Origin of the sequence: Parachitinimonas caeni (assembly GCF_030129945.1) — a bacterium.
GTDB lineage: Bacteria > Pseudomonadota > Gammaproteobacteria > Burkholderiales > Chitinimonadaceae > Parachitinimonas > Parachitinimonas caeni.
Map to the genome: position 1 here is coordinate 1 of NZ_JARRAF010000033.1, position 52,995 is coordinate 52,995.

The 52,995-nt window shown below is 56.0% G+C and carries 42 protein-coding genes; 26 read left to right on the forward strand and 16 right to left on the reverse strand.

The window, feature by feature from the left end; all coding sequences use genetic code 11:
• Nucleotides 1-358: 358 nt before the first annotated feature.
• Together PZA18_RS19215 and fdxA are read right to left on the reverse strand one after the other, a co-directional pair.
• Nucleotides 359-3,124, reverse strand: coding sequence for a M16 family metallopeptidase (locus PZA18_RS19215; protein WP_284102497.1), 2,766 nt, complete (start codon nt 3,122-3,124; stop codon nt 359-361).
• 541 nt (nt 3,125-3,665) lie between these two features.
• Entirely contained in the window at nt 3,666-4,004 is a 339-nt protein-coding gene (gene fdxA / locus PZA18_RS19220; protein ID WP_284102498.1) for a ferredoxin FdxA, read from the reverse strand.
• 144 nt (nt 4,005-4,148) lie between these two features.
• Between fdxA and gluQRS the strand changes: the two genes are divergently transcribed.
• The 13 genes from gluQRS to PZA18_RS19285 all read left to right on the forward strand — a co-directional run bounded on the left by gluQRS (nt 4,149) and on the right by PZA18_RS19285 (nt 18,999).
• A complete protein-coding gene (gluQRS, locus tag PZA18_RS19225; RefSeq protein ID WP_308447427.1) occupies nt 4,149-5,033 on the forward strand; it encodes a tRNA glutamyl-Q(34) synthetase GluQRS in 885 nt (294 codons plus the stop codon).
• A 285-nt stretch (nt 5,034-5,318) separates the two neighbouring features.
• The gene (locus PZA18_RS19230; RefSeq protein WP_284102500.1) at nt 5,319-8,111 is read left to right on the forward strand and encodes a FimV/HubP family polar landmark protein; all 2,793 of its coding nucleotides are present in this window, start codon (nt 5,319-5,321) and stop codon (nt 8,109-8,111) included.
• A 198-nt stretch (nt 8,112-8,309) separates the two neighbouring features.
• Nucleotides 8,310-8,729 carry a hypothetical protein gene (locus tag PZA18_RS19235; protein ID WP_284102501.1) on the forward strand — a complete coding sequence of 140 codons (420 nt, stop codon included), beginning with the start codon at nt 8,310-8,312 and terminating at the stop codon, nt 8,727-8,729.
• Nucleotides 8,717-9,502, forward strand: a complete 786-nt coding sequence (gene truA / locus PZA18_RS19240) for a tRNA pseudouridine(38-40) synthase TruA (protein WP_308447424.1) — start codon at nt 8,717-8,719, stop codon at nt 9,500-9,502. Before PZA18_RS19235 ends, truA begins: the two co-directional genes overlap by 13 nt.
• Nucleotides 9,502-10,125, forward strand: a complete 624-nt coding sequence (locus PZA18_RS19245) for a phosphoribosylanthranilate isomerase (RefSeq protein WP_284102503.1) — start codon at nt 9,502-9,504, stop codon at nt 10,123-10,125. Before truA ends, PZA18_RS19245 begins: the two co-directional genes overlap by 1 nt.
• Nucleotides 10,112-11,326 carry a tryptophan synthase subunit beta gene (trpB, locus tag PZA18_RS19250; protein ID WP_284102504.1) on the forward strand — a complete coding sequence of 405 codons (1,215 nt, stop codon included), beginning with the start codon at nt 10,112-10,114 and terminating at the stop codon, nt 11,324-11,326. Before PZA18_RS19245 ends, trpB begins: the two co-directional genes overlap by 14 nt.
• A gap of 158 nt (nt 11,327-11,484) precedes the next feature.
• On the forward strand, nt 11,485-12,291 hold the full coding sequence (trpA, locus tag PZA18_RS19255) for a tryptophan synthase subunit alpha (RefSeq protein ID WP_284102505.1): 807 nt from the start codon (nt 11,485-11,487) through the stop codon (nt 12,289-12,291).
• 185 nt (nt 12,292-12,476) lie between these two features.
• Nucleotides 12,477-13,349, forward strand: a complete 873-nt coding sequence (accD, locus tag PZA18_RS19260) for an acetyl-CoA carboxylase, carboxyltransferase subunit beta (protein ID WP_284102506.1) — start codon at nt 12,477-12,479, stop codon at nt 13,347-13,349.
• Between the two features lie 2 nt (nt 13,350-13,351).
• Nucleotides 13,352-14,638: a bifunctional tetrahydrofolate synthase/dihydrofolate synthase gene (gene folC / locus PZA18_RS19265; RefSeq protein WP_284102507.1), complete on the forward strand. Its 1,287-nt coding sequence runs from the start codon at nt 13,352-13,354 to the stop codon at nt 14,636-14,638.
• 60 nt (nt 14,639-14,698) lie between these two features.
• Nucleotides 14,699-15,487, forward strand: coding sequence for an SPOR domain-containing protein (locus tag PZA18_RS19270; RefSeq protein WP_284102508.1), 789 nt, complete (start codon nt 14,699-14,701; stop codon nt 15,485-15,487).
• 11 nt (nt 15,488-15,498) lie between these two features.
• Complete coding sequence (locus PZA18_RS19275; protein ID WP_284102509.1) at nt 15,499-15,990, forward strand: CvpA family protein; 492 nt, start codon at nt 15,499-15,501, stop codon at nt 15,988-15,990.
• A gap of 59 nt (nt 15,991-16,049) precedes the next feature.
• Nucleotides 16,050-17,585: an amidophosphoribosyltransferase gene (gene purF / locus PZA18_RS19280; RefSeq protein WP_284102510.1), complete on the forward strand. Its 1,536-nt coding sequence runs from the start codon at nt 16,050-16,052 to the stop codon at nt 17,583-17,585.
• A 238-nt stretch (nt 17,586-17,823) separates the two neighbouring features.
• Nucleotides 17,824-18,999, forward strand: a complete 1,176-nt coding sequence (locus tag PZA18_RS19285; protein ID WP_284102511.1) for an O-succinylhomoserine sulfhydrylase — start codon at nt 17,824-17,826, stop codon at nt 18,997-18,999.
• A gap of 145 nt (nt 19,000-19,144) precedes the next feature.
• On the opposite strand, the gene PZA18_RS19290 is transcribed toward PZA18_RS19285, so the two are convergent.
• From PZA18_RS19290 to PZA18_RS19310, 5 genes are all read right to left on the reverse strand, one after another.
• Nucleotides 19,145-19,774 (reverse strand): YceH family protein, encoded by a 630-nt coding sequence (locus PZA18_RS19290; RefSeq protein ID WP_284102512.1) that lies wholly within the window; start codon nt 19,772-19,774, stop codon nt 19,145-19,147.
• Nucleotides 19,775-20,527: 753 nt separating this feature from the next.
• Entirely contained in the window at nt 20,528-22,540 is a 2,013-nt protein-coding gene (locus PZA18_RS19295) for a CAP domain-containing protein (protein WP_284102514.1), read from the reverse strand.
• A 74-nt stretch (nt 22,541-22,614) separates the two neighbouring features.
• Nucleotides 22,615-23,454, reverse strand: coding sequence for a phosphoserine phosphatase SerB (serB, locus tag PZA18_RS19300; RefSeq protein ID WP_284102516.1), 840 nt, complete (start codon nt 23,452-23,454; stop codon nt 22,615-22,617).
• A gap of 115 nt (nt 23,455-23,569) precedes the next feature.
• Nucleotides 23,570-24,256, reverse strand: coding sequence for a lipoprotein-releasing ABC transporter ATP-binding protein LolD (gene lolD / locus PZA18_RS19305; protein WP_284102517.1), 687 nt, complete (start codon nt 24,254-24,256; stop codon nt 23,570-23,572).
• Complete coding sequence (locus PZA18_RS19310) at nt 24,249-25,493, reverse strand: lipoprotein-releasing ABC transporter permease subunit (protein ID WP_284102518.1); 1,245 nt, start codon at nt 25,491-25,493, stop codon at nt 24,249-24,251. The genes lolD and PZA18_RS19310 overlap by 8 nt, the downstream gene beginning before the upstream one ends.
• A gap of 206 nt (nt 25,494-25,699) precedes the next feature.
• On the opposite strand from PZA18_RS19310, the gene PZA18_RS19315 reads away from it, so the two are divergent.
• The 5 genes from PZA18_RS19315 to rlmB are packed head-to-tail and all read left to right on the forward strand — an operon-like array spanning nt 25,700 to nt 32,486.
• Entirely contained in the window at nt 25,700-27,268 is a 1,569-nt protein-coding gene (locus PZA18_RS19315) for a hypothetical protein (protein ID WP_284102519.1), read from the forward strand.
• 2 nt (nt 27,269-27,270) lie between these two features.
• A complete protein-coding gene (locus tag PZA18_RS19320; RefSeq protein WP_284102520.1) occupies nt 27,271-28,269 on the forward strand; it encodes a hypothetical protein in 999 nt (332 codons plus the stop codon).
• Between the two features lie 47 nt (nt 28,270-28,316).
• Nucleotides 28,317-29,999, forward strand: a complete 1,683-nt coding sequence (recJ, locus tag PZA18_RS19325) for a single-stranded-DNA-specific exonuclease RecJ (protein ID WP_284102521.1) — start codon at nt 28,317-28,319, stop codon at nt 29,997-29,999.
• Nucleotides 29,996-31,732 (forward strand): hypothetical protein, encoded by a 1,737-nt coding sequence (locus PZA18_RS19330; protein ID WP_284102522.1) that lies wholly within the window; start codon nt 29,996-29,998, stop codon nt 31,730-31,732. The genes recJ and PZA18_RS19330 overlap by 4 nt, the downstream gene beginning before the upstream one ends.
• Nucleotides 31,733-31,742: 10 nt before the next feature.
• A complete protein-coding gene (rlmB, locus tag PZA18_RS19335; protein WP_284102523.1) occupies nt 31,743-32,486 on the forward strand; it encodes a 23S rRNA (guanosine(2251)-2'-O)-methyltransferase RlmB in 744 nt (247 codons plus the stop codon).
• Nucleotides 32,487-32,598: 112 nt separating this feature from the next.
• Here the strand turns inward: rlmB and PZA18_RS19340 are convergent, their stop codons facing one another.
• The 4 genes from PZA18_RS19340 to hrcA all read right to left on the reverse strand — a co-directional run bounded on the left by PZA18_RS19340 (nt 32,599) and on the right by hrcA (nt 37,285).
• Nucleotides 32,599-34,269: a hypothetical protein gene (locus PZA18_RS19340; protein ID WP_284102524.1), complete on the reverse strand. Its 1,671-nt coding sequence runs from the start codon at nt 34,267-34,269 to the stop codon at nt 32,599-32,601.
• A 111-nt stretch (nt 34,270-34,380) separates the two neighbouring features.
• Nucleotides 34,381-35,133, reverse strand: coding sequence for a YoaK family protein (locus PZA18_RS19345; protein WP_284102525.1), 753 nt, complete (start codon nt 35,131-35,133; stop codon nt 34,381-34,383).
• A 19-nt stretch (nt 35,134-35,152) separates the two neighbouring features.
• Nucleotides 35,153-36,226 (reverse strand): lytic murein transglycosylase B, encoded by a 1,074-nt coding sequence (gene mltB / locus PZA18_RS19350; RefSeq protein WP_284102527.1) that lies wholly within the window; start codon nt 36,224-36,226, stop codon nt 35,153-35,155.
• 33 nt (nt 36,227-36,259) lie between these two features.
• Complete coding sequence (gene hrcA, locus PZA18_RS19355; RefSeq protein WP_284102528.1) at nt 36,260-37,285, reverse strand: heat-inducible transcriptional repressor HrcA; 1,026 nt, start codon at nt 37,283-37,285, stop codon at nt 36,260-36,262.
• A gap of 153 nt (nt 37,286-37,438) precedes the next feature.
• On the opposite strand from hrcA, the gene PZA18_RS19360 reads away from it, so the two are divergent.
• From PZA18_RS19360 to tadA, 4 genes are all read left to right on the forward strand, one after another.
• A complete protein-coding gene (locus PZA18_RS19360; protein WP_308447428.1) occupies nt 37,439-38,314 on the forward strand; it encodes an NAD kinase in 876 nt (291 codons plus the stop codon).
• Nucleotides 38,315-38,347: 33 nt separating this feature from the next.
• Nucleotides 38,348-40,012, forward strand: a complete 1,665-nt coding sequence (gene recN / locus PZA18_RS19365) for a DNA repair protein RecN (RefSeq protein WP_284102530.1) — start codon at nt 38,348-38,350, stop codon at nt 40,010-40,012.
• A gap of 206 nt (nt 40,013-40,218) precedes the next feature.
• On the forward strand, nt 40,219-41,223 hold the full coding sequence (locus PZA18_RS19370; protein WP_284102531.1) for an ABC transporter substrate-binding protein: 1,005 nt from the start codon (nt 40,219-40,221) through the stop codon (nt 41,221-41,223).
• Nucleotides 41,224-41,310: 87 nt separating this feature from the next.
• A complete protein-coding gene (gene tadA / locus PZA18_RS25005; RefSeq protein ID WP_308447426.1) occupies nt 41,311-42,798 on the forward strand; it encodes a tRNA adenosine(34) deaminase TadA in 1,488 nt (495 codons plus the stop codon).
• Here tadA and mltA read toward each other — a convergent pair.
• The 4 genes from mltA to aroC all read right to left on the reverse strand — a co-directional run bounded on the left by mltA (nt 42,770) and on the right by aroC (nt 48,731).
• Complete coding sequence (gene mltA, locus PZA18_RS19385) at nt 42,770-44,038, reverse strand: murein transglycosylase A (RefSeq protein ID WP_284102532.1); 1,269 nt, start codon at nt 44,036-44,038, stop codon at nt 42,770-42,772. The genes tadA and mltA overlap by 29 nt on opposite strands.
• A 129-nt stretch (nt 44,039-44,167) precedes the next feature.
• Nucleotides 44,168-45,805 (reverse strand): porin, encoded by a 1,638-nt coding sequence (locus PZA18_RS19390; RefSeq protein ID WP_284102533.1) that lies wholly within the window; start codon nt 45,803-45,805, stop codon nt 44,168-44,170.
• A gap of 371 nt (nt 45,806-46,176) precedes the next feature.
• Nucleotides 46,177-47,226 carry a porin gene (locus PZA18_RS19395; RefSeq protein WP_284102534.1) on the reverse strand — a complete coding sequence of 350 codons (1,050 nt, stop codon included), beginning with the start codon at nt 47,224-47,226 and terminating at the stop codon, nt 46,177-46,179.
• A 410-nt stretch (nt 47,227-47,636) separates the two neighbouring features.
• Nucleotides 47,637-48,731: a chorismate synthase gene (gene aroC, locus PZA18_RS19400; RefSeq protein WP_284102535.1), complete on the reverse strand. Its 1,095-nt coding sequence runs from the start codon at nt 48,729-48,731 to the stop codon at nt 47,637-47,639.
• Nucleotides 48,732-49,117: 386 nt separating this feature from the next.
• On the opposite strand from aroC, the gene PZA18_RS19405 reads away from it, so the two are divergent.
• Nucleotides 49,118-49,720, forward strand: coding sequence for a GNAT family N-acetyltransferase (locus PZA18_RS19405; protein WP_284102536.1), 603 nt, complete (start codon nt 49,118-49,120; stop codon nt 49,718-49,720).
• A gap of 149 nt (nt 49,721-49,869) precedes the next feature.
• Here PZA18_RS19405 and PZA18_RS19410 read toward each other — a convergent pair whose 3' ends face one another.
• Nucleotides 49,870-50,850 carry an integron integrase gene (locus PZA18_RS19410; protein ID WP_284102537.1) on the reverse strand — a complete coding sequence of 327 codons (981 nt, stop codon included), beginning with the start codon at nt 50,848-50,850 and terminating at the stop codon, nt 49,870-49,872.
• Between the two features lie 174 nt (nt 50,851-51,024).
• Here PZA18_RS19410 and PZA18_RS19415 point away from each other — a divergent pair, with 174 nt between their 5' ends.
• The 3 genes from PZA18_RS19415 to PZA18_RS19425 all read left to right on the forward strand — a co-directional run bounded on the left by PZA18_RS19415 (nt 51,025) and on the right by PZA18_RS19425 (nt 52,839).
• Nucleotides 51,025-51,336: a hypothetical protein gene (locus PZA18_RS19415; protein ID WP_284102538.1), complete on the forward strand. Its 312-nt coding sequence runs from the start codon at nt 51,025-51,027 to the stop codon at nt 51,334-51,336.
• A 93-nt stretch (nt 51,337-51,429) separates the two neighbouring features.
• Entirely contained in the window at nt 51,430-51,834 is a 405-nt protein-coding gene (locus tag PZA18_RS19420) for a hypothetical protein (protein WP_284102539.1), read from the forward strand.
• A gap of 534 nt (nt 51,835-52,368) precedes the next feature.
• Nucleotides 52,369-52,839: a hypothetical protein gene (locus PZA18_RS19425; protein ID WP_284102540.1), complete on the forward strand. Its 471-nt coding sequence runs from the start codon at nt 52,369-52,371 to the stop codon at nt 52,837-52,839.
• Nucleotides 52,840-52,995 lie beyond the last annotated feature (156 nt).

The following is a 52,995-nucleotide window of genomic DNA, read 5'->3' on the forward strand; positions in this document are numbered from 1 at the left end:
GATTTGGGCCTGCTGCCGCGTTAAAAATCGCTTGCTTAGCCCACTAAGCGGCGCGCTTTTCGCCTTGCATCAGGCCCAAATCCGACGAAACGCGATCCGGAAATAAAATGTCAACAGAGCCTAGGTTCTGCAAACATTACGTCAACTGAACCTAACTCAAACAGAACCAAACTGGCGCGATGGGTAAGTAAAGTGCCTATACCGCTCAATTTCAGACCAATCTGCTGTCGCCAGATTATAGGCTCTGTTGGCGTTTTCTTTTCCGGTTGCGGTGTGCTACACCCCCGGCAACGCGGGTTGCTGGGGATACGATCAACAGCGCCTGAGCAACTGCACGGATGTGGGGTCACGCGCGGGATCAGTCGTCCTCATCCTGTGGCGCCTTCAGTGTGTTTTCTGCAGCCTTACCTGAAAAATTGCCGGCAACGGCAATCGTCAGACGGTCGGCATCCAGATATTTGCGCAAAGCGGCGTTGACTTCAGCGAGCGTCAATTTTTCGATGCGGGCCAGATTGTCTTCAATTTCACCAATTGGCACGCCATACCGCAGGTTTTCAACCAGCGCCCCCAGCATGCCACCTTCAAAGGCAAGGTTCTGACGCATCTGCCGGATGACGCCTTGCTTGGCAGCTTCGAACTCGGCTTCGGTGAAACCTTCCTGGCGTGCGTGCGCAATCTCCTGTTTGACGGCCGCCTCAACCTGCTGCCGCTTGTCTGGCGCAAAGCTCACCACAATCGACCAGATCGCGTATTGGTCGAGGCGGTCCAGATTCAGGCTGCTGTTGACATGGTAGGTCAGCCCGTCTTTCTCGCGCAGACGCAACCACAAACGGGAGCTGTTGTCGCCTCCCAGCAAACTGTTGGCAAAAGCCAGCGCATAGCGATCCGGATGCGAGTAGGCCACCGGCAAATAGGCCCGTGCTTCATAGCTGGCATTGGCTTTGTCGGGAGTTTCTCGCAGAAAATAGGCCGGCTTTACGTCATGATAAGGGTCGGGGGTGTCCTGATATGGCTTTTTGCCAGTCCAGTCACCAAATGTGGTGTTTAGCTGGTTGCGGACTGATGCTGGATCGAACGCGCCAACCAGTACGACTTCCCCGGTGCCACCGCCAAAATACTGGTCGTAGAGTTTCTGGACATCGGCCAGAGTGAGGCGCTCCAGCTGGCTGCGGAGTGCTTTGCGGGTCCAGTTGTGCAAAGGGTCACTGTCGGGACGCCAGCCTTCGAAGTGCTTGTCCAGAGCGCGATCTGCCAATGTGCTGGGCTCTGTTTCCGGCTTGGAGAGGCGATCCATCCAGCGTGCCTTGGTCAAGTCGAACTCTTTCTGGGTGAGCTTGGGCTCGCGCACGACCTCTCGCATCAACGCCAGCAAGCCGGCCAGCTTATCCTGCTTGCTACGGAAGTTCAGTGTCAGACCACCAGCATGGGCATGGATGTGATAAGTCGATTCGAGCTTGTTGGCTTCAAGTTCCAGAGCTGCTTTGTCGCGATGCTGGGTTGCGGTATTGAGCAGGCTGCCCAGCATTCGCCCGGCTACGTAGTTTTGATGGCGTTCCAGTGGCAAGCCAAAGCGCAGCTGGATGCGACCATAAACCGCATTCTGCCGGGTCTTCTTTGGCAGGAGGGCGTATTGGAGGCCGCTGCTGCCCTGGCTTTTCAACGTGCGCGCTTCGATGACTGACGCTTTGGGCTCAATGACCTCACCTTCATCCACTTGCCGCTTGCTTTGATAATGCTTCGCCAATTCTGCGATATCCGGGGCGGCCGTCACTTCGCTGCGATCCGGTCGGACAGTTGGCAGGAATTGACCGAGGGTGCGGTTGTCTGCCTTGAAGTATTTCTCGGCAACCCGCTGTAGATCCTGCCGGGTCACCTGTTCGACCAGATCCCGTCGGATAAAGGCATAGCGCCAGTCTCCATACAGCGCAAACCAGGAAGCTTCATTGACCTGGGCATGTGCACTGCCATTCCAGTTCTCCCAGCGCTTGAGCGTGGCTTGCCTGGCTTCAGTGAATTCCTGTTCGGTAATCGGCTGTTGCGCAAAGCCCTCCAGCGCTGCAGTCATGGCCTTCTGTGTGGCCGTGGCATCGGCATCTTTAGGCAGGCTCAGACCGAACTGGATCAGCCAGGGATCGCTACGGCATTCCAGATTGGCCCATTCGGATACGGCCAGCTTTTTTTCGACCAACTGTGTCTGTAGCCGGCCATTTTTTTGATTCGCGAGAACGACGGTGAGCATTTCCAGCGCCGGGAAATCGGGGTGCATGCAGGAGGGGGCATGGTAGCCGAGCAAGGTGATCGCATCGGTGCCGGGGCGTTTGAGTTCAACGTAGCGCGAACCTTCCTGTACCGGCTCGACCGGGTAGTAGCGTTTTAGGGCTACTGAAGGTTTCGAAATGGCACCAAAGTGCTTCTCGATCGACTTGAGTGTGGCGGCAAGGTCGAATTTCCCTGATACCACCAGCACGGCATTGTCGGGACGGTAGTAGCGTTGGTAGAAAGCGCGCAACCGGTTGATATCGGTGTTCTCGATCTGGTCTCGATGGCCAATGACCGGATCGCGATAGGGATGCGCCGTCAGTGCCGCAGCCGACATCTGCCGCCAGAGCACCCAGCCGGGTTGATTTTCTCCGCGCTCCCACTCGTTTCTGACCACAGGCATTTCGGTAACAAGCGCTTCCTTGGAAATCAGCGCATTCACCATGCGGTCGGCTTCCATGCCTAGAGACCAGTCGAGTGTTGATTGATCCGTAGCAAACGATTCAAAGTAAAAAGTCTGGTCTGCTGTGGTGATGGCATTGCTGTTCAATCCGCGCTTGCGCACTTCCCCCCGGATATCGGGCAACGAGGGCGTGCCTTTGAACAGCATGTGCTCCAGCAAATGCGCCATGCCCGATTCACCCCGATCCTCATCTTTGGCTCCGACGCCGTAACGGATGACGACAGAGGTGACCGGGTTGCTGTCATCCGGAGCCAGCAAGACCAGCAGCCCGTTATCCAGCCTGTACTCACGCACACTTTCTACCGTAACGCCGGGCTTGAGCGTAGCGGCAAGGCTGGGAGTGCAAGGGTTAAAGGCCAGAGCGACGATGAGGCTGGTCAGTACAGTTTTGAAGGGTTTCAAGGTGAATTCCAGTGCAAGCATTTGTAATTTGAAACAACTAGGCTCTGTTGACGTTTTGTTTCCGGTCGCGCCGGGCCGAGTTTTGGGGCGGGTGCTATACCCGCAAGGAGTAGGCCGTGGCTGGTAAGGGGCTAAAGCCCCAACTACCACGCGCGTGCACGGCATCCGATTCGAATAACACCGAACCGCAATCATCGACACCAACTACCACGCGCGTGCACGGCATCCCCTTGGCGGGGACGCAGGGTTTCGCCGGAAATGGCCTGGCCCTGTGTTGCAGAGCGCCCGCATAGCATAATGGCTATGCGGCGCGCTCTGCGCTTTGCCCCTGGCGGTTTTCCGGCGAAGCGCAGCTGCAAACCTAACTTCAACAGAACCTAAACAAATTAAATGACATCAGGTAAGCAGATAGATGACGTGCAGCAACTACCCATACCGGCCGGTATCGACATGGCCAGAGCAGATAAAGTTGCCACAGCCCATTACAAAAGCAAACGCCCGGCACATGGCCGGGCGTTGAGAAGCAAATATAGCGTGGATATTAGCCGCCGTTGCGGTCAAGCTGATCGAGCTTGCCTTTTACCGACGCCCACTGTTCGTGATCAGGTAGCGGATCTTTCTTCTCGACAATCGGCGTCCAGCTTGGCAGCTTGGCCAGATCGGCGTTCAGCTTGATATAAATCTGCTGGTCGGCCGGTACATCATCTTCCGCGTAAATGGCCTCGACCGGGCATTCGGCCACACACAAGGTGCAGTCGATGCACTCGTCCGGATCAATCACCAGAAAATTCGGGCCTTCACGAAAGCAGTCAACCGGACAAACATCAACACAGTCGGTATATTTGCACTTGATACAGGCTTCAGTCACTACATAGGTCATGGCGCATCCTTATGCGAGGCGCGGGGGCTGAATTCCCCCATCAAATTATTCAGTTCATGGCGAGCAATTTTACCAGAAGCCATCCCTGTCAGACCGAAAAACACGATGTCCATTCCAGCCGATCCGACACAAGCGTCGCTAAGAATATATCGCGGCCGCTTTGCCCCCAGTCCAACTGGATTACTCCACAGTGGCTCCTTGATTGCTGCCGTCGCCAGTTATCTTGATGCCAGAACTTCGGGCGGACAATGGTTTGTTCGCATGGAGGATCTCGATCCCCCAAGAGAAGTACCCGGCGCGGCGGCGAATATTCTGCAAACACTGGAGGCGTTTGGCTTTGAGTGGAATGGTGAAGTCATCTACCAAAGCCGTCGCCTCGACTACTATCGGCAGGCACTCGACAGGCTGGCTGCACTCGGATTGTCCTACCCTTGCGGCTGCACTCGCAAGGAAATTGCCGATTCAGCAATTTCTGGCATTGAAGGCCCAATATATCCGGGCACTTGCCGGAATGGCTTGCCTGTGGGCAAGCTGGCCCGAGCATGGCGCTTCAAAGCACCCGATATACAAATAGGCTTTCATGACAGATTGATGGGATACCAAATACAGAATCTGTATCGTGAGATTGGCGATTTTGTATTACTGCGTGCAGATGGATATTTTGCATATCAACTCGCAGTGGTAATCGATGACGCAGAACAACAAATTACCGACATTGTGCGAGGGGCTGATCTGATTGATTCAACCCCTCGCCAAATTGCCATTCAACGTGCCCTCGGCATTCCTCAGCCAAGCTATCTGCATCTACCGGTATTGGTAAACGACAAAGGCGAAAAACTCAGTAAGCAGACATTGGCCCCCGCACTGGACATCTCTGAAGTGTCTGGTCAATTAGTATTTACATTACAAAGACTTGGACAAAATCCTCCGGTGGGGTTGATCAAAGCATCTGTTGCAGAGGTTTGGAAATGGGCATTTTCTCATTGGAAATCTGCTGAAATTCCACGACAACGATCATTCCAATACTGACAAGATTGCAAGTGGCGTCTACGCTGTATTCGAGGATGGTTCCTGACGACGCGTGACGTCCGGCGATTTTCGTTGCATATACGACAATGCCAAGCCCAGCGCGGCTTCATGCAAAATGAATACGCCAACGTCATCTATGTCTTTGAAATGTTAGGGACTATCAGTTTTTTCTTTTAGAAAAGCGAACTTGGTGTACTAAACTGAGGAAGGCTCTCAGCTTGCGTGGCTAAATCCATGATGTTATTTTACTTGTCCCAATTTGCATGCCAAAAAAAGGGTGGAGCTGTGCATATCAAATCAAAACTTAAAGCATGTGCTGTGGCCGTAGCACTGGCCAACGTGCCTTTCGCCGTGAATGCCGCAGGGCTTGGACGACTCAATGTGCTGTCGGGCCTTGGCCAGCCGCTTCGCGCAGAAATTGATTTGGTTGCCATCCAGCCCGGTGAAGCCGAATCGCTAAAAGCATCGCTGGCATCTCCGGAAGCTTATAAGGATGCGCAAATCGAATATCCCTCCTCGTCGCTAGGTTTGCGCTTTAGTATCGAGAAGCGAGCATCAGGTCAATATTATGTGGCGGTAAAATCCAATCAGTCGGTAAATGAGCCATTTATAGATGTGCTGGTCGAACTGAAATGGGAAGGTGGCCGGGTATTAAGAGAATATTCTGCGCTACTTGATCCCGTTGGATATACCCCAGGGAAATCTGCAGAAGCGCCTGTTTCTCCAGTAGTTTCAAACCAGAAAAAAACGGGTGAAACAAATAAAGAAATGCCGCCGGCCAGCAAACCTGCTCCCGAGCCGCAAGCATCTTCTGATCTGCTCGAAGGTGATAGCCATGAAGTTAAGGCTGGCGAATCGCTGTCATCAATCGCACGCAAATTCCAGCCAGAGGGTATCAGTCTGGAGCAGATGCTGGTTGGCCTCTATCGCGCCAATCCCGACGCCTTTGACGGCAAGAACATGAATCGCCTGCGCAAAGGCAAGATTCTGAAGATTCCTGGTAAAGAGACGCTGGCAGAAGTTACCAAGCCTGCAGCCGCCAAGGAAATCAGGGTTCAGTCGGAGAACTGGCGTAGCTATCGCGGCAAGCTGGCTGACATGGTTAGCAAGAGTGGCGCGTCTGAGCAGGAAAAGAATGCTGGAGCCGGCAAGATTACTGCCAAAGTTGAAGATAAGGCTGCTGCAGAGTCACAGCCCGGCAAGGGCAGCCTGAAGGTTTCCAAGGATGAGGCAGGTACCAAGTCGCTCAAAGACAAAATCCGCAGTCTTGAGGAGGAAGCGGTAGCTCGCCAGAAAGCGTTGGATGAGTCCAAGCAGCGCGTTTCCGAGCTTGAAAAGAACGTCAGCAAGATGCAGCAGCTGATGGAGTTGAAGAGTCAGAAGGGCGCGGATATGCAAAGCCATGCTCAGGCCAAGCCTGAGCAGAAGGCAGAGGCTAAGCCAGAGACAAAAAAGCCCGAGCAGGTGAAGCCCACTGAGCCTGCAAAGGCAGAGGCCAAGCCTGCTACGACCGAAAAGCCCGCTGCTGTTGAAGCCAAGCCGGAAGCCAAACCAGTTGAGCCCACACCGCCAGCGGTTAAACCTGCTGATGCGGCCGGTGACCACAAGCCTACCGATGCAGCGACAGCTCAGCCCGCTGTGACTGAGCCACCACCTGCGCCTGCTGCTCAGCCACCAAAACCCAAGAAGCCCAAGATCGTTGCTCCGCCGCCGGAGCCGGAAGAGTCTTTGCTTGATAACCCCCTCGTGTTGGGGGGGGGGGCCTTGGTCGGTCTTGGAGGGATTGGTGGGTTGGTGATGTGGCTATTGCGGCGTCGCAAGCGCAATACCTTTGACGACAGCATAATTACTGGTAGCGACCTTAAGTCGAATACTGTTTTGGGTAATACCGGTGGCGCAGTGATCAGTACTGGGGTTACTGAAAATTCGTTTCTCACCGACTTCAGTCGTGAAGGTCTTGGCACGATCGATACGGACGAGGTAGATCCGATCGCTGAGGCGGAAGTCTATATGGCCTATGGTCGTGATGCCCAGGCTGAGGAAATTTTGAAGGACGCGCTGGCCAAAGATGCAGGCAGGCATGAGGTTAGGCTGAAGCTGCTTGAAATTTATAGCATGCGCAAGAACGCAAGTGCGTTTGAGGCTTTGGCTACCGATTTGCATACCGCAACTAAGGGGAGTGGTCCTGTATGGGCGCAAGCGGCTGAGATGGGTAGGGCGCTTGACCCGCAGAATCAGCTTTATTCTCAGTCGGCTGCCGCTGACAGTGCCCCTTCTCTTGATAAAACAGTTGTCTTGGGTGTGGGTGCGGCAGGCGTTGCTGCAGCGGCGGCAGTAGGTATGGGTCAGACAACCAAGATGGCTAGCTCGCCTGTTGCGGCTGCTGTTGCTGAGGCAGGCAGCGATCTTGATTTTGAGTTGGATTTTGCAGCGGGTAATGGTAGTCAAGCTGCTGCGGCAGTGCCCGCTGCCTCTGATCTGGATTTTGATCTGGGAGCGGGTGGTCTGGATATGCCCGCCAGTGCTGAGTTGGACGTTCCCCAGGCCATGCCAGAGTTAGATGTCAGCATGGATTTTGGTGATAGCGCCATGTCTAATCCCCCGTCTTTGACTGAAGAGGCGTCTGCAGGGGATGGTGCTGGCATGTTGTCGCTGGATATTCCTCTGGACATGGGGTCGGCTAGCGCACCCGCAGTACCTTCTTTGGATGAGTCGCTGGATCTTTCCATGCCAGATCTTGACTTGGGTGGTGGTGCTGAGTTGTCGCAGGCCGATGATGCCTCCCTCGACTTCAATTTTGATCTTGGCGCAGATGCGGCTCCTGCTTCGGCCACTGCTGGGGGAGCTGCCGACCTGAATCTTGATTTGGGGATGCCCATCGAAGAGGTGAGTGGCGACGATATGTCGATGGACTTTGGCGGTGATTTGGATGATCCAGTCACCACCAAGATCGATTTGGCCAGAGCCTACATTGATATGGGTGATAAGGAAGGTGCCAAGGAGATACTGCAGGAAGCCTTGTCTGAGGGTAATCCAGAGCAGAAAGCCACGGCTCAGTCCTTGTTGGCTGGGTTATAAGCAAGGCGTACAAAGATAGCACTTCATCCTGGCATAGCAATTATTGTCTGGATCACCCTGGCGTGTTGCCTCCCTTTCTGGGGCAACGCGCCAGTGTTGTTTCTGGGGGGCGCTTTGGTGCTGGTGGCTTCTCTATGCGATTGGCCTAGGTGGAGTGCGAGACTATCTAGACTTCGTTGGCTGGTGGTGGCCCTTTTCTTGGGTGAATTGCTCTCTGGCACGTTGATTGCCGGATTTTCATGGTACCGTTCGGCCCTGCATGCGGGGCTGGTATCATTTCGACTGTTGATCCTACTGGCTGCACTCCACTGGTGTTTTGGAAGGGCTTCCTCATTGCGTTTGCTGCAGGGGCTTTGGTTTGCCATTTCCTGGCTTAAGGTGTTTCATGTTCCGGTTGAGACTCTGGTGGTCCGCCTGATGCTGGTCATGCAATACACCTTTGAGGTCAGACAGGGGAACAACCCATCAAGTCAGCTCGATCGATTGACTGATAAGGCAACTTGGGGTCAGACAGAGAGCAACTATGTGCTGGAACTGTGCCCCATAAAACTGGCTGACTGTTTCTTGGCGGGGATGTGGGTGATGTTTATTGTGGGAGGCGTGGTTTGGGTAGGATAGCGCTTGCGCTGGAGTATGACGGTACAGCTTTTATTGGATGGCAGTCTCAACCAACAGGCAGGTCTGTTCAAGACGCATTGGAAGCTGCGATAGGCCAGATGGCAGGCACGAAAGTGCGAGTTCATGCTGCAGGTAGAACGGATGCGGGCGTTCATGCTTCGCGGCAAATCGTGCATTTCGACACCGATGTCCCCCGACCTATTACTGCTTGGGTGAGGGGCGTCAATAGCTTTCTACCCAAAACGATGGCGGTTACGTGGGCGAGTCCAGTTCCTGATGCTTTTCACGCTCGTTTTTCTGCTACCGCCCGGCACTATCGTTATTTACTCCTCAATCATCCGATTCGACCGGCACTGCTACATGGTCGGGTAGGGTGGCTGCATAGCGATCTGGAGTTAGCGCGCATGCAGGAGGCGGCCGGTCATTTAATCGGTGAACATGATTTTTCCAGTTTCCGTGCTGCAGAATGTCAAGCCAAGTCTCCTGTCAGGCATCTGTCCAGGCTTGATATTTCCAGACAGGGGGATCTCATTGCGCTGGATTTCTCCGCAAACGGATTTCTTCACCATATGGTGCGCAACATCATGGGTTCTTTGCTGCATGTTGCGAAAGGCAAACGCGATCCGGATTGGATTGCTGAGTTGTTGGCGGCGAAAAACCGGACGCTGGCTGCACCGACTTTTATGCCGGATGGTTTGTATCTGTCTGGCGTTAGTTACCCTAAGGAATTTGGCCTGGATACAGAACCGTTATATAGACAGGGGCTGATCTGATGAGTATTAGAGTGAAGATCTGCGGTTTGCGTGATCCGGAGACGGCAATACAAGCAGCTCACTTTGGGGCCGATGCGCTGGGGCTGGTGTTTTACGAGCCGAGTCCACGTCATCTCTCGATTGAGCTGGCGCGGTCCATAGCACTGGCTATCCCGCCATTTATAACCCGGGTGGGTTTGTTTGTGGATGCGCCTTCCGACTACGTACAGTCAGTACTCAAAGGCGTACCGCTTGATTTGCTGCAATTTCATGGGAACGAGACGCCGGAATATTGCAGCAGCTTTAATACGCCGTATATCAAGGCTGTCAGGGTTCGGCCCGGGCTTGATTTGGTAAAATATTGTCAAATTTATTGCCAGGCACGCGGCCTGCTGTGTGATGCCTATGTAGAAGGTACGCCAGGCGGGACTGGTGCCGGGTTCGATTGGTCGCTGATACCCGACAATCTTCCCCTGCCCTTGATACTCTCTGGTGGGCTGGACCCGGAAAATGTCGCGACCGCTGTCAGCAAGGTTCGGCCTTGGGCGGTGGATGTCTCAAGTGGCGTTGAGAAATCCAAAGGAGTCAAGGATTTAGCCAAGATAGAAGCCTTCATTGCAGGAGCCAAGAATGCACCCAAATGACTTATCGAATTACAACCTTCCTGATGCAAAAGGCCATTTTGGTGCATATGGTGGGGTTTACGTCGCTGAGACCTTGATGGCAGCGCTGGATGAACTGAACCGTGAGTACGAGAAAGCCAAAGCAGATCCGGCGTTCTTCGACGAATATCGTTATGAGCTCAAGCATTATGTAGGTCGGCCCAGCCCTATTTATCACGCCAAACGTTGGTCGGAGATCATTGGTGGTGCGCAGATTTATCTCAAGCGCGAAGATCTGAATCATACCGGTGCGCACAAGATCAATAATACGATTGGGCAAGCCTTGTTGGCACGCCGTATGGGTAAAAGGCGGGTAATTGCCGAAACCGGGGCAGGGCAGCATGGCGTTGCTTCTGCAACGGTGGCTGCCCGTTATGGAATGGAGTGCGTTGTCTACATGGGGTCTGAAGACGTTAAACGCCAGTCCCCGAATGTATTCCGCATGAAGTTGCTGGGGGCGACAGTTATTCCGGTCGAGTCTGGGAGCAAGACGCTAAAGGATGCGCTCAACGAAGCCATGCGGGATTGGGTGACCAATGTGGATTCGACTTTCTATATTCTTGGCACTGCCGCCGGCCCGCATCCTTACCCCATGCTGGTAAGGGATTTCCAGGCGGTCATTGGTGAGGAATCGAAGGTCCAGATGAAGGAAATGGCTGGCCGACAACCTGATGCGGTGATTGCCTGCGTCGGCGGTGGCTCAAACGCCATCGGCATGTTCTACCCCTATGTTGGGGAGCAAGGTGTGAGGCTGATTGGGGTTGAAGCCGGTGGGGACGGTGTCGCAACCGGGCGGCACGCAGCGCCTCTGACTGCAGGGCGGCCAGGCGTATTACATGGCAATCGTACCTATCTGATGCAGGATGAGAATGGTCAGATTATCGAAACCCACTCAATCTCGGCCGGTTTGGACTACCCGGGCGTTGGGCCAGAGCACAGCTACCTGAAGGATATTGGCCGTGCGGAGTACACCTCGGCCAATGATACCGAAGCGCTTGAAGCGTTTCACGAGCTATGTCGGTATGAAGGAATCATTCCCGCGCTCGAATCAAGCCACGCCTTGGCCCATGCAAAGAAAATGGCCCAGAACATGGAGAAGGATGCCATTTTGCTGGTGAACCTGTCTGGCCGTGGTGACAAGGATATTGCTACGGTTGCTGACGTGTCGGGGATTTCACTATAGGACGGCTGCCGGGCACGTTGCCAGGGTGGCCGCTTGCTCTGAATTGGCCTTCATGTGGGTGAGAATACAGCTTCTGGCTATTCTTCCCCCTTTGAATAATCGGCCGGGATGAAATGTGGCAAACGCTTTCCGGCCTTTAATGCAAATCGCTTGAATCCATGACAAATCGAATTGATCAACAGTTTCGGCAGTTAGCAACCGCCAATCGTGCTGCCCTTATTCCCTTTATCACCGCTGGTCATCCAAGCCCTGAGCAGACGGTTATGTTGATGCACGCTTTGGTGGCCGGTGGCGCGGACATCATTGAGTTGGGTATTCCATTTTCTGATCCGATGGCGGATGGCCCTGTTATCCAGCGTTCATCAGAAGTCGCCTTGAACAAGGGCATGAGCCTGAGCAAGGTTCTGAATGCGGTGTCGGAGTTCAGGAAGTCCAATTCATACACACCGATTGTCCTGATGGGCTACGCCAATCCGGTGGAAGCCATGGGTTACAAGGCATTTGCCGAACGTGCTGCTGCGGTTGGTGTTGATGGGGTGCTATCGGTCGATCTTCCCCCGGAAGAGGCGGCTGAATTTGTAGCCATTCTCAAAGCGAAGGCGATTGCGCCGATCTTTCTGGTTTCCCCAACCACACCGGCTTCGAGGCTGAAGGTCATAGGCGAGATGGCGGAAGGCTATGTGTATTACGTGTCCCTGAAAGGTGTGACGGGTTCTGCCAATCTGGATACCGATGCGGTCAAGCTGCGCCTTGCGGCGTTACGCCAGCACATTTCTGTGCCAATTGGCGTTGGATTTGGAATTCGCGATGAAGCCTCCGCCAAAGCCATTGCCAACTTTGCGGATGCTGTGGTAATCGGCAGTCGCATGATTGAAGAAATTGAGGCCAACCCTGCAGATCCCGCCACAGGCTTGCAGACTTTCACTGGCCGGATTCGTGATGCGGTCCATCAGGCCAGATCGTAGCGCTACCCGAAGTACTGGAATTTGGGGAGCTGGAGATTCCGTATTGGTGCTGATGTGGCGTGATCCAGGCTTGCTGGATTGCATCGCGACGGATTTCTGGCGGCTGCCAACACTACATTGGAGAGGCTCCGGCGCCCCTGTTTTGCGGTCGGGAGATGGTATCCCCGCACCGAATGGAGACAATAATGAGCTGGTTACAAAAACTATTACCACCCAAGATCAAGAGTAAGCCTCAAGGCGCAAAGTCAGTGCCCGAGGGGTTATGGAGTAAGTGTTCGGCTTGCGAAGCGGTGTTGTACCGCACAGATCTTGATAACAATCTGGATGTTTGCCCTAAGTGTGGCCATCATAACGCCATATCGGCACGAAAACGCCTGGATTACCTGCTTGATCAGGAAGCCCGTTTTGAAATCGGTGCAGAAGTTCAGCCTGTCGACTTTCTCAAGTTCAAGGACAGCAAGCGGTATCCGGAGCGGCTAACTGCGGCCAAAGAAGATACTGGTGAAGATGATGCTTTGGTGGTTATGCAGGGCAGCATTCTGTCCTTGCCAGTAGTTGTTTGCGCATTCGAATTCAAATTCATTGGCGGCTCCATGGGCTCGGTGGTGGGAGAGCGGTTTACTCGAGGTGCCAAAGTGGCGATCGAGCAGAACGTTCCATTCATTTGTGTCGCGGCAAGCGGCGGCGCACGGATGCAGGAAGGATTGACCTCGCTGATGCAGATGGCAAAAACCAGCGCCATCCTGACCAAATTGGCCGAGGCTCGCCTGCCTTTCATTTCGATTCTTACCGATCCAACCATGGGTGGCGTTTCCGCCAGCTTTGCCTTCCTGGGGGATATCGTCATGGCAGAGCCGGGCGCATTGATTGGCTTCGCCGGTCCTCGGGTAATAGAGCAGACCGTTCGGGAAACCTTGCCAGAGGGCTTCCAGCGGGCCGAGTTTCTGCTAGAGAAGGGTGCCATCGACATGATTGTTGATCGGCGACATATGAGGCAGCGTATTGCGTCTGCCATTACTTTGCTGATGCGTCAGCCTGCGGTATCCGGTTCGGCATGAATATGAGTGAGCAGCAGGTGAATATCTCGACCAAACCCACCTGTTTGGGTGACTGGCTAACCTTGTTGGAGCAACGTCACCCGAGCGTCATTGATATGGGGCTGGATCGGGTTGGACAGGTTGCGCAGCGGCTATTTCCGTCTTTGTCGCAGCCCATCATTACCGTGGGAGGGACGAATGGGAAGGGGTCGGTCTGCGGCATGCTCTCAACGATTCTCAAGTGTGCCGGTTATAAGGTTGGTACTTACACCTCCCCCCATCTGATTCATTACAACGAAAGAGTGGCAGTGGATCTGGTCCCCGCATCGGATGAGGCTATCGTGGCCTCGTTTGATTCGGTGGAGCACGCACGAGGTGATGTCTCCCTCACTTATTTCGAATTCGGAACGCTGGCAGCGGTTCGTTTATTTGAAATGCAGGATGTGGATGTGATTGTGCTGGAGGTTGGGCTGGGAGGGCGTCTTGATGCCGTTAATGTGTTTGAGCCGATTGCCACAGCCGTAGTCAGCATTGATCTGGATCATCAGTCTTATCTTGGCAATACCCGCGAGGCAATCGGCTTTGAGAAAGCCGGGATCTTTCGGTCTGGCATTCCTGCATTGTGCTCGGATCCATCCCCACCGCAGTCAGTGCTGGAACATGCAAGCCAGATTGACGCCGATCTGCGCCTGATCGGGCGCGACTATGGATTCCAGAGTCAGCAAACGCAATGGAGTTATTGGGGGCAAAGCGGTAGCCGGAAGCACGGCCTGCCTTTCCCCGCGCTGAGAGGGGCTTATCAGTTGAGTAATGCGACCACGGCTATCGCATTGCTCGATTGCGTCAAGGAAGTGTTGCCGGTTTCTCTGGGTGACATCAAGCGCGGTTTGCTTGAGGTTGAAGTCAGAGGACGGTTTCAGGTATTGCCGGGACGTCCCGCCATCGTCCTCGATGTTGCCCATAACCCACATGCTGCAAAGGCATTTGTCCATAATCTGGACAATATGGGCTATTTCAAACGGACACTTGCAGTGTTCGGAATCATGGCGGACAAGGATGTCGCGGGGGTGCTTCAGATCCTGGGTGGGCGCATTGATCATTGGTATCTGGCGAACCTGCCAACCGGCAGGGCTGCGACGGCAATGCAATTGTCCGAGTTAATCGGTTTGGAGGCCGGAAAACCGATAGATCTTTTCGAGACGATATCGGCGGCGTATGCGGCGGCCTGTAAGGATGCTGGGGAAAATGATAGAATCGTTGTCTTCGGCTCCCACTATACGGTTGCCGAGGTCTTGCTAGCCAGAAATTGACTCTGACGGCATTTCATCTTTCCTTGAGAGTTTCCGCTTGAGGATTTCTAGGTTTACTTCATGGCCGATTCCCCAATAAGTGAAGAGTTGGTCGCCTTGCGAAAACGCGCAAGGCGGCGTCTGGTTGGTGCCGTTGCACTGGTTCTGGTGGCCCTTGGGGCGCTATGGCTGGTGATGGACAACAAACCACCAGCCAGCATGAATGTCCAGCAAGTATCCATTGTCAGCTCTTCACCAACCTTGGCCACCCAGCCACCTGTGGTCAAGTCTGTGCAGGAAACCACCATCCCTGTAGCAAGTTTACCTGCATCGCCGGCCTCTGCAGAGCCTGTTAAATCTGAACAGACCGAAGCTACGGCCACGAAACACCCTGCGCCTGTCATTGTCCCGACACCCAAGGCCGACGTTGCGCCGGCCACACCCGCCAGCAAGCCGGATAACGGCAGGGTGGATAGCAATCCCAAACCAGAGACCAAGGTGGCCGAGCCAAAGCCGCATAAGCCAGAGAATCGACCTGCGGTTCATGACAAGGCGGTTGATCCCCAAAAGATTCTGGATGGCATGGCTAGTGTCGACGATCACCCGCCGAAGCCAGCCGCCTCGGACAAGCCATCGAACAAAATGACCTTTTACCTGCAGATTGGCGCATTTGCGGATGCGGCCAAGATTGATTCGCTCCAGGCCAAAATCCGAGGGGCCGGTTTGACAGCATCAAACGCCAGGATTTCTACGGAAAAAGGCGAGCTGACGCGGTTGCGAGCTGGCCCGTTTGCTTCGCGGGCCGAAGCAGAGGCCGCGCAAGGTAAGCTTGCTTCGGCTGGTGTTGTTTCCCAGATAATCGGCAAATAACGGACCAGAGCATGACAGTATTTGATTACCTCGTTCTGTCCATTCTTGGTATATCGGTTTTGATATCGGTACTTAAAGGTGGAGTGAGCGAGATAATCTCGCTGGCAGCATGGGTTTTGGCATTTTGGCTTGCCCGAACCTTTACCGCCGATGTGGCGGCACAACTCCCCCCTGATATCCCTACCGCTGAACTACGGCTGCTTGCCGCGTTCCTGGCCATCTTTCTCGGTGTATGGTTTATCTCTGCCATCATCCGTATCACTATTTCTCAATTGATCAAGGCAGCTGATCTCGCGGCTATCGACCGCGTAATTGGCGCCATGTTCGGCGTACTCAGAGGTCTATTGCTGATAACGGTTCTGGTGTTGTTGGCTGGGCTGACGCCGCTGCCAAAGAATCCGGTATGGCGAAATGCCATGTTCAGTGCCCCTTTCGAGGCCGTTGCCCAATCCCTGATTCCGTGGTTGCCGGATGCCTTGGCAAAGCGCATCCACTATGATTGATTGAGCTGACCGATGTAAGTTGGCTTGTGGTTTATTTGATTGATTTTTAAGGAAAAGCTATGTGTGGGATTCTCGGCGTAGTGGCCAAAACGCCTGTTAACCAGTTGCTCTACGATGGGCTTCTGGTATTGCAACATCGGGGGCAGGATGCCGCTGGAATCGTCACCGCAGAGCCAAATGGTGTATTGCATATGCACAAGGGGAGTGGCTTGGTGCGTGATGTGTTCCGCACCCGCAATATGCGCTCCCTGATAGGCAATGTTGGCATCGGGCACGTAAGGTACCCGACTGCGGGCTCAGCCTCTTCGCTGGCGGAAGCACAGCCGTTCTATGTCAATTCACCGTTTGGGATTGTTCTCGCCCACAACGGCAACCTTACGAACCATAAGCAACTCAAAGAGGATATGTACCGCACCGATCTGCGGCATATCAACACGTCTTCAGACTCTGAAGCGCTCTTGAATGTTTTTGCCCATGAATTACAGCGCCGGGCTAAAGGTTTCGAGCTAAACCCTGACACTATTTTCGACGCTGTCCGTGAAGTCCATCGGCGGGTAAGAGGGGCCTATGCAGTTGTGGCGGTGATCGCAGGTTATGGTTTGGTGGCATTCCGTGATGCGAATGGAATCCGACCTCTGGTAATCGGTCAGCATGACACACCGCAAGGGACCGAATACATGGTGGCCTCCGAGAGCGTTGCCTTGGATACGATCGGTTTCAAGATGCTGCGCGATGTCGCGCCAGGCGAAGCCATCTACATTACTAACGAAGGTGAGCTGCATAGCCGCCAGTGTTCGGATGCCCCCCGTCTCGCGCCGTGTATCTTCGAGTTTGTTTACTTTGCTCGGCCGGATTCGGTCATGGATGGCATATCGGTTTATCAAGCCCGGCTCAATATGGGTGACAATCTGGCCGAGAAAATGCGCCGCGTCATGCCGGCGATGGATATTGATGTAGTGATCCCCATTCCCGATACCAGTCGCGCCAGTGCACTACAGCTGGCGAACCATCTGGGCTTGCCTTACCGTGAAGGGTTCATCAAAAATCGATATATCGGACGGACCTTCATCATGCCCGGCCAGGCTGGCCGCAAGAAATCCGTGCGACAGAAACTCAATCCGATTGGTGTTGAGTTCAAAGGCAAGAATGTACTGCTGGTCGATGATTCGATTGTGCGTGGAACCACCAGCAAGGAAATCGTGCAAATGGCCCGTGAAGCTGGGGCTCAAAAAGTGTTTTTTGCTTCGGCAGCGCCGCCGGTTAAATACCCGCATGTGTATGGGATTGACATGCCGACCCGCGAGGAATTGATTGCAACCGGGCGCGATGAATTCGATATTGCCAGGGAGATCGGGGCTGATGCGGTGTTCTATCAGGATCTCGACTCGTTGGTACAAGCTGTTGCCGATGCCAGTGATAAGGTCACCCAGTTTGAAACTTCATGTTTCTCTGGCCACTACATCACTGGTGACATCGACGAAGCTTATCTGGATGAGATCGAAAACCGTCGGGGCAGCCCGCTTTCCAAGGATCTCGACGGCAGGAGCCGTGCTCTGGACCTGAATGTTGGTGTAGCTGAGCAAAACTTGATTTAAGCGCGTAGGTATTGATCGAACCAAAGGCCGCCGCGCGCGGCCTTTGTCCATTCAGGACAACGTGCAAAATGCTTGGGTGGTTTGAAAAAGGCCGTCTGTAAGCGCGCCTCTCAGCCGCTTGCTTGGCTAGCATCGCAAGATGGCAACTGAATTGCCTCCGGTAGGCAAACGAATAGTGGGGGGCATAGCCAATAGGCCCTTCAATGCGGTGGATCAAGAGATTTTACGGGGTGGTGATATGCAAGAAGATCTGGAGCTGGATTTTGAGACCTTGGCAGTGCATAGCGGCCTGGAACGTAGTCAGTTTGGTGAGCATGCACATGCGTTGTATTTGACGTCCAGCTTTGTGGCTGAGAATGCCGCACAGGCGGCAGCGCGGTTTTGCGGGCAAGAGCCGGGCTATATTTATTCACGCTTTACCAATCCAACGGTAACGGCCTTTCAGGACAGACTGGCAGCAATGGAAGGTGCGGAAGCAGCTGTGGCCACCGCCAGCGGTATGTCGGCCATTCTGGCCCTTTGCATGGGGCATCTGAAGGCTGGTGATCACATCGTGGCTTCACAAAGCCTGTTTGGCGCAACGATCATGCTATGCAACAACTATCTGGCCAAGTTTGGAATCAGTACCAGCTACGCGAATGCGGCAGATCCCGAGTCCTGGCGTCAAGCGCTACGTCCGGAAACCCGATTGTTCTTTCTGGAGACGCCTTCCAACCCGCTTACCGAAATTGCAGATATCGCCGCAATTGCAGATATTGCGCACGCCCATGGCGCACTGCTGGCGGTTGATAACTGCTTCTGCACCCCAGCCCTCCAACAACCTTTGAAGTGGGGGGCTGATCTGGTGGTTCATTCGGCTACCAAGTTTCTGGATGGGCAGGGCAGGGTGCTTGGGGGAGCTGTTGTCGGTAGCAAGGCGATGGTCGAGCCGGTGTATCTGTTTTTGCGTACAGCAGGTCCCACCCTGTCGGCCTTCAATGCCTGGGTGCTAGTGAAGGGGCTGGAGACGCTACGACTACGGGTTGAGGCCCAGTCTGCAACGGCTTTGCGATTGGCGCAGTGGCTGGAGTCGCATCCGCAGGTGGCAAGGGTTTACCACCCCGGCTTGCCATCTCATCCACAGCATGCTTTGGCGCAGCGCCAGCAAAGTGCGGGAGGGGCAATTGTCTCGTTCGAGGTCAAAGGGGGCAGAGAGGCTGCCTGGAGAGTGATCGACTCGACCAGAGTACTGTCGATTACGGCGAATCTTGGCGATGTACGGACCACTATTACCCACCCAGCCTCAACGACACATGGGCGTATTTCGCCGGAAGCCCGGCAAGCGGCAGGCATTACCGAAGGCTTGATCCGGTTATCCGTCGGTCTGGAATCCTGCCAAGACATTCAGGACGACTTACAACGCGGCTTGGGGTAAGCCTAGCCGCGCTGTTGTAGGTTAAGGCAGGTTTTTATGGGTTAGGGGGCGGTAGGCAAGCTGAGGGTGCGACCGCTTCATGCCCTGCCGGCTTGGCAACCACCTACTCTGCACGCTGCATTGCCCATGCTTGCACTGACAGGGCCTAATTCAGCAAATCCGCCAATCTGGCCTTGAGCTCCGCAACCTCTTCTTCCAACGCCGCTACCCGGGCTTCCAACGCACTTTGGTTGGCACCGATGCCCGTGGCGACCAAGGGTGACGAGCTACGCTCAATGGCTGGTTCCCCGCTCAGCAAATGTGCCCAGCGATTCTCCCGCGCGCCGGCTTGGCGTGGCAGCTCAACGACTAAAGCTCCCGCAGAACGCTCCGACAGCTCGTACAGGAAGGCCTCTACCGCCGAGATATCTGCAAAGCGGTGCATGCGATCACAATTCAGACGCAACTCCCCAGCAGTTTGAGGACCACGCAAAAGCAACACGGTCAAGATGGCGACGGATTGACTGGGGATCTGCAGGACACGATCCATATTGTGGCCATAGCGTGTGACTCGTCCGCCACTTGACTCCATGATCAAGGTGCGGGACTTCAACGCATCAAGCGCAGATAGCACTTCCGCTTCGCTAAGCTCAAGTACTGGATCACGACTGGTTTTCTGATTGCAGCCGGATAGCAATGCATTCAAAGAAAGAGGGTAGGTGTCGGGAACGGTCTTCTGCTTTTCAGACAGGACACCCAAAATGCGAGCTTCGACAAGGGAGAGATCGTAAGGCATCGATATTGGCTCGAATAAAGGCAAGGCGGCCATTATCGCCCGAATATCGATGCTGCCAAAGGCGCATGTCGAAAGAATTGCGCATCAACGTAGTTTTAAGGGTGGAAGATTTGATTTATGGTCAGAAAATCTGGCTGGCAAATAAACGGGTGAGCCGATTGCGGGACTGTAGGCTCTGTTGACATTTTATTTCCGGATCGCGTTTCGTCGGATTTGGGCCTGATGCAAGGCAAAAAGCGCGCCGCTTAGTGAGCTAAGCAAGCGATTTTTAACGCGGCAGCAGGCCCAAACCCGGCGAAACCCTCCGGGCCGGGTCGAGTTTTGGGGCATAGCGTCGTTAGGGTTCGCTTATTTAGCTCGCTAAATTACTCTCACCCTGCCCCAAAACTCGACCCTGCGCGACCGGAAACAAAACGTCAACAGAGCCTAGCAGGCAGCAGGATATGGTCATTCTCCTCCGGCGAGGGCGTTGCGGGTTGTGGTGACCAATGATGCAAAAGCAGACGGCTGATTAAGCGGATCACGCTCATGACGGTACTCCTGTTTTGAACACGTCTGATGGACGTGTTTGTAATCATAGGAGTGTAATTTGTGCGGCGCAACAACCAATGGTTGCTGCGTAATCAATTAAACATCCAATTAATAAAAATCAAGAGTCATTTAAAAAATTTTATATATAAATTAATTTAACATAAAAAAGGCCAGCCTTTATTTCAGGCTGACCTGGTTTCAAAATCTCTTTTCTGCAAGAAATCAGAAGTGGTCTGCTGATACCTGCTTCATCCAATCGGCAAGACTACCAACGTCCAATACCTGCGGTCCGAAGGGTGGGCCGTAGACATAAACCCGACCCGATTTGACACCAAGATAGACGCCGCTTTTGTAGGCCCTGGCTGTATAGCCGGCAACCTGAATGGTTGTAGCGGCAGGTGAGAAGAACTGCGGGTATTTTGATTCAGCCCAGTTCATCAGCCGGTCTTCGTCGCTGGCTGTCGTGCCACCAGTGCTGACGGTGACGCGCTTTGCAGTGCTCCAGTCCGAAAAGTAGTCGTATAGCCCCGGCCGGACCTGCAACAGAACATCGCCCGTCGTAATGGGTTTGAAGTCAAAGCCATTGCCTGATGCGGTTTGTGGGCTGCCGATATTGCTGATCGCATTGGCACCGGTAATCCGGATATTGTCGATATACCAACCTACACCAGTACTACTCTGCGGGTAATAGGTTCCCCCGGTATAAGTAAAGCGGAATCGGGCACGCAGGGTGCGGCCGGCATAACCGGCCAGTGACACAGTTTGGGTTTTGAAGGCAGATTCCCCTGCACTGCCGGTACCTGCCTGCTGATAGGCGGGGAACCATGAGGCACCATCATCCTGCGAAATTTCCAGCAAGGCTAGCTGGCCGGTTCCGGCATAGCCCAAGCGGCTGGAAAAACTCAGCGCGGTATTACCGCCGGCCAGGAGGGCTTGATTCAGGGTCAATGTCTGATCAGTGGGCTGAACATGCGCCAGGTGAAAGGCCGCACTGCCGCTTGCCACAACATTGTTTACTGTAATCGGATACCCGCCGGTGGTGACAACGCTGAAGTTCGATGTCCCCGCTTCTGCGCCATCGTCCAGTTGATAGGGGCTGACCTGCAGCTGACGCCACTGATAGGCTGTGGCCCCTGGCATGGGGGTGAATTCATAGCGCGATGTCTCATTCAGTTTGGCGCTGCTGCTGCCACTGATTGTTTGCGCCACGGTATCCGGGCCGGTGGTGTCAGGGTCGAAAACGGTAACGGTATAGCTGAACGATTTGGCTGCACCGCCGATTTTCACGTTTTGAATGGTCACGGTATACGCCGTGTCGGCTTGTGGCTTGGGCCAGGTGCTGCCGTCGGTGTAACTGCCGGGATACCAGACCAGCGTATTCTCGCCATACCCGTTCTGCACGGCCTCCGCTTTGGTGGCGAGGGGGGCGCCATTTTCCGTCATGCTGATCTGTGCAGCAGAGAAATCGGCGCCAGGATAAGAGAACGACCAACGGGGGTAGACGGTTCGATAGGGGACATAGCCTTTGGGTGGCCAAGCCACGAATTCATCCCTCACCGTTGGCCGGGCGCTGCCCGAATTGCCGTCGAATACCCAGAGCGAGTTGCTGCTGGTGCCAGCAATGCTGCCATCGACATCACCGGTGCCCATGAAACGGGTCTGCGGGTAGAGAATCCAGCGACGATGACCGACAGCGGAGTTGCCACCGCCACCATCCCGCATATAGCCGCTGGAGATGGCATTCGGGCCGAAGTTACCCAGGGCAATGTTCGACTTGCCGGCAGCTTCTGCGCCAGTGGCGTTGTAGCAAGTCCAGGAAGTTGGGGGATTGTGGCTCAGGCTCTTGTTGGCAGCCATCAGCATGGCAGATTGCTGCGCCTTCTGATTGAACGTCGCATCGAAGGCTACGGATGCCGGCACACCGGCCATCGCGCGGAACCAATTGATCCGGCGCAATATGGCGGCCTTGAATTCGGCACTGGTGTCTCCTGCCGCGCAACTGCCGAGATTGCCGTTCCAGCCACTGGCTACCCCGTCTGACGAGGTATAGATCGTCCGGTAGAACATACGCACGCTTTCGCGGCTGGTCGTGTCCAGACTGTAACCGCTGTCTGCAGCAAAGCGGTTGAGGGTGTGCTCCATGCCGGCAATCGAACTGGGAAACTGGGGAGCAGCCAGGGCCGAGGCGGTGGCCAGGCAAATCAATAATGGCGTGAAATGGCGGGGGTGTGACATGGCTTTGTCCTTGAAATGCCAGCAAATTGCGCTGCTGAAATTCTCGAATGGCATAAAATCAAAGCATGCCTGTTTTAGCCAAACATTGCCAGTAGGCCGTCCAGGCCACAATGATTGATTGCGTAGGCCGCCTGTGCTCTGACAATTGGTTTGGCATGGAAGGCAATGCCGTAGCCGGCCTTTGCCAGCATTTTCAGGTCATTGGCGCCATCGCCGATTGCAATGGTCTGTAACCGTTCCAGTTGCAATTCGGTTCGGAGTCGCACCAGCCAGTCAGCTTTGGATTGCGCGTCGATAATGTCGCCCAGCACTTTGCCGGTTAATTTGCCATCTCTGACTTCCAGTGTATTGGCCACGGCATAGTGCAGACCAAGCTTGGCCTTGAGCCGTTCGGTGAAGAAGGTAAATCCTCCTGAGATCAGCAGGCTTTTACCACCAGCGGCATGCACGGCCGCCAGCATTTTTTCAGCGCCCGGAGTCAGTTGCAGTCGCTCGCGGTATACCCGCTCCAGGGCCGATTCTTCCAAACCCGCCAGAAGACTCACCCGCTCACGCAGGCTTTGTGGGAAGTCGAGTTCGCCACGCATGGAGCGTTCGGTAATGGCTGCAACCTGAGCTTTGACACCCAGCATATCGGCGATTTCGTCGATGCACTCGATCGTGATCAGTGTTGAGTCCATATCCATGACAACGAGGCCGATGTCCTTGAGCGTGGCTTCGGCCGGCATGAACGCAAAATCCAGCCCGGCGGACTCGCAATAATCCTCAACAGCCCGACGGGTGCTGGGGTCGGCTCCCAGCAGCTTGAAAGCCTGAGGGTGAATGGCATCAATCTGCTGGGCTTTGGTCAACTTGGCCAATTGCTTCAAATCTTGTGTGGCCACTTCAGGGGCCTGAATGACGAGCTTGTACATAAGAAGGGGTTTCAGTCAGATGGAAGAATGGGGAAAACAGACGGCAGCTGAGCGCGGTTCGCCAGTGTTTGGCTGCCAGGCCCATCCAGTGACGAAACCTGGCGTGATGAGAATGTCAGGCTGTTGGCTGCAGGCGGCCGTCTCGCAATGTCAGCAAGCGCTGGGCGCGGCTGGCCAACTCGGGATCGTGCGTCACAATGACGAGACTGGTTCCTAGCTCGGCATTCAATTCCAGCATCAAGTCGTAAACGCTGGCAGCGGTGCCCCGATCCAGATTGCCCGTCGGTTCATCGGCCAGTACGCAGAGCGGTTCGGTGACCAAGGCCCGGGCAATTGCGGTGCGTTGTCGTTCCCCGCCGGAGAGTTCACCGGGCTTGTGCTGCAGTCGGTGACCCAGTCCCACTCGCTTGAGCATGGCCTCGGCCTTCTGCTGGGCCTGGCGGAAATCCATCCGTCGAATGAACAGCGGCATGGCCACGTTTTCCAGGGCCGTGAATTCGGGTAGCAAATGATGGAACTGATACACAAAACCCAGGTGGCGATTGCGCCAGTTGCCGCGCTCGGCGGCGCTCAGGCTGAAGGGGTCGGTCCCAGCGATGCGGATGATGCCTTGAGTCGGTTCATCCAGGCTGCCCAGCACATGCAACAGCGTGCTTTTGCCCGAGCCGGATGCCCCGACGATCGATACGATCTCGGCGCGCTGGATGTCGAGATGGATGTCATGCAATACCGAAACGTCGAGCTTATCCTGCTTGTAGCTCTTGCTGAGGCAGCTGGCGGAAATGATGGCGTGGTCACTCATAGCGCAATGCCTCGACAGGGTTGGTGCGGGAGGCGCGCCAGCTCGGGTAGAGCGTCGCCAGCAGGGCCAGGATCAGTGAGATCACCGCTATGGTGATGACATCACTCGCCAGCACTTCCGAGGGCAGGTCAGAAAGGAAGTAAACCTCTGGCGACAGAATGCGGCTACCCAACATGCGCTCAATCGCTGGAACAATCACATCGATATTCCAGGCGATGGTCAAACCGCCAACCACCCCGCCCAGTGTGCCAATGAAGCCTGCCAGCGCACCTTGAATCATGAAGATTTTCATGATGCTGGCGGGTGCCGCGCCGAGCGTGCGCAGAATGGCGATATCGGCCTGCTTGTCGGTGACGGCCATGACCAGCGTTGAAACCAGATTAAAGGCCGCAACGGCGACAATCAGGGTCAGGATGATGAACATCATGCGCTTTTCAATCTGCACGGCCCGGAAGTAGCTGGCGTGCTGCTGGCTCCAGTCCACCACAAAGCGTTCCATGCCAAGCTGACGGGTCAGATCCAGCCGGATCTGCGGCGCCAGAAAGACGTCGCGAACCTTGGCCCGCACGCCACTGACTGCCTGATCCATCCTGAACAGCCGCTGCGCATCGTTAATCTGGATCAGCGCCAGCGTCGAGTCGTATTCGTACATATCCAGCCGGACAATGCCAACCACGTGGAAGCTCTTGAGTCGCGGCAGCATGCCGGCAGGCGTGATCTGGCCCATCGGGGTGATCAGCGTGACCTTGTCGCCCGGCCCGACACCCAGATTGCGGGCCATCTCCCGGCCGAGAACGATGCCGAATTCACCGGCCTTTAAAGCATCCAGTGAACCTGCGGTGAATTTGCCGGCAATATCGGCAACGCCTGTTTCTTTGGCCGGATCAATACCCCGGATCATGGCGCCCCGCACGCTGCCTTCAACACTCAGCAGACCCTGTGCATCGACATAGGGCGCCGTGGCAAGGACCTGTGGATGCTGCTTCATGGCGCTGGCGACCTGCTCCCAATCGGAGAGGCGGTTGTCGATACCGGTGACCTGTAGATGGGAGGTAACACCGAGAATCCGGGCGCGGATTTCTCGTTGAAAACCATTCATGACCGAGAGGACCACAATCAGGGCGGCTACCCCCAAGGCAATACCGATCATCGAGACCAAGGAGATAAAAGAAATGAAGCCATTGCGGCGCTTGGCTCGTGTATAGCGCAGGCCGACCAACCATTCGAAACGATTCACAGGAGATACTAAAACCAAGGAAAAATCCGAGTTTGCCATAAGAACCTGTTCCAGACCTCCTGTCATACCGCTTTGGCATGCCAGGGGTGTTGCCGTAGCGACCCTGTGGTGCCACTGAGTTTGGCATTGACGGTTATCGGCAATACGGGCTGGATCTGGCCGGTATTGGTTTACAATCAGCAGTTTTCCAGCCGCTGGGTAAGCTTATGTTGATGAAGCTGTTTGGATTGCGGGGCGGAGGGCGCCTCGAAAAGGCTGTAACGATCATCGAAGCAGCCAAAGAGCAGTCGCCTGTCATTGCCATGCAAACCGTTTCAGACTGGATGACGCATGAGTTGCCCGGTTTTGCGGCCAAAGGTGCGTTGCTTGAATTGCTAAGGCGTATCGACACGCCCTTGCGAGAGGTTCTGGAGCTGGCCTTCGAGGCGATGTTGGATACGAACAACAATCAAGCCAAGACGGCGTTGTTGCTGCAGGCAGCGATCCCGATGTGTGATGCGGTGCTGGAGGCGTACCAGAAGGGTTTGAGCGAAGAGGTGCCAACCCTGTCGAAAAAGCCAGCCAATATCCCGCTGATTCAGGCGACCACGGGTTTTTCGCTGTGGTGGCAGGCGCGCAACTACGTCCTGCGCATCATGCGCCGTTCGGATACCAAGCCACCTGCCTGGGAGGAGATCCAGCCCAAAGTGGAAGCGGCGCTGAATCTGTCTGGTGGCGTGGCAGCCAAAATCGCCCGGCCGGATGGCGAAGCGGGCCGCCTGCAGAAGCAGCTGGCCTATCTGGTGTTGGTCAATCGCAGCCTCACTCAAGACCTGCATGGCCGTCAGTTCCTGATTGCCGAACGTCTCGCCAATGCGCTTGCCGGCTTTATCGGCATCAGCACCGAGCACTCTGACCGCACGCCCTTCGGCGCGGACAGTGCCGGTAGTCCGATGACCTTGCTGACCCAGGCGCCGACCACGATTGTCAGAGGTGGCAAAGGCCTGTTCTTCGGGCTGGAAAAAAGCCTGTCCGAATTAATTGCCCTGGAACAGCTGATGCTGTCCCAGCATAAAGTCCCCGCCAAGGTGGATGCGCGTGAAATTCTTGGCGTATCTGAAACCCTGACGGTCATCAAACATCTGAAAAACCGCTGGACCGGCCGTGACATCAAGCGCAAGTATCAGCGCCGCCCGGTCACCGGCGAAATCAAGGTGGCGTACGAATACCAGGCCCTGCGGCGACTGATTGCGCAGACTATGACCGGCGTCGATACCAAGACCGTTGAAGATTCGATCACCATCTGCGCGCTGGAGGACGCAAGCGCTTCCGGTTGCGGCATTGTTGCCAGTCATCAGGTGTCTTGGGTCAAGGTCGGGCGTTTGGTTGGCCTGCGCGGGCAAGACGAGCCATTCTGGCGAATCGGTGTGATCCGGAGGGTGATCGGCCGAGGTCATGGCAAAGTGTTTGCCGGCGTGCAGTTTTTGTCGTTTGCGCCAGAATCGGTACGGTTGGTAGAAAAAGCCAAGATCTCGCAGTGGGAGATGGTGGCCAATCTGCAAGCCTGGGATAACAAATACGCCCTGTTTGTCCGTGGTTCCCCGCTTACCCAGAATCAGCACCTGCTCCTGACGGCTCAACCAGAATTGAAAGCAGGCAGTACTTACGCCATCCCGAATGCTTCGGACGGAGGGCTGGCGTTGCGGGTGATTGCCCAGCAGGAAATCGGGGCTGATTTTGTGCAATACCAATGTGAGCAGCTACTGGCTGCTGAGATGGAACCCCCGAAAGCTTGATAATGCTGGTTGTTGCAATTCCTCATCTGATACTGCCGCCGATTCGGGGCTATGACCCGACGGCAGAACTTAAGCTGCCCGCTCTCGACCTGCTGCTTGGACGCGGACAGGCGCGCATCCAGGCCGGCCAACGACCGCTTGACTGGCTGCTGCAACAGTTCGGCGCGCCAGACCTATCTGTCGCTACGTTGCTGCGGCCTGAAGCGACACCGGAAAGCGGCAAGCGCTGGCTGTGTGCGGCGCCTATCCACTTGCGGCCGGAGCGCGATCAACTGATCGCCAGTAGCGATGTCTACACGGATCTGACTTCGCAAGAAACCGAAGCTTTGCTGGCAAGCCTGAATCGCCATTTCAATCAGGATGGCATCCAGTTTGTGGCGAGCACACCCGACACCTGGTTTGTGCAGCTGCCCGTCGATGAAAAGATCGACTGGGCACCGCTGGACCTGATTGCCGGTGCCAGCATCCATCCCCATCTGCCCAAGGGCGAAGGAGCGTTGCGCTGGCATGCTTTCCTGAATGAAGTACAAATGCTGCTGTACACCCATCCAGTCAACGATGCTCGCGAGCAACGTGGCCTGCTGCCGGTTAGCAGTATTTGGCCCTGGGGGGATGGCCGGGTCGACTCGCCCATCACAACCCGCTTCGGTGCGACGTATGGAGATGCACCCATTCTGCGGGCGCTAGCCAGCCGGGCCGGTGTCGTAGCCCAGCCCCTGAAGGCAGCAGAAGGGCCGATCCGGTCCGGGCTGCTCTGGCTGGATGGCCTGACCGGCGCCGCCGCACATGGAGATATTCATGGGTGGCAGCTCCAGCTCCAGCAGATCGAGTCGGCTTATCTCCAGCCCATTGTGGCTGCCTGGCGCAAAGGCGATATTCTCGCCTTGCAACTGCACGCCCCTTCGGCGCAGGGCACCTGCGTGGCCAGCCTTCGCCCGGCTGACCGCTGGAAATTCTGGCGCGGCCCCTTGCCGTTGCGCCAGTTGAAGATTGAATCTTGAGCGGTCTGGCCCTCGTGCTAGCCGCCAACCCTCTGAGACCCTATCCAATGCAACTACGATTCCGTTCCTTTCCGGAACAGGCCGAGAACGCTTTACGGGCTGCCGGTCTTTCTCCCATTGAAGCGCGTGTCTATGCGGCGCGGGGCATCGGCGATGTGGGTGAGCTGGATGTCGAGCTCAAGCGCCTGTTGCCCTATCAGCAATTACTGAATGCCGAAAAGGCGGCGATACGTCTGGCCGATGCGATTGCCGGGCAGGAGCGCATCCTGATCGTCGCCGATTACGATGCTGATGGCGCTACTGCCTGTGCAGTGGGTCTGCGTGGCCTGCGTGCGATGGGAGCCGTCGTCGATTTTCTGGTACCCAATCGCTTTGAGTACGGCTATGGCCTGACCCCGGAAATCGTTGATCTGGCCGCCAAGGCGGCGCCACGACTGATTGTGACGGTTGACAACGGCATCGCCAGCGTCGCGGGTGTTGAGAGGGCCCGCCAGCTTGGCATAGAGGTACTGGTTACCGATCACCATCTGCCCGGTGATGCGCTGCCGGCAGCGCTGATCGTCAACCCCAATCAACCCGGATGCCCGTTCCCCAGCAAGGCTCTGGCCGGGGTAGGGGTGATGTTCTATGTGCTGCTCGCTTTGCGGGCGGAATTGCGCAACCGTCAGGCATTTACTGGTCAGACCGAGCCAAATCTGGCGAGTCTGCTTGATCTGGTGGCACTCGGAACCGTGGCCGACGTGGCGAGGCTGGATGCCAATAATCGCATTCTGGTGCAGCAGGGCTTGCGGCGGATGCGTGCCGGCAAGGCCTGCATGGGTATTCTGTCCTTGTTTCGCGCAGCTGGCCGCGATCATCGGCGTGCCTCGGCTTTCGATCTTGGATTTACCTTGGGCCCGCGTTTGAACGCCGCCGGCCGGCTTGATGACATGACACTGGGCATCGTCTGCCTGAGCCATGACGACCCGGATGTCACGGATGCTGCGGCGCAGCGCCTGGATCTGTTCAACCGGGAACGGCGGGTAATCGAAGCGCACATTCAGGAAGCGGCGCAGGCAGTGCTTGAAGCCATCAAGGTCGATGATCGTTACAGCCTTTGCCTGTACGACCCGACGTGGCACCAGGGAGTGGTAGGCATAGTGGCGTCCCGGCTCAAAGACCGGCATCACCGCCCGGCCATGGTTTTTGCCAAAGGGGGCGATGATGAAATTAAAGGTTCCGGTCGCTCGACGGCGGGTTTGCACCTGCGGGATGCGCTGGATCTGGTAGCCAAGCAGCATCCGGGTTTGTTGCGCAAGTTTGGCGGCCATGCGGCGGCGGCCGGGGTAACCTTGGCAGAGGCCGATTTGCCGCGCTTTGCCGAGGCCTTTGAGGCGGTATGTCGGGACTGCATGGGCAAGGAGGATCTGGACCGGCTGGTGGAAACCGATGGCGAGTTGGCACCGGAAGATATCAGCCTGCCTTTGGCGGAATGTTTTGATGCCCAGGTTTGGGGGCAGGGCTTTCCTCAGCCGCTGTTTGTTGGTGAATTCAGGGTGGTGCAGCAGCGGGTGGTAGGCGAGAAGCACCTCAAGCTCAAACTGGCGGCGCACGATGGTCGGATGTTCGAAGCCATGCGCTTTCAGCACGCCGAGCCACTGCCCGCGCAAATCCATGCGGTCTATCGGTTGTCGGTCAATGAGTACAACGGCTCCCGTCTCTTGCAACTATTAATCGAGCACTGTCTATGACGCAATCGATCAACCGATTGCCCCTGACGTCAGCTTCAGCTCCGGTGCGGACAGCGAGTTCGGGGTCGCCAGCAGCGATCTGGCTGGTGCTGATGCTGGCCCTGTGCGGCATTTACTTGTGGCAGGTGTTTCAGTTCACCCCGAATGCGCCGCGTGATGACGATCTGGCCATTTTTGTACGGTTGGGAACCTTCAAGCACTGGTCCGGTTGGGCGAGTCTGGGAGATCTGCTCAAGCATCACAACGAACACCGGCTCGGCGTGATGTCTTTGATTGCTTATGCACAATACACACTTAGCGGCGTGGTCAATTTCAAATTGCTGGCACTGATGGGTAACCTCAGCTTGCTGTTAGCCTTTGCGGTCCTGGCTTGGGGGGTGACGGACCGTAAGAGCGAGCATTTCTGGCCGGTTTGCCTGCTTGGATTGTTGGTGTTCGTGCAATGGCGTTATTGGCAAGCCAGTGTCTGGCCGATGGTGACGATTTCCGGCTTCCCCGCCATCCTGTTTGCTGTCACCACAATGGTGCTGCTGGCCAGGTCTGAGCGTTGGGCGTTTGGATTAGCGATAGGCAGTGCTGCGCTGGCGACCTTGTCGCAAGGAAACGGCTTGTTTATCTGGCCGGCTGGCATGCTGATGCTTGCGGTGCAACAACGCTGGCGCGCCATGGCGGTCTGGACGACGCTGACGGCCTTGGTAATCCCTGTCTACTTCATTGGCTATGTAGCGCCACCATCGCATGTGCCGATCAGTACGGCCTTGCGTAACCCGCATCTGCTGGCTGGATATTTTCTGGTGTTTCTGGGTAACTATCCTATGCCAGGCTTTGTCGGCCCTTGGCGATTATGGTTGGCTGGTTTATTGGGAGGAGGGCTGCTGTCGCTGTCTATCTGGACGATTCTCCGCCACGGTCGCCAGAATCCGGCACTCGCCGGGATGCTGTTGTTCTGTTTGATCAGTGGCGCGGCGGCGGCGATGGGACGCGCCACGCTCGGCCTCGATCAGGCGCTCAGTTCACGCTATGCCATCATTCCTTCCTGTATGTGGGCAAGCTTGCTGTTATGGGCGGGTTCGCGGCGCTGGCCTGGTCTGTCGGCCAGTTATGGTGTAGTGCTGGCCGTGTTGGCTGCCAGCTGGATCTGGAGCTATCAACAAGCTGCCCCGATCATTGAGGCACGGCGGCTTGAAGCAGAGTTGGGTAGAGTGTGTGACGATGGTTGTGTCGAACATCTGATTTACCCTAATCTCGCCGAGGCTTTCCCCGTCGTGCATGATGCAGAGAAAGATGGGCTGTTCCATTTTCCGCGCAGCAAAGGTTGTCTCGCCTGCTCGGTAGTGCCTCTGGTCAACGCGCATGTTGTGCCTGCCAATGCGAAGCCTTATCACTTGGTGTCAGCCAAGGATGGCTGGGTCGATCGCGTGGAGCGCCAAGGTGCCGCTTTGCAGATTGTAGGCTGGGCCCGTCATGCCTTGGCCCAGGCGCGAGTGCTGGAGATGGCGCTACCTGCCGCGCCCAGCCAGATCAAGATCTTGCCCGTCGCCCGTGAAGATGTGGCCACCATGCTCGGTGACCCGCGCCATGCCAACTCCGGATTCCGCCTGACCCTGCAATTTTCCGATGAAGTCTCCGCCCAGGCTGCCGAAAAAAAGTTCTGTATTGCCAGTCGGACGGATTCCGGTCTGGCGCTGTTGAATGGCCAGCCGGCCATCTGCGATCATCTTTTCTTGAAGTAAGGCCCGACCCATGCAAAAAAAACTGATTCATGGCTTTCACGCCGTCAACGCCCGTCTGGCCCGTATCCCTGATAGCGTGCTTGAGCTGTACTTTCTGCGCGACCGTTCCGACCCGCGAATGGGTGACCTGCTGAAAGTGGCAGAACGCACAGGTGTCAAGCTGATCCCCGTTGATAGCAACCGCCTGGATGGCATGACCGGCAATGCCCGCCATCAAGGGGTGGCGGCGGTGATTGATGCAGACCGCAACCATGTGGCACTTGAAGAAGTGCTGGAAGATCTGAATGAACCTCCGTTCCTGCTGATTCTGGATGGGATTACCGATCCGCATAATCTGGGGGCCTGCCTGCGGGTTGCCGACGCCATGGGCGTGCATGCCGTAATCGCGCCCAAGGACAAGGCTGTCGGTATCAATGCCACCGTGTCGAAAGTGGCCTGTGGTGCGGCAGAGGTGCTGCCATATATCGTCGTAACCAATCTGGCCCGCACACTCCGGGATATCAAGGATGCCGGAATCTGGATTGCCGGCACGGCAGCAGATGCGGATACCGACCTGTTCCACTTTGATGGTCGTGGTCCCGTCGCCTGGGTGCTCGGCGCGGAAGGAGCCGGCATGCGTCGGCTGACCCGTGAGCATTGCGACATCCTGGTGTCGATTCCGATGTTCGGTTCGGTCGAGAGTTTGAATGTATCGGTAGCGACAGGCATCTGCCTAGCCGAAACGCGGCGGCAGCGGACGGTCACCGGCAAATAAGCCAGCCGAGCTGGGCGAAAATCAACAAGCGCTGCATGGCTTTTCGGCATGCAGCGCTTGTTGTTTGGGCGCTGTGTGGAGCGTCACGGCCAGCGACGCCCGATATGGGCGCTCAGAATGCTGGAATCGAATAGCCACGGGCGGTAATGGCATCGGCGATGGTGGCACTTGAGCCCAGCCCCATCAGATCTGGCGTCGTGACGGTCAGATCGGCAGCGGTTTCATCATTGCTGCCGTTCAGATTACGGTCATACCAGAAGCTGCCACTGCCGCTGTAGGTGCAGGCGTCCGTAGGGGCGTAGCGGATATTGGCGCCTGCCGTCGGGGTTTCCCATTTGCCCGTGCTGCTGTTGTAGTTGATGAACTGACGCTGCGCGTATTCCTTGTGCAGCCCAACCGGGCTGGATGGCTTGGGGGCGGCCCAGGCGCAATTGAACCCCATGATCGCGCCGCTGGTGCTGGCAATCGGGTCGCCATAGCCGAAATAGGATTCGCCATCATTGGTGGTGCCAATACCGTTCAGCCCCAGTTGCAGGATGCGCGAATTGCCGTCCCCCGCCCCGGCCTGCCAGACCGAGATGTATTTTCCTTTCAGGGAAACGGGGTCATAACTGGCACCAAAGCGCGAGAAATTGTCGCTGAAGCCAGTGGCTTTCAGCTGTTGGTCGGTATCAAACGTGCCAAGCGTCGAATAGGTGCCGGTGCCACAGTATTGCCCCTGACGCATGCTGGTGGTCATGGCAGTAGCGCTGGTGCGACCATATTTGAGCGTGCCGACCCGGGTAACCGGGTTGGCGCCACTGCCGCAATTTCCTCCATTGAAGGCCTGGGTCACAGACCAGGTCAACAGGCCGGAATAGACGGCCTTGCTGCCGCCCGGCGTATGTTCGAGCTTGGCGGCGATGGTGTGGCTGGCACCGCTGCTATCGGTGTAACTGAAGTTCAGCAACATCGTCCAGACCGTACTGGCACCATCGAGCTGCAAAGCGGCCTGACTGAAGGTGGTGGAGGGGATGCCGACCGCATTCATCTCGGCTGTGAGATCAACCGTGCTGCCCGCTGTCGGTAGCCCCTTGCCCGAGGCATAGGCCTGGCGTACCAGTCCCGCCAATCCACTCAGCGCCATATTGGCCCGCATCGAGACGCCATCCTGACGTGCATTGAGCTGGGCTGCTGCACAGGCATCACCGGTAGTGGTGTCCGTCTGCAGCCAAATGCCCAGATCGCCACTGGGCAATGTGCCGGAAGCGGCGCTGCCCGAGCCGTCCGGGTGACTGGTGAATTTGAGCGTTGGCCCAAAGCACCCTGCGTCGTTGCTTTCAAGCAGGAATGCTGAGGGGTCGAACACCGCGACCGGAGTACTGCTGCCGCTAAGCAACGCACTGATGCGGGCGGTTGCGGCTTGATAACTGAGGGGAGTGCTTGGCCCAGCAGTAAAGCTGCTCTTGGCAGATTGCCGGGTCGGCGGACTGGCCGCTAAATCGAGTGGGAAGACCTTGCCGGTTTCGATCTTGTCCCGATCTGCCGTGCGCAGCCACTCTGTCAGACTGCCGATATTACTGATGGGGCCACCTTGATACAGAAATACCTGCCCATCCTTTACCCCGATGCACAAGGCGGCATTGTTGTAACAGCGGTATTCATAACCCTGAAGCAGCGCGGTGGCAGTCGGTTTTTGCAACAGGCTTGGATATGCCTGCTGTGCCCAGTCGAGTAGCCGATCCGTATCCGAAGCGGCGGCCCAGCCTGATGCCAGGGAAAGCAACAAGAGAACGGGTTTCATCGGTGACTCCCATCTGTGGATGATGGGTTCACTATAGTCAGCGATCCGCAATGGGTTGGCAGCAGGCAGCGGTGATTCTGATGCTGGAAAGTGCCAGTATTTCCTTGAAAATCAGTGCAGCGATGGAGTTCTGGCTGAACGCAGATCGTCCAGGATCGGCATCATCGCCAACAAAACCAGCCACGCGGCCAAGGGGATACTGGCGGAGTAACCCAGATACTTGAATCCGGTAGCACCTAGCAGTCCGCCCAGGAAAAAGCTCGCCAACAGCTGTAGATGGAGGCTGAGGCGACGAAAGTTGACGGCAACGTCACTGGCGGCACTGGCTCGCCAGCGATACAGCCACTTACCGGCTTCAATGCCGATATCTGTTGCCATGCCAGTAATGTGCGTGGTGCGGATCTCAGCCTGTGAAATCTTGGTAATGATGGCGTTCTGCAAACCCATGACGAAGCACAGCAGGAGTACGGTGGTGGGCACCATGACATGCGCCGCCATCGGCAGATTGGCGCCTGCCAGCCCGAAGATCAGCAGTAAACAGGCTTCGAGCAGCAGGCTCAGGGCATACTGGCTGCGCAGATGGCGGCGTCTCGCCCAATTGATGAGGATGGCGGTGCTTGCCGCACCCAGAATGAAAGTCAGCAAGGCGACCATGGCGGCAAGGCCGAGCACCAGCTCGCCCAAGGCGAAATGGTCGGCCGCTGCCGACAAAACGCCCGTCATGTGCGAGGTATATTGACCAACTGCCAGAAAACCACCGGCGTTGATGGCGCCAGCTACAAACGCCAGCGACAGCCCCAGATGCTGGTTGGCACGAGTCGTGCGTTCTGCGCTGCTCAGGTTGCGCAGGTAGCCCAAGGGCATGTCAGACCCCCAACGTGGTTCAGGATCGGCGATGCTTGCGTGCAGACTTGGATGCCTTGGCAGGTTTGGCCGCCTGCTTGGGTGCCGGTGGCAATAACAAGGGATCTTCGTAGGCGGCGCGGATTTTCCGTGCCAGCTCATGCACGGCCATCGCGTACAAGGTGCTCTTGTTATAGCGGGTCAGCACATAAAAGTTATTGAAACCCAGCCAGTACTCTGTCCGATCTGGCGCCACATCCAGCGGCACCAGCACGGCTTGCCGGCTTGCGGGCACTGCTTCGGCAGGCTTGACGCCAAAGCTGGCCAGTTGCTCTACGGTGTAGTGCAGATTGAATTTGTCATCGACCAGTGGCTGAAAGCCGCTACCCTCGACCTTGGCCCTGGCCACCAACGGCTCGCCAATTTTCCAGCCATGTGCATGAAAGTAATTGGCAATACTGGCCAGAATGTCTGCCGGGTTCGTCCAGATATCCCGATGATGATCACCATCCCAGTCCACGGCATATTCCCTGAATGAGGAGGGCATGAACTGCGGGACGCCCATGGCACCGGCGTAGGAGCCCCTGAAGCTCAAGGGATCGTTGCCTTCTTCGCGGGCCAGCAGCAGAAACTGCTCCAGCTGACCACGAAAATACTCGGCCCGCCGTGGGTAGTCGAACGCAATGGTGGCCAGGGCATCGGCCACCCTGAAGCTGCCGGTATTGCTGCCGTACATGGTCTCCACCCCAACAATGGCAATCAGGTATTCGGGGGGGATTTCATAGTGGTTGGAGATGGTTTCAAGCGTTTTGGCGTGCTTGTACCAGAACGCCACGCCCTGGCGGATACGCTGGTTCTCAACAAAATTCGGTCGAAACTCATACCAGGGCCGGCTGGTGGATGGGCGGTCCAGAATGGCGAGAATTCGCGGCTTGAGCTGGATCTGATCAAGTACCGCAGACAGCATGGAGCGATCCATGCCATGTCGGGTACTCATCTCATCGATAAAAATCTGCACATCGGGCCGCTGTGACAGCCGCATTTCATTCGGAGCCTCATTGGCCAGGCTGAAAAATGGCAGGCCACACAGCAATACAGCCAACAGGTTTGGCACAAGTCGATTCATGGGAAGGGGCGTTGCCGCCGGTTATGTGTTTTGTTGGCTCAAGGCGCTCGAAAGCAGCTTGGCAGTGATATCGACAATCGGAATCACCCGATCGTACGCCATGCGAGTCGGGCCGATAACGCCCAGCGTGCCGACGACCTCGCCGTCCACCTGATAGGGGGCGGCTACCACGGAACACTCATCCAGCGGCAGGATATTCGATTCGTTGCCGATAAAGATCTGCACCCCGTGGGCATGCTGGCTCAGGTCAAGCAAGCCCAGCAAGGCGGTCTTTTGCTCGAAAACATCAAACAGGGCGCGTAAACGCCCGACATTGGAAGTCAGCTCCTCCACGCGAAGCAGGTTTGCTTCACCGCTGATCACCACGTTGTCATCATGACGCGACAGCGCCTCACCTCCGGCGAGGACGGCAGCGTTCATCAGGCTGGCGATATCCCCTTGTAGCTGGCGGATGTCAGTCATCACGGCTGCTTGGGCTTCCTCCAGCGTCTTACCTGCAAAATGCTGGGTCAGGAAGTTCCCGGCCGTCGCTAGTTCGCCGGGTTGATAGGCACGCTCAGTAAACAGAATGCGGTTTTGCACATCGCCGTCGGAGGTTACCAAGATCAGCAAAACCCGTTTCTCGGACAGCTGGACAAACTCGACCTGTCGCAAGGTAATACCCGTGCGCCGGGGCGTGACGACCACTCCCGTGAACTGGGTGAGCTGTGATAACAGCGTTGACGCAGAATTGATCAGGCTTGAAGGGTTATTGGGCAGGAACTGCCCGAGCAGCTGTCCCCGCTCGGCATCCCCCAGTGGCTGGATGGTCACCAGGGTATCGACGAACATCCGGTAGCCCAAAGCCGTCGGCACGCGACCGGCCGAAGTGTGTGGGCTGGCGATGAAACCCATTTCTTCCAGATCGGCCATGATATTGCGGATCGAGGCGGGCGAGAGTTCAAGACCGGAAAAGCGGGACAGGGTTCTGGAACCCACTGGCTGGCCTTCGATAATGTAACGCTCGACCAGGGTCTTTAGCAGGATTTGTGCGCGTTCATTCAGCATGGTGTCAATTCTAGCCTGATCGTCTTATCAAGACCAATGCCTGCCCAGGTATCGGATGGCGAGGCCTCACAGTGGCTAGATGGCGCCGAAATTGCTGCATTGCAAGAGCTTGATGCGGTAGATCAGCAGTATTGGCTATGGTTAAATGACCGCATGGCGAGTCTATTTAATAAAGTTGCGCTGGTGGCCCGGCAGGGTAGTCCCCGGATCGGAGAGCCGCTGGCAACCCTGGTGAACCTGCTGCAGGCGGCTGGCATTTCGGTGCTGATCGATGCCGATACTGCACGGGAGCATCCGATATCCGGTGTTCAGACCGTCGCGCGCGACACGATCGGCAAACTGGTTGATCTGGTGATCGTGCTCGGTGGAGATGGCACCATGTTGAGCATTGCCCGGCTGGTGGCGCCTTACCGGATTCCTCTGGTTGGCGTGAATCAGGGACATCTTGGCTTCATGACCGATATTTCCCTGCATGAGATGGAGCAAACCATTTCGCGCATTCTCGAAGGCGACTTCGTGCCGGAAGAGCGCATGCTGCTGCAGGCATCGCTGTTTCGGGGGGATCAGGAAATTCACAGCGCCTTGGCGTTCAACGATGTGGTGGTGAGTCGTGGGGCACTGGGTTCGATGATCGAGTTTGAAATCTTCATTGACGATCAGTTTGTCTACAGCCAGCGCTCAGATGGTCTGATTATCTCAACGCCGACCGGCTCCACGGCCTACGCCCTGGCCTCGGGGGGGCCGATCCTGCACCCAACCTTGCCGGCGATTGCGCTGGTGCCTATCTGTCCGCAGTCGATGAGCAACCGGCCAATCGCCGTCAATGACTCCTGTCATGTCGAGTTCATGCTGACCAAGGGTCTGGATGCCCGTATTCATTTTGATGGCCAATCCCATTTCGATCTGATGGAAATGGACAGGCTGGCGATCAAGCGTTACCGCAATTCGCTGCGGATTCTTCACCCGCTTGGGTACAACTACTACAACATGCTGCGCGAGAAGCTGCATTGGGGCGAACGTCTGTTCTAGACCCAATACGCGACCACGCCGGTGCTAGGTGCCATGCTGCTTTCCCTATCTATTCGCGATTTCGTGCTGGTAGACCGGCTTGATCTCCGGTTTGATACAGGATTCACCGTACTGTCCGGCGAGACGGGTGCCGGTAAATCCGTGCTGATCGACGCACTTGGTCTTTTACTGGGTGATCGGGCCGACGCTGGCTGGGTTCGGCATGGTGCCGACCGTGCCGAGCTGGCCGCACAGTTTGACATTGCGGACCAGGACTCGGTTGTACAGCTGCTGGAAGACTATGCACTCGAAGGGGATGAAGGCCTCTGTCTGTTGCGCCGGACCATCGACAGCAGCGGCCGTTCTCGCGCTTTTATCAACGGCCAGCCTGCGACGGCGGCTCAGCTGAAGGAAATTGGCGAGTACCTCGTAGATATTCATGGCCAGCACGCTCACCAGTCGTTGCTGCGAAGCGAAGCGCAACGCACTTTGCTTGATGCGTACGGCGGTCAGGGGACGGCGGTTACTGCCGTGCGCGGGGCATTTCAACAGTGGCGCCAGCTGAAAGACCGGCTGGACCGGGCGGTGCTGCATGCCGATGAACATAGTGCGGAGCGCGAACGCCTGTTGTGGCAGATAGATGAAGTTGCCGCACTGGAATTGCTACCGGATGAATGGATGGCCCTGCAGACGGAGCATGCCCGTCTCGCGCACGCTGCAGCCTTGATTGAAGGGTGTGAGGCCGGCCTGTCTGCACTGTCGGAGGGCGAGGTTTCCTGTCAATCGATGCTTGCATCCACACAAGCCCAGCTGGGCGCCCTGGTGGATTATGATCCTGAACTGCAGGAAACCATCGACCTGCTGGCTTCAGTCGAGGCGCAACTGTCTGAGACAGTGTATTCACTCCGGCATTATTCGCGTCGGCTGGAACTCGACCCTGAACGGCTGGGCGAGGTCGAGCGCCGAATGGACACCTTGTACCGGATTTCGCGCAAATATCGATGCGAGGTCGAGAAGTTGCCCGAGTTGCTGGAGCAATGGCGTGGTCGTCTGAATGAGTTGGGAGTGAACGAAGATGTTGAGGCATTGACAGCGGCAGTGGCCGAGGCAGAACAGACTTATCGGGCGCTGGCTGTGGAATTGTCGGCAGCACGAGCCAGCGCTGCGAGCCGTCTCGGCGAAGTGGTCAGCCAGGAGATGCAGACCATGGCGATGGCCGGCAGCCGCTTCGAGATTGCTTTGATCGCGCTGGAGCAACCCGCTGCATACGGACTTGAGCAGGTCGAATTCCGGGTTGCCCCGCACGCCCAGGCCCCGGCCAGATCGTTGGCCAAGGTCGCGTCGGGTGGCGAGTTGTCGCGTATCAGCCTGGCTTTGCAAGTTGTCACCAGTCAGCTGGCATCCGTGCCGACCTTGATATTCGATGAAGTGGATGTGGGAATTGGTGGCCGTGTTGCAGAAATCGTGGGTCAGCTACTCAAACGCTTGGGGCAGCGTCATCAGGTGTTGTGTGTGACCCATCTTCCGCAGGTGGCCGCTTGCGGGGACCGGCAGTTCCAGGTTAGCAAGCATCAGTCGGAGAATGGCATCTATAGCCGGATTGAGGCACTTGATGACCGGGGCAGGGTCGAAGAAATAGCACGGATGCTGGGGGGGGTGGAACTGACCGATCTGACCCGTCAGCACGCAGCAGAAATGCTTGGAATAGTGCTTGCTTGAGGGACACCTTACCCGCTGGTGACATAACATGACAGCGCCACCGATTTACCGGTTTCATTTTGAAAGGAGCCCCGCTCTAGATTGATCGGTTTGCCAGTGCCCTTGGCCGCAGGGAGCGCGTACCGATTCATAACCCCTGTCTGTGTCTGCAGGCAGGATGCCCGTGCAGCTACCCAACTACCCTAACAAGACCCGGGAGAATTCATATGAAGAAGCTGACAAAAATCGTCGCAGGTCTGGCTTTGAGTGTGTGTGCGTTGCTGATGCCAGCGCAAGCCAAGACAGTGATACGGGTTGGCATGCCCCCGCAAATTGGTTATTCGCCGCTGAATGTGGCAGACGCCAAGGGATACTGGAAGGAGCAGGGGATCAAGGTAGAGGTGGTGCCTTACGATGATAGCCAGGCGGTAGGAAAGGCCTTGGCGAGTGGTGAGATTGACGTCGGCGCAGATCTGATCGGCAATTGGGTGGGTCTGCAGATGCAAGGTTTGCCAATCAAGATTGTTGCCGAAACCCAGTGGTCAAATGGCGACCAGAAGCTGTTGATCAAATCGGGCCAGGAAATTGGCAAGCTTAAAGGGCAGACGGTCGGCATAAACGACAAGCAGGTTGCCCAGTTGTTTCTGCTGAGCAAATACCTCAATTCAAAGGGCATGCGGCTTGCTGACTTCAAGTTGGTCGAGCAGAACCCCGAGCGCTTGACGGATGCTTTTGTTAAAGGTCAGGTGCAGGTGGCGGTGTTGTCCGATTTGTTTGCCAACGATGCCATACGACGTGGTAATGGTCTGGCGCTGGTCGATAGTGCCAGCTACTCGGGCATCATGCCGCAAGGCTTTGCAGCCAATCCGCAGGCGATGAAGGAGTTGCGTGAAGACCAGTGGGTGAAGTTCTTTGTTGGCTGGCTGAAGGCGGTGAACTGGATTCGCGGCCCCAATTTCAAGTGGGGTGAATATCGTGATTTGCTCAATGCCAAGACATTCAAGAATTTCTCGGCAGAGGGAGATGCTGCGATGATGGATATGCTGAGCGGCGTGAAATTTCTCGGCGTTTACGAGCAGATCAAGCGTAATGGTGAGCTGGGGGGCTTGGAATACTATCTGCGGGACGTTCTACGCTTCATGAAAGAGAATGGTTATATCAAGAATGAGCCCGATCATCAGACACTGCTAGATACCACGCATTTTCAGAAAGCCTTGCAGGCATTCAAGTAAGAACAAGCGTCTGACTCCTGGCTTTGCCGCCATGATTGACGACCAATCGCTGATAAGGGTCGGGGCCTGCCCCGAATGACTTTTCCCATGCCGGGCTATCCTTCGCTGATGCCCGGCTTTTTAATTTTCTTGCTCAAGATGACCGATATCTCAACATCACCCTCCCCATTCTCTTCTGACGATGTTTACTGGATGCAGCGAGCGTTGGAGCAGGCCCGTCTTGCCTGGCGTCAAGGCGAGGTACCCGTTGGGGCGATCGTGGTCAAGGAGGGTGAAGTGATTGGTCGTGGCTTCAATCATCCGATTGGTCGGCACGACCCTTCTGCCCATGCTGAGATGCAAGCGATTCGGGAAGCCGCGCTACGCCTGGGGAATTACCGCCTGCCCGGCTGCACCTTGTATGTCACGCTGGAGCCCTGTGCAATGTGTGCCGGTGCCATTTTGCATGCCCGTCTGGCGCGTGTGGTATATGGCGCCCCCGATCTTAAGACGGGCGTGGCAGGAAGCGTGCTGAACTTGTTCGAGCAGCCCCGCCTCAATCACCATACCCAGGTCTGCAGTGGGCTGCTGGCGGAAGAATGTGGTGGTTTGCTCAGTCGCTTTTTTGTGGCGCGGCGGCAGCAGGTGCGGCGTGAAAGACTGGCGCGGGCACAGCCGCGTCTGGTTGTTGATATCGCTCGCCAGACCCTGACCTTGTTTGACCTGTCTGGAGAGCCGGTTCGGTGTTATCCGGTCTCCACAGCACTGGCGGGTGTTGGCGAACAGTGTGGCAGCCACCGCACGCCGCGCGGCCGTCATGTCATTCGGGCCATGATTGGGGGTGACGCGCCCGTCGGCGGCGTTTTTGTGGGCCGCCGTGCGACGGGCGAGGTTTATAGCGAGGCGTTGGCGGAGACAGCCCCGCATCGTGACTGGATTCTGTCGCGCATTCTTTGGCTGTGCGGTCGGCAGCCACACTTCAACCGCTTTGGGTCGGTCGATACCATGCGGCGCTATATCTATATCCACGGCACCCCCGACACGAACGAAATGGGGGTGCCGCTTTCGCACGGCTGCATCCGTATGCGCAATAGCGATGTCGTGGATCTGTATGCGCGGGTAAGCAGTGGTATGGAAGTACTGATCCTTGAAGATGCTGAGCAAGCCGATGTTAACCAGACACCGCAGATCCGCTGCATGACATGGCCGCTGGCGGCTACAGCGGCCCGCGCCTTGCGGGATGCAGTGCTGATTGACGAGCTGGGCTGGCCGGCTGATGAAGAAGTGGATGGCCTGGATGCCCAGGCCATCCATTGGCTGGCTTGGGATAACCGTGGCCAGGCGATTGCTTATTGCCGCGTGACCGGGCAGGGATGGCTGGACAGACTATTGGTGCTGGGGCACTGGCGGGGCAGGGGACTGGCCAGAATGCTCCTGCAGGCAGTGACTGACCAGGCAAGGCGGCAGGCAAGACCGACCACTCAAGTCAAATGCCCAACCGCCTTGCAGAAGCTGTTTATCGACGCAGGCTACTGCTTGCAGCCGGGTCTGCCGGCCACGCCAGACGTCAGCTACCTGATGCAGACGCTTTCGTAGCGGCGGTTTTGTTGTCGTCGCTACGCGAGCCGGGGGCTGCGGCCGTCTTGGGCCACAACAGCCACATGGCGCCCTGCTGCCGCATTTTGCCGGCCAGACTGCCGGCCTCGGCACCATAGCCCCAGAATACATCCGCCCGGACCGGGCCTCGGATGGCGCCGCCGGTATCCTGGGCATACATCAGCCGGTTCAGCGTTCGGCTGGAGTTGGGCCAATTGGTTGAGAGAAAGACAGGTGAGCCCAATGGTGTGTATCGGGGATCAATCGCGATACTGAAACCATCGGTCAGCGGTTGCCCCATTGCGCCGATGGGCCCCCCCTCTGCCTTGGCGAGAGGTTTGAAGAAGACATAGCTCGGGTTGACGTTCAACAACTCGGCAAGCCGGTGTGGATGAGCGCGCGCCCAGGCTTGTATGCCTTGCATTGAGGCGTTTTCAAGCGTCAGCTCACCTTTGTCGATCAGCCATCGGCCGATGGATTTGTAGGGGTGACCGTTCTGATCGGCATAACCAATCCGTAACAGGCTGCCATCGTCAAGCCGAATGCGGCCGGAGCCCTGAATCTGCAGGAAAAACAGCTCGATCGCATCATCAACCCAGGCGAGTTCTTTGCCTGTGAGCTTACCTTTACCTGCCTCAAGATCTTCACGGGTGAAATAGGGCACCACTTTGCGCCCTTCCAGCCGACCACGCACGCGTTGCCCTTTCAGCTCAGGGAGGAGTTCACCAAGATCAATCGTCAGCAGGTCGTCGGGAACGCCGTACACCGGATAGCGGGCTTTGTCGCTGGCCTTGCGGCTGCCTTGAATGAGGGGCTCGTAGTAGCCGGTGATCAGCCCACGCTCGGCACCATCGCTGGCGACGATGCGGTAGAGCTGGAATTGCTGCTCAAAGTACTGCTGTACTTGCCCATCACTACGCGGTGCCAAAGCCTCGGCTGCCTGGCAGCTGGCTTGCCATTCCAGCTTCTTATTCAGGCTTTTGCAGCTTTGCAGCCATGCGGGCCAGCCAGCAAGCAAGCCTTCGGCAGGCCACGTCGGCAATTCGGTCCAAACCGCTGGTTGATACTGTGCGGTGATCGGCGCCTTCTTTTCCGGCTCGCTACACTTGCACGGTGGATTGGAGGGCGTCTCTTTAACGGGGCTGGTAGTCGGCTTTGTGCTGCCGGCGACCGGGGGGACGGAAGGGCTGGCGCAGGCGGCCAGCAACAGGGTGGTGATGAGAGGAAGATAGCGGCGCATTGGTCGGGCGGAAAATCGGGAAAGCCCGATTCTAGCCCGGATGCGCCGGGAAATCGCGAGATTGATATACGGATTGACCTGTTTGCGGCAGGGGATTTCATGGCCCCCCGCCGGGCATCGATTTCCCGCTTAGAAGGTGTGGTTGATGCCGAGTTGCAGGCTGGTTGGATCGCTGCCACGCGGGGTGTATTGTGCGCTCTGAATGCTGCCATCAGGTTGCACTGCGCCGGACACATAGAAGTTGTAACCAGCATTGGCATCGTTGCTGACACGGGCGTAGGTGGCAAACAGATTGGTCCGTTTCGATAGCGAGAACAGCCCGGTCATCTGAAAGTAACGCGCCCCCGACTCAGGATCTTTCACACCATGGATTTTTGCGTCACGCGCTTCACCGTAAGTAACAACCGCCTCTGTGAGGTCGCTGAATCGATAGCTGGAAGACAGGACCCAGGTGTCGCGGCTATTGTCATCAAAACCAAGTGCCGCGTTGTATTGGTTGACCTGCCTCTCGTATACCCCGCCGACGCGCAGTTGTGGGTTGATTTGATACCCTCCCGCCAGCTTGATGCCGTAAGCGCGATCCAGCACTCCTCCCATGCTGTAAGGGTCTTTCTCGATCATGGTGGACAAACTGGCAAAGACCCCTTTGGACAAATAGTGCAATGTCAGCTCGGAGTTGAAAGGATTCAAGGTACGGCGTGCTTCCGGGTTGTGCAGACGGCTGTCGAGCGCATAGTTGACACCGAGCTCGCCTTTGTCTTCATTGCCGGACACTGCCGCCAGCACAGAAAACCCTCCAAAGGAAGGGCTGCGATACTGGACGACGTTATTGTGCCGATGACCAACATTGTGGAAGGCATATTGCAGGGTGTAGGCACGAGCGAGATCAAGCACGGTGCGATTGAGCTGGCTACCCGGAGTAAAGGCTTGCACCGCAGCGTTGCCAAGTGATTGGTTGAGTGCGGCTGAAAATGCCTGTGGACTGACCGATAGCGATGACAGATTCTGTGCGGTAGCTTGCTGGGCGGCCGTACTTGCAGCAGTGAGCATCTGATTGACGCTTTGGCCTTGCAGATAGCCCTGGCCGACAGCACGGCCAATGGCCATGGCAATTGCCGTGGTGCCAGAGTTGGCGTTGTTGTTATTGGCTTGTGTGACCACCGGCAGAAGTGCTGCCGTAAAAGCGCTTTGCGCAACGGCCAGGTCGGAGCCGCCTACAGAATTCGATAGCTGGTTGGTGCCAAGGATGGCGAGGGCTGTAGACGACAAGCCGGATCGTAGCAGGTGCAGTTCATTGGGCACATGCTTGTCGTAATACATGTCCATGCGTCCCAGCGAAATCTGCCCCCAATTGCCTTTCAGTCCTACAAATGATGGACGGTTGGCGATGCGCGATGTTCCTGTGTTGGGTGAGGTGGTCCGGCCGTAGCGGTCATCAGACAGTCCGAGGGCAGCGCGACGTCCCTCGCTGGAACAGCCAGCAAATCCACAGGAGTCATCAGGTTTGATTTGACTTTCTATCTGCCAGAAGACGGAAAGATCATCGCTGATTTCTTCTGAGCCACGAAAACCAAGGTAGGAAAACCCATCCGTCACCCGCATCCGGCGCTCGATATTCTGATTGGGTAATGTTGCTCCTGTTGCCTGCACGCTCTCAACACCGAGGGTGAGCTTGCCGTAAAGGGTGACATGACCTTCGTCAGCCAGGGCAGACCGGGCGACTCCAAAACCGGCCAGAACGGCCACAGCAATCAGGGTTCGATTCATTTCGAATCTCCAGCTTTTTTATTGATTACTTTCTGGTATGCCGCATGCGCGGGCACCCAGCCTGAATACTAGCCACTACCCGTGGCAAATCCAGATGATTCTGCCTGCGTTCATAATTGTCAGACAATTCATTTTGCCTGGCTCAAACGCGGTTCACTCAGTTTGTTGTAAATGTACGTCAGCTATACAAGTAAATTGAATGCCTTATATAGCGTGCTTGGAAGGCTAAGACAAGTTAAATGAGTCTGCTTGAATGGCACGGGATTAATTGTGGAGTGCCCCAAAACAAACATCCCCTCGTGCCATTTGACAGGAGGGGATGTTGGCAATTAATCCGCAAATACGGATCAGGTACTTGGCATTGCGGGCAATTAGAATGCGTGCAGAATACCAACGCTGAATACCTTCGGATCAGTATTCAACTTGTAAACCTTGTGATCGCCGTAGTTGATTGAGCCGTACTCGGTTACGAAGGAGGTGCGCTTCGAGAACAAGTACTTGTAACCAACCTGCCACTGAACGTATTGGCTATCCGCAATCGAAGTGGATACGCCTGCAGGGGTGGTGGACTTGTACTTGTCGCCGTAGATGAAGCCAGCACGGATCAGGTTTTTCTTGTCCAGATAGTAGCCACCGTTCAGGCCAAAGCTGGTGCGCTTCCAGTGGGAAGTCTTGGCATCAACATTGTCTTTCTTCAGATGTTGCAGGCCAGCGTGTACGAACCAGTCTTGCGCCATGTATTCGCCGCCAACAAAGAACGACTCGTTGTCGCGGTTGTATACGCCACCAACATTGGCTTCGTTAGCATAGGCACCTACCAGCATGACCGGACCGGTCTTGTAGTTCAGGTGCATGGCGTAGTTGAAGGTGTTCTTTACTTCGGCATTGGGCTTGGAGCTGTCACCGTTTTCGCCAGTTGCCAGCATCAGCGTGCCAACAAAACCCGACAGGTTGGGCGAGGTGTACTTTACGGTGTTGTTGTAACGGGTGATGCCCTTGTCAACTTCGTAGTAAGCCAGACCCAGACGGCCGTCCATGGCGTTATCCAGCAATTCCACGGCGTTGGTGTAAGGTGTCTTGCCGCGGCCAAGACCGATGCTACCCCACGACTTTCCGCTCAGGCCAACCCATGCCTCACGGGTGCCGAAAGCGCCGGAAGCCGATGCGTCATCAGGAGCGATCGTGCTTTCAAGCTGGAAGAAGGCAGACATGTCGTCGCCCAGTTGTTCTGTACCACGGAATCCGATGCGTGAGCTGGGGCCCATGCCATCAATACGGTGCATCTTTTCAGTGATGCCGTAGTTATCGTTGTAGCTGTAGCCCAGGTTAACCTGGCCGTACATGGTAATGATGTCGGCCGCCATGGCCGCTGGTGCAGCCAAGGCGCTCAACACGGCGACGGTGATCAAATGCTTTTTCATCGAATTCTTCTCCTGATGCTTGGATTCACAACGAACAGGCGGCAAGGGGAGCTGCTATTGAGTGCAGGTTTTTGCCTGGTGCCCCCACTTATTCTTAGTCCACTTGGTAAATGCCGGTGCCGCAACTTGTTCGGCGATCTTGCTGATAAAACAAACCGCCCGCAGTGTGCCGTAGCAATAAAGCATGGGGCAAGCCTGTGCGCGGGTTTGATCTGCGGTTGTTGTTAAAACGAAACAGAATCAAAAAGTGCTGCAAGGCAAGCCCTAAATGGCTTTCGAGTGGGTTTGATAAAAACGCAACGATCTACTGTTGCGAAAAAACGACCTCTGTAGTCTTGGTTGACTCTGGTTGGATGGTCGGACAATTAATGGTTTGACTATGGTTTGATCGTTACATCTGCTGCCGCAGACTATCGCCTGGCGATGCGTGGAGTGCTTACTGAAACATCGCTGCATTGGGCTCGATGGCGCAGGGCGTGATCAATCAACACCAGAGCCAGCATCGCTTCGGCAATGGGTGTGGCACGGATTCCGACGCAAGGGTCATGACGGCCCGTGGTCTGCATCATTACAGCATTGCCATCAATATCAATCGAGCGCCGTTCCTGTGGCAGGCTTGACGTCGGCTTGAGCGCCATGCGGACCACAATGTCCTGCCCGGTTGAAATGCCGCCAAGCACACCACCAGCATGGTTGCTGGCAAAACCCTGAGGGGTCATCTCGTCGCAGTGCTGGCTACCACGCTGGCGGATCGACTCAAAACCCGCCCCAATTTCAACGCCCTTAACGGCATTGATACCCATCATGGCATAGGCGATTTCGGCATCCAGGCGATCATATACCGGCTCACCCCAGCCAACCGGCACCCCCTCCGCAACCACTGTAATACCTGCGCCTACCGAGTCACGCTCCGCCCTGATCTGATCCAGATAGGCTTCGAGCTGAGGCACGATGGCGGAATTGGGGGCAAAAAAGGCATTGCCAGAGACGGCATCCCAGCTATCGAATGGAATCGTGATTTCGCCAAGCTGATGCATGTAGCCGCGTACGCGAATGCCAAATTTTTCGGCCAGCCACTTCTTGGCGATGGCCCCAGCAGCTACCCGCACAGCGGTTTCACGCGCCGAACTACGGCCACCACCGCGATAGTCGCGAATGCCATATTTATGCCAATAAGTATAGTCGGCATGGCCGGGGCGGAAGGTCTGGGCGATCTTGCCGTAGTCCTGGCTGCGTTGGTCCTGATTTCGAATCAAAAGGGCAATTGGGGTGCCGGTGGTTTTGCCTTCGAAGACGCCGGACAGAATTTCGACGGTATCGGGCTCCTTGCGCTGGGTAACGTGGCGCGAAGTGCCTGGCTTGCGGCGATCCAGCTCAATCTGGATGTCTGCCTCGGTCAGCGCCAGTCCGGGAGGGCAGCCTTCAACCACGCAGCCGATGGCTGGGCCGTGAGATTCACCAAAGGACGAAACACTGAACAACAAACCAAATTGATTGCCAGACATGCAGAAACTCCAGATACAGGTGCAGATTTGAGATAGGACAAAGCCAATTCAGAACACCAGTGAGCCATTGCGGGCTGACGGTCTGATCTTGATGGTTCTTTGATTGGCGATGCTGTCGATGGTAGCACAGGCTACGCAGGCTAAGGCATGGCTGGCTGTTGCGGCGCAACATCTCGAATGGGATTAAATTTTGCAAATTAATGCCAATGGTATAAGCTGTGGTTTGCTGCAATGCACAAGAGGAGACGTGCAGTGTATGTTTCTAATCTCTTTATCTTGTTATGGGGCCGAGTCTAAGCCACTTCCTGTCTAACCAGAACGACGCCATCTCTTGAGCGTCGCCAGACAGAATGAAAAGGCTGCATCAGGGCTCCAGGAGCACTGCCATGGCCAATATTGCACTTGTAATACCGCTGGGTCCGCGTGATCGCGGATCGATTCTTGAACACTTACTGGCACTGAACACCGAAGACCGGGGAATGCGCTTTGGGCAATCGGTTGATGACCAGGCGATTGAGCGCTATGTCGCACAATTGGATTTTGCGCGTGACGCGTTTTATGGCGTCTACCAGCGCAACGCTGAGAAGGAAACGCTCGTGGCCTGCCTGCAGCTGGCGATTGACCGACATGCCAAGCATGGCGAAATTGGCGTGAGCGTCGATGCCGCGTTCCGTCGGAAGGGGATTGCCGGGCGCATGCTCGAACGCGCAACGCTGCATGCCAGCAATATCGGGCTGTCGGAGGTTGTTATGTACTTCATGCCCTACAACTCAGGTTTGATCGAGCTGGCCAAACGCTGTGGCATGAGCCTCTCGGTTGGCAATGGCGAAGGCATTGCTCGCCTCGCAAATCTGCGACCCACTCCCGCTTCGGTAGCAAATGAATTGGCCGAGGTGTGGGGTGTCGCGGCCGATGCAGTGATCCGTGATGCTGCCAGCGGCTTGGTGGAGTCCACACAAAACCTGCGCCGCTACGCAAACGCCATCTGACCATGGATCGTTTGCCAGGCAGCTGACGGGCTGCCGTCGGCACCATGCGAAATGCAATCAGCCCGACTCTTCTGGATCGGGCTGATTGCATTGGTATCTCATTAAAATGAAGCAGGTGCCAAAGGGCAAGGCGCAACGTCGAACTGCACTTACCTCAAAGGCAGGTGATCCAGCGGGCTCACCACCCCCAAACCGCCCCGGTTCAATACATGGGTGTAGATCATGGTGGTCTTCACGTCAGAGTGCCCCAATAACTCCTGCACGGTACGAATATCCTGCCCCGACTCCAGTAAATGCGTAGCAAAGGAATGACGCAAGGTGTGCACGCTGGCCGGCTTATTGATGCCTGCCGCCAAAGCCGCCCGCCGCACCGCCCGCTGTATACCTTGCTCGTGCGCATGGTGGCGACGCACCGCCTCCGAACGCCGATCACGTGACAGCTCGCGTGCAGGAAACAACCAATACCAAGCCAGCAAACGCTCCTCTCCCGGATTTTTGCGCGCCAGCGCATCGGGCAGATAAACGCCAGGCAAACCTGCCTCAGCCTCGAGCTGCCAGCGTGCCTTGGCCACATCCAGCTGTGCCGACAGTAACTTCAGAGGTAACAGGGTGCGGCGATCTTTATTGCCTTTCCCTTCATGAATCGTGATCTCGCGCCGCGCCAGATCTACATCCTTGATTCGCAAGCGCAGGCACTCCATCAAACGCATTCCTGTGCCGTATAACAATCCTCCCATCAGGGCCTGTACACCCTCCAGCTGAGCCAGTAGTGCCGCCACCTCCTCGGGCGTCAGCACGGTCGGTAAACGTTGTGGACGCTTGGCGCGCACCACCTCATCCAGCCAGGGTAGGGCTAGGCCTAATACCTCCTTGTACAAAAACAATAAGGCCGCCAGCGCCTGACTCTGTGTCGAGGCGGACACCTTGCTTTCCACCGCCAGAGAAGTCAGGAAAGACTGCACTTCAAGTGCACCCATCTCGCGCGGATGACGCTTGCCATGAAACAGAGTGAAGCGCTTCACCCACTGGGTGTAGGCCTCTTCAGTACGCAAACTATAATGACGCAAGCGCAAAGCCTCTCGCATCTGATCAAGTAGCCGTGGTGGCTGGCTGGATAACAGGGAAGACATGGAGGGAATGAAATGTTAGACGTCAATTTGTGCGTGTTACGCTGCAGCTGGCTGCAGTGCAATTTACGTTAAAGCGCACATACAAGCATATGGGTCCGCAAGCATTATTGAATTGCATTTCTATCGTTCTTGCCTTCGTTGTCTCGCTGTTTTTTTTGCCTTGGTTCAGCGGAAATGAAAGCCAAAAACATCAATACTCTCGCAGACACGTATTGGGATGCCAATCCACACCTTCGAAAGTTCTTGGTGTCGCTTAAGGCAGACTACCTGTCAGGGGCCTTAGTTCTTTGCTCTGCATTCTTCATTCAGTTCATTGCAAACGTACCAGGAACTGTGCCTGCTGAGCCTGTTTTCATTTCGTCTGCGGCTGGGGCACTTCTTGCAGCAGCAGTCGGTGCGGCAGTTGGTGGGCTCTTCTATGGTTACCGTCTTTGGGTTATTCGATCTATCGAGCGTCAGTTCGCACTCGACGAGGAACAACAGTGACGGTGCGCTTTAACCTTTCATTGCAGCGGACCTGCGCCAGCTGCGCTGGCTTGTCCGCTGAATTCAAACGTTGGGCCTAAACGGAGAAACACGATGGGAGCAAAGGAAGAGCTGCTACAGAATCTTTCCAGACTTGATGCCTCCGGCGGAATTCAGCGCATCCATACGGCACTTACTAGCGCTGGATTGAAATTCAAAGGCCCCTCAAACAGTCAGACTTTGCTGTATTACTTCCGGAACGGTGGCCGCGAAATCGGAGTGGCTGCAATGCGGGGCTCCCCGTCATTGCTTTCGTTCCCGAGGGCCTTCTGGTACGGCCGCAGCAGCCTTGCCATTGCTCTTAGTAGGGCGTCTTCTTTCTATATAGAGCCCGACGGCCCTGTCTCATCGAGCCAATACTCTGCAGGGCAGTTGCGAATTACTACCGCAAGCATCGAAACGCTGCTATCAATTGTCAATGAGATCATCATTCCAGAGGCCCGCACCTCTGGCGCATAGGTCCAACAATTCGTTCCAGGGGCCCGTCAAAATGCTGCGCATTTTGCCATCCGCTGAACTCAAACGTTAGGTTTCATCGTGGCGAGAAGATAGAACGTCCAAGACCAGAACGCGAGAACGCTGGCCAGACTGTTGGAAGTTGCTTTGAAGGTGCGGCGCGTTTCCTTGCGGACAAAGGAATTGACCTATCAACCAGTGCGGTTTTATTCGTGCAGACAGAAAGCTACATGCTTAGTCTGGAGTACGGCATCGCAGCATTTGTTGTCTCGCCAGGGCCTCGCATCTGGTAGGTTGAACTGGGACTCGACGAGTCCTTAGAGAATGTCCTGGCGGTCATTGAGTTTTCAGACGTAACGGATGCGCAAAACCTTTCCCAAAACAATCGCGGCTACGGGTGGGGTTGGGGTGCTTTAGCAATAGAGGCAATGAGGCGGCTAAATGAAACCTAACCATTCCATCGAGCCGACAAACTCCGGCAGGTTTCGCCCGCTTGCGTTTGCCGCTCTTGTCAAACGTTAGGCCTCTAAGCGCCACATGAAGAACCTTCCAATTTTATTCGCTATGACGATTGTGCTCGGATCAGTGAACGCGGCTGAACCCTATCGAAACCCGGTTGATGGCGCTGTATATGTCGCCGATTGGAAGACCTATATTCCTGCGAATGGTGTCGACAACAAGAAAGGAAGAGTCGTTAACTCCGGAATACGACTGCTCAACAGCCAAGCTGACTTCGAGGCGAACACCACGCCCAAAGAGCTTGCAAAACTGATTGGATATATCCATGAGGTACTTGCTCAGCACGCCGTCCAACACAAGGCGACCGGAGAGATACTGGTTCAAATTGAACTCACAAAATCCGGAAAGCCAAACTTTAAAATGTCTTTTCAAGGGAATGTGCAGCGTGCGCTTCTCGAGAAGTTCTATAAGTCACTTGGCTCAATCGAATTCAACACGAGGCAAAGCACTGTCAGCCTCCAAGCGCACTTTGTATTGAAAGATGCATAACCTTTCATTGCAGCGGACCTGCGCCAGCTGGAGGGTGTCAGAATTTTTGTGTAACCGGTTCATGAGCGACACTATCGCTCTCAACCGGAGAGACCATGAACAAGACGCCACCGACGATCACTGACGAGCTACTGGATCAGCTGCTGATCAACTACC

Bases quoted from the DNA above. Each gene is read 5' to 3' on its own strand.
- fdxA (WP_284102498.1), bottom strand. From the start codon at position 4,004: ATGACCTATGTAGTGACTGAAGCCTGTATCAAGTGCAAATATACCGAC.
- PZA18_RS19245 (WP_284102503.1), top strand. From the start codon at position 9,502: ATGAGTATTAGAGTGAAGATCTGCGGTTTGCGTGATCCGGAGACGGCA.
- trpB (WP_284102504.1), top strand. From the start codon at position 10,112: ATGCACCCAAATGACTTATCGAATTACAACCTTCCTGATGCAAAAGGC.
- trpA (WP_284102505.1), top strand. From the start codon at position 11,485: ATGACAAATCGAATTGATCAACAGTTTCGGCAGTTAGCAACCGCCAAT.
- accD (WP_284102506.1), top strand. From the start codon at position 12,477: ATGAGCTGGTTACAAAAACTATTACCACCCAAGATCAAGAGTAAGCCT.
- folC (WP_284102507.1), top strand. From the start codon at position 13,352: ATGAGTGAGCAGCAGGTGAATATCTCGACCAAACCCACCTGTTTGGGT.
- PZA18_RS19270 (WP_284102508.1), top strand. From the start codon at position 14,699: ATGGCCGATTCCCCAATAAGTGAAGAGTTGGTCGCCTTGCGAAAACGC.
- PZA18_RS19275 (WP_284102509.1), top strand. From the start codon at position 15,499: ATGACAGTATTTGATTACCTCGTTCTGTCCATTCTTGGTATATCGGTT.
- purF (WP_284102510.1), top strand. From the start codon at position 16,050: ATGTGTGGGATTCTCGGCGTAGTGGCCAAAACGCCTGTTAACCAGTTG.
- PZA18_RS19285 (WP_284102511.1), top strand. From the start codon at position 17,824: ATGCAAGAAGATCTGGAGCTGGATTTTGAGACCTTGGCAGTGCATAGC.
- PZA18_RS19290 (WP_284102512.1), bottom strand. From the start codon at position 19,774: ATGCCTTACGATCTCTCCCTTGTCGAAGCTCGCATTTTGGGTGTCCTG.
- PZA18_RS19295 (WP_284102514.1), bottom strand. From the start codon at position 22,540: ATGTCACACCCCCGCCATTTCACGCCATTATTGATTTGCCTGGCCACC.
- serB (WP_284102516.1), bottom strand. From the start codon at position 23,454: ATGTACAAGCTCGTCATTCAGGCCCCTGAAGTGGCCACACAAGATTTG.
- lolD (WP_284102517.1), bottom strand. From the start codon at position 24,256: ATGAGTGACCACGCCATCATTTCCGCCAGCTGCCTCAGCAAGAGCTAC.
- PZA18_RS19315 (WP_284102519.1), top strand. From the start codon at position 25,700: ATGTTGATGAAGCTGTTTGGATTGCGGGGCGGAGGGCGCCTCGAAAAG.
- PZA18_RS19320 (WP_284102520.1), top strand. From the start codon at position 27,271: ATGCTGGTTGTTGCAATTCCTCATCTGATACTGCCGCCGATTCGGGGC.
- recJ (WP_284102521.1), top strand. From the start codon at position 28,317: ATGCAACTACGATTCCGTTCCTTTCCGGAACAGGCCGAGAACGCTTTA.
- PZA18_RS19330 (WP_284102522.1), top strand. From the start codon at position 29,996: ATGACGCAATCGATCAACCGATTGCCCCTGACGTCAGCTTCAGCTCCG.
- rlmB (WP_284102523.1), top strand. From the start codon at position 31,743: ATGCAAAAAAAACTGATTCATGGCTTTCACGCCGTCAACGCCCGTCTG.
- PZA18_RS19340 (WP_284102524.1), bottom strand. From the start codon at position 34,269: ATGAAACCCGTTCTCTTGTTGCTTTCCCTGGCATCAGGCTGGGCCGCC.
- PZA18_RS19345 (WP_284102525.1), bottom strand. From the start codon at position 35,133: ATGCCCTTGGGCTACCTGCGCAACCTGAGCAGCGCAGAACGCACGACT.
- hrcA (WP_284102528.1), bottom strand. From the start codon at position 37,285: ATGCTGAATGAACGCGCACAAATCCTGCTAAAGACCCTGGTCGAGCGT.
- PZA18_RS19360 (WP_308447428.1), top strand. From the start codon at position 37,439: ATGGCGAGTCTATTTAATAAAGTTGCGCTGGTGGCCCGGCAGGGTAGT.
- recN (WP_284102530.1), top strand. From the start codon at position 38,348: ATGCTGCTTTCCCTATCTATTCGCGATTTCGTGCTGGTAGACCGGCTT.
- PZA18_RS19370 (WP_284102531.1), top strand. From the start codon at position 40,219: ATGAAGAAGCTGACAAAAATCGTCGCAGGTCTGGCTTTGAGTGTGTGT.
- tadA (WP_308447426.1), top strand. From the start codon at position 41,311: ATGCCGGGCTATCCTTCGCTGATGCCCGGCTTTTTAATTTTCTTGCTC.
- mltA (WP_284102532.1), bottom strand. From the start codon at position 44,038: ATGCGCCGCTATCTTCCTCTCATCACCACCCTGTTGCTGGCCGCCTGC.
- PZA18_RS19390 (WP_284102533.1), bottom strand. From the start codon at position 45,805: ATGAATCGAACCCTGATTGCTGTGGCCGTTCTGGCCGGTTTTGGAGTC.
- PZA18_RS19395 (WP_284102534.1), bottom strand. From the start codon at position 47,226: ATGAAAAAGCATTTGATCACCGTCGCCGTGTTGAGCGCCTTGGCTGCA.
- aroC (WP_284102535.1), bottom strand. From the start codon at position 48,731: ATGTCTGGCAATCAATTTGGTTTGTTGTTCAGTGTTTCGTCCTTTGGT.
- PZA18_RS19405 (WP_284102536.1), top strand. From the start codon at position 49,118: ATGGCCAATATTGCACTTGTAATACCGCTGGGTCCGCGTGATCGCGGA.
- PZA18_RS19410 (WP_284102537.1), bottom strand. From the start codon at position 50,850: ATGTCTTCCCTGTTATCCAGCCAGCCACCACGGCTACTTGATCAGATG.
- PZA18_RS19415 (WP_284102538.1), top strand. From the start codon at position 51,025: ATGAAAGCCAAAAACATCAATACTCTCGCAGACACGTATTGGGATGCC.
- PZA18_RS19420 (WP_284102539.1), top strand. From the start codon at position 51,430: ATGGGAGCAAAGGAAGAGCTGCTACAGAATCTTTCCAGACTTGATGCC.
- PZA18_RS19425 (WP_284102540.1), top strand. From the start codon at position 52,369: ATGAAGAACCTTCCAATTTTATTCGCTATGACGATTGTGCTCGGATCA.